This window comes from Mesorhizobium sp. M0816 (assembly GCF_040320005.1).
In the GTDB taxonomy this organism is placed as follows: Bacteria; Pseudomonadota; Alphaproteobacteria; order Rhizobiales; family Rhizobiaceae; genus Mesorhizobium.
In genome coordinates, this window is the sequence record NZ_JAMYOT010000007.1 from 173,015 (window position 1) to 228,099 (window position 55,085).

General features: G+C 63.3%; 57 protein-coding genes (2 of these 57 running past the window's edge). 23 read left to right on the forward strand and 34 right to left on the reverse strand.

The genetic code is table 11. The features are described from left to right. The 3 genes from NKI17_RS12980 to NKI17_RS12990 all read right to left on the reverse strand — a co-directional run. Positions 1 to 551 carry the 5' portion of a 3-keto-5-aminohexanoate cleavage protein gene (locus tag NKI17_RS12980; protein ID WP_352569109.1) on the reverse strand. The gene continues 175 nt to the left of window position 1, outside the view, so 551 of the gene's 726 nt are visible here — the first part of the coding sequence; it begins with the start codon at positions 549 to 551; the stop codon falls past the left edge of the window. A 152-nt stretch (positions 552 to 703) separates the two neighbouring features. Further along, positions 704 to 1,000, reverse strand: a complete 297-nt coding sequence (locus tag NKI17_RS12985) for a hypothetical protein (RefSeq protein WP_352569110.1) — start codon at positions 998 to 1,000, stop codon at positions 704 to 706. Positions 1,001 to 1,039: 39 nt separating this feature from the next. Then, positions 1,040 to 3,031: a tetratricopeptide repeat protein gene (locus NKI17_RS12990; protein ID WP_352906054.1), complete on the reverse strand. Its 1,992-nt coding sequence runs from the start codon at positions 3,029 to 3,031 to the stop codon at positions 1,040 to 1,042. A 235-nt stretch (positions 3,032 to 3,266) separates the two neighbouring features. On the opposite strand from NKI17_RS12990, the gene NKI17_RS12995 reads away from it, so the two are divergent. Next, positions 3,267 to 4,010 (forward strand): 2OG-Fe(II) oxygenase, encoded by a 744-nt coding sequence (locus tag NKI17_RS12995; RefSeq protein ID WP_352906056.1) that lies wholly within the window; start codon positions 3,267 to 3,269, stop codon positions 4,008 to 4,010. 30 nt (positions 4,011 to 4,040) lie between these two features. Here NKI17_RS12995 and NKI17_RS13000 read toward each other — a convergent pair whose 3' ends face one another. Continuing rightward, on the reverse strand, positions 4,041 to 5,396 hold the full coding sequence (locus NKI17_RS13000; protein WP_352784376.1) for a sigma-54-dependent transcriptional regulator: 1,356 nt from the start codon (positions 5,394 to 5,396) through the stop codon (positions 4,041 to 4,043). Between the two features lie 6 nt (positions 5,397 to 5,402). Next, the gene (locus NKI17_RS13005; RefSeq protein WP_352906058.1) at positions 5,403 to 7,262 is read right to left on the reverse strand and encodes a sensor histidine kinase; all 1,860 of its coding nucleotides are present in this window, start codon (positions 7,260 to 7,262) and stop codon (positions 5,403 to 5,405) included. Positions 7,263 to 7,500: 238 nt separating this feature from the next. Between NKI17_RS13005 and NKI17_RS13010 the strand changes: the two genes are divergently transcribed. The 4 genes from NKI17_RS13010 to NKI17_RS13025 all read left to right on the forward strand — a co-directional run bounded on the left by NKI17_RS13010 (position 7,501) and on the right by NKI17_RS13025 (position 11,126). Then, positions 7,501 to 8,832: a dicarboxylate/amino acid:cation symporter gene (locus tag NKI17_RS13010; protein ID WP_031211944.1), complete on the forward strand. Its 1,332-nt coding sequence runs from the start codon at positions 7,501 to 7,503 to the stop codon at positions 8,830 to 8,832. 470 nt (positions 8,833 to 9,302) lie between these two features. Then, positions 9,303 to 10,361: a glycosyltransferase family 2 protein gene (locus tag NKI17_RS13015; RefSeq protein WP_023677263.1), complete on the forward strand. Its 1,059-nt coding sequence runs from the start codon at positions 9,303 to 9,305 to the stop codon at positions 10,359 to 10,361. A gap of 152 nt (positions 10,362 to 10,513) precedes the next feature. Then, a complete protein-coding gene (locus tag NKI17_RS13020) occupies positions 10,514 to 10,792 on the forward strand; it encodes a type II toxin-antitoxin system RelE/ParE family toxin (RefSeq protein ID WP_023677264.1) in 279 nt (92 codons plus the stop codon). A 25-nt stretch (positions 10,793 to 10,817) separates the two neighbouring features. Further along, entirely contained in the window at positions 10,818 to 11,126 is a 309-nt protein-coding gene (locus NKI17_RS13025; RefSeq protein WP_023677265.1) for a HigA family addiction module antitoxin, read from the forward strand. A gap of 42 nt (positions 11,127 to 11,168) precedes the next feature. Here the strand turns inward: NKI17_RS13025 and NKI17_RS13030 are convergent, their stop codons facing one another. From NKI17_RS13030 to NKI17_RS13055, 6 genes are all read right to left on the reverse strand, one after another. Further along, positions 11,169 to 11,456 (reverse strand): DUF982 domain-containing protein, encoded by a 288-nt coding sequence (locus NKI17_RS13030; RefSeq protein WP_031211945.1) that lies wholly within the window; start codon positions 11,454 to 11,456, stop codon positions 11,169 to 11,171. Between the two features lie 89 nt (positions 11,457 to 11,545). After that, complete coding sequence (locus NKI17_RS13035; protein WP_352569115.1) at positions 11,546 to 12,352, reverse strand: ABC transporter permease; 807 nt, start codon at positions 12,350 to 12,352, stop codon at positions 11,546 to 11,548. A gap of 4 nt (positions 12,353 to 12,356) precedes the next feature. Beyond that, positions 12,357 to 13,190, reverse strand: coding sequence for an ABC transporter permease (locus tag NKI17_RS13040; protein ID WP_031194462.1), 834 nt, complete (start codon positions 13,188 to 13,190; stop codon positions 12,357 to 12,359). A 17-nt stretch (positions 13,191 to 13,207) separates the two neighbouring features. Beyond that, complete coding sequence (locus NKI17_RS13045; RefSeq protein WP_352569116.1) at positions 13,208 to 14,323, reverse strand: ABC transporter substrate-binding protein; 1,116 nt, start codon at positions 14,321 to 14,323, stop codon at positions 13,208 to 13,210. 65 nt (positions 14,324 to 14,388) lie between these two features. Continuing rightward, positions 14,389 to 15,483 (reverse strand): ABC transporter ATP-binding protein, encoded by a 1,095-nt coding sequence (locus NKI17_RS13050; RefSeq protein ID WP_352455434.1) that lies wholly within the window; start codon positions 15,481 to 15,483, stop codon positions 14,389 to 14,391. A gap of 252 nt (positions 15,484 to 15,735) precedes the next feature. Continuing rightward, positions 15,736 to 16,623, reverse strand: coding sequence for a LysR substrate-binding domain-containing protein (locus NKI17_RS13055; RefSeq protein WP_023677271.1), 888 nt, complete (start codon positions 16,621 to 16,623; stop codon positions 15,736 to 15,738). Between the two features lie 75 nt (positions 16,624 to 16,698). On the opposite strand from NKI17_RS13055, the gene NKI17_RS13060 reads away from it, so the two are divergent. Next, positions 16,699 to 18,288, forward strand: a complete 1,590-nt coding sequence (locus tag NKI17_RS13060; protein ID WP_352569198.1) for a zinc-binding metallopeptidase family protein — start codon at positions 16,699 to 16,701, stop codon at positions 18,286 to 18,288. Positions 18,289 to 18,321: 33 nt separating this feature from the next. After that, entirely contained in the window at positions 18,322 to 19,254 is a 933-nt protein-coding gene (locus NKI17_RS13065; RefSeq protein ID WP_352455436.1) for a dimethylarginine dimethylaminohydrolase family protein, read from the forward strand. 80 nt (positions 19,255 to 19,334) lie between these two features. Here the strand turns inward: NKI17_RS13065 and NKI17_RS13070 are convergent, their stop codons facing one another. After that, positions 19,335 to 20,342, reverse strand: a complete 1,008-nt coding sequence (locus NKI17_RS13070) for an ornithine cyclodeaminase family protein (protein ID WP_352569118.1) — start codon at positions 20,340 to 20,342, stop codon at positions 19,335 to 19,337. A gap of 158 nt (positions 20,343 to 20,500) precedes the next feature. On the opposite strand from NKI17_RS13070, the gene NKI17_RS13075 reads away from it, so the two are divergent. Next, positions 20,501 to 20,962, forward strand: a complete 462-nt coding sequence (locus tag NKI17_RS13075) for an Lrp/AsnC family transcriptional regulator (protein ID WP_352569119.1) — start codon at positions 20,501 to 20,503, stop codon at positions 20,960 to 20,962. Positions 20,963 to 21,068: 106 nt separating this feature from the next. Here NKI17_RS13075 and NKI17_RS13080 read toward each other — a convergent pair whose 3' ends face one another. After that, complete coding sequence (locus NKI17_RS13080) at positions 21,069 to 21,452, reverse strand: YybH family protein (protein WP_352569120.1); 384 nt, start codon at positions 21,450 to 21,452, stop codon at positions 21,069 to 21,071. A gap of 152 nt (positions 21,453 to 21,604) precedes the next feature. After that, positions 21,605 to 22,354 (reverse strand): SDR family NAD(P)-dependent oxidoreductase, encoded by a 750-nt coding sequence (locus NKI17_RS13085; RefSeq protein ID WP_352569121.1) that lies wholly within the window; start codon positions 22,352 to 22,354, stop codon positions 21,605 to 21,607. A gap of 97 nt (positions 22,355 to 22,451) precedes the next feature. Between NKI17_RS13085 and NKI17_RS13090 the strand changes: the two genes are divergently transcribed. Further along, positions 22,452 to 23,345: a LysR family transcriptional regulator gene (locus NKI17_RS13090; RefSeq protein ID WP_352906062.1), complete on the forward strand. Its 894-nt coding sequence runs from the start codon at positions 22,452 to 22,454 to the stop codon at positions 23,343 to 23,345. Positions 23,346 to 23,435: 90 nt separating this feature from the next. On the opposite strand, the gene NKI17_RS13095 is transcribed toward NKI17_RS13090, so the two are convergent. Further along, on the reverse strand, positions 23,436 to 23,864 hold the full coding sequence (locus NKI17_RS13095; protein ID WP_352906064.1) for a VOC family protein: 429 nt from the start codon (positions 23,862 to 23,864) through the stop codon (positions 23,436 to 23,438). 216 nt (positions 23,865 to 24,080) lie between these two features. On the opposite strand from NKI17_RS13095, the gene NKI17_RS13100 reads away from it, so the two are divergent. Beyond that, the gene (locus NKI17_RS13100) at positions 24,081 to 25,283 is read left to right on the forward strand and encodes an MFS transporter (protein WP_352451471.1); all 1,203 of its coding nucleotides are present in this window, start codon (positions 24,081 to 24,083) and stop codon (positions 25,281 to 25,283) included. 97 nt (positions 25,284 to 25,380) lie between these two features. Here NKI17_RS13100 and NKI17_RS13105 read toward each other — a convergent pair whose 3' ends face one another. After that, the gene (locus tag NKI17_RS13105) at positions 25,381 to 26,283 is read right to left on the reverse strand and encodes a sigma-70 family RNA polymerase sigma factor (protein WP_352690803.1); all 903 of its coding nucleotides are present in this window, start codon (positions 26,281 to 26,283) and stop codon (positions 25,381 to 25,383) included. Positions 26,284 to 26,485: 202 nt separating this feature from the next. Here NKI17_RS13105 and NKI17_RS13110 point away from each other — a divergent pair, with 202 nt between their 5' ends. The 7 genes from NKI17_RS13110 to NKI17_RS13140 all read left to right on the forward strand — a co-directional run bounded on the left by NKI17_RS13110 (position 26,486) and on the right by NKI17_RS13140 (position 35,582). Beyond that, complete coding sequence (locus NKI17_RS13110; RefSeq protein WP_352906067.1) at positions 26,486 to 27,892, forward strand: DHA2 family efflux MFS transporter permease subunit; 1,407 nt, start codon at positions 26,486 to 26,488, stop codon at positions 27,890 to 27,892. 434 nt (positions 27,893 to 28,326) lie between these two features. Then, the gene (locus NKI17_RS13115) at positions 28,327 to 29,523 is read left to right on the forward strand and encodes an acyltransferase family protein (RefSeq protein WP_352906069.1); all 1,197 of its coding nucleotides are present in this window, start codon (positions 28,327 to 28,329) and stop codon (positions 29,521 to 29,523) included. 2 nt (positions 29,524 to 29,525) lie between these two features. Continuing rightward, positions 29,526 to 30,629: a glycosyltransferase family 2 protein gene (locus tag NKI17_RS13120; protein ID WP_352645517.1), complete on the forward strand. Its 1,104-nt coding sequence runs from the start codon at positions 29,526 to 29,528 to the stop codon at positions 30,627 to 30,629. Positions 30,630 to 30,635: 6 nt separating this feature from the next. Further along, positions 30,636 to 31,664 carry a glycosyltransferase family 2 protein gene (locus NKI17_RS13125; RefSeq protein ID WP_502894491.1) on the forward strand — a complete coding sequence of 343 codons (1,029 nt, stop codon included), beginning with the start codon at positions 30,636 to 30,638 and terminating at the stop codon, positions 31,662 to 31,664. 9 nt (positions 31,665 to 31,673) lie between these two features. Beyond that, entirely contained in the window at positions 31,674 to 33,461 is a 1,788-nt protein-coding gene (locus tag NKI17_RS13130) for an ABC transporter ATP-binding protein (RefSeq protein WP_352906071.1), read from the forward strand. Between the two features lie 1,087 nt (positions 33,462 to 34,548). Continuing rightward, positions 34,549 to 34,764 carry a hypothetical protein gene (locus NKI17_RS13135; protein WP_023677289.1) on the forward strand — a complete coding sequence of 72 codons (216 nt, stop codon included), beginning with the start codon at positions 34,549 to 34,551 and terminating at the stop codon, positions 34,762 to 34,764. Between the two features lie 113 nt (positions 34,765 to 34,877). Beyond that, positions 34,878 to 35,582 carry an SOS response-associated peptidase gene (locus NKI17_RS13140; RefSeq protein ID WP_352906073.1) on the forward strand — a complete coding sequence of 235 codons (705 nt, stop codon included), beginning with the start codon at positions 34,878 to 34,880 and terminating at the stop codon, positions 35,580 to 35,582. Here NKI17_RS13140 and NKI17_RS13145 read toward each other — a convergent pair. The 11 genes from NKI17_RS13145 to NKI17_RS13195 form a co-directional block, all read right to left on the reverse strand. After that, a complete protein-coding gene (locus NKI17_RS13145) occupies positions 35,579 to 35,839 on the reverse strand; it encodes a hypothetical protein (RefSeq protein WP_023677293.1) in 261 nt (86 codons plus the stop codon). The two genes, NKI17_RS13140 and NKI17_RS13145, sit on opposite strands and share 4 nt — an antisense overlap. 3 nt (positions 35,840 to 35,842) lie before the next feature. Beyond that, positions 35,843 to 36,103, reverse strand: coding sequence for a hypothetical protein (locus tag NKI17_RS13150; protein ID WP_352906075.1), 261 nt, complete (start codon positions 36,101 to 36,103; stop codon positions 35,843 to 35,845). 214 nt (positions 36,104 to 36,317) lie between these two features. After that, complete coding sequence (locus tag NKI17_RS13155) at positions 36,318 to 36,467, reverse strand: hypothetical protein (protein ID WP_023677295.1); 150 nt, start codon at positions 36,465 to 36,467, stop codon at positions 36,318 to 36,320. Between the two features lie 3 nt (positions 36,468 to 36,470). Next, entirely contained in the window at positions 36,471 to 36,800 is a 330-nt protein-coding gene (locus tag NKI17_RS13160) for a DUF2934 domain-containing protein (RefSeq protein WP_352569133.1), read from the reverse strand. A 128-nt stretch (positions 36,801 to 36,928) separates the two neighbouring features. Next, positions 36,929 to 37,564 carry a BA14K family protein gene (locus NKI17_RS13165; protein ID WP_352569134.1) on the reverse strand — a complete coding sequence of 212 codons (636 nt, stop codon included), beginning with the start codon at positions 37,562 to 37,564 and terminating at the stop codon, positions 36,929 to 36,931. A gap of 161 nt (positions 37,565 to 37,725) precedes the next feature. Next, positions 37,726 to 38,487: an ABC transporter ATP-binding protein gene (locus NKI17_RS13170; protein WP_352906077.1), complete on the reverse strand. Its 762-nt coding sequence runs from the start codon at positions 38,485 to 38,487 to the stop codon at positions 37,726 to 37,728. 41 nt (positions 38,488 to 38,528) lie between these two features. After that, complete coding sequence (locus NKI17_RS13175) at positions 38,529 to 39,527, reverse strand: ABC transporter substrate-binding protein (RefSeq protein WP_352569135.1); 999 nt, start codon at positions 39,525 to 39,527, stop codon at positions 38,529 to 38,531. A gap of 58 nt (positions 39,528 to 39,585) precedes the next feature. Then, complete coding sequence (locus NKI17_RS13180) at positions 39,586 to 40,434, reverse strand: ABC transporter permease (protein ID WP_352569136.1); 849 nt, start codon at positions 40,432 to 40,434, stop codon at positions 39,586 to 39,588. Between the two features lie 40 nt (positions 40,435 to 40,474). After that, on the reverse strand, positions 40,475 to 41,839 hold the full coding sequence (locus NKI17_RS13185; protein WP_352569137.1) for an LLM class flavin-dependent oxidoreductase: 1,365 nt from the start codon (positions 41,837 to 41,839) through the stop codon (positions 40,475 to 40,477). 52 nt (positions 41,840 to 41,891) lie between these two features. Next, a complete protein-coding gene (gene msuE / locus NKI17_RS13190) occupies positions 41,892 to 42,449 on the reverse strand; it encodes an FMN reductase (protein ID WP_352569138.1) in 558 nt (185 codons plus the stop codon). Positions 42,450 to 43,181: 732 nt separating this feature from the next. Further along, positions 43,182 to 44,474: an Nramp family divalent metal transporter gene (locus NKI17_RS13195; protein WP_352569139.1), complete on the reverse strand. Its 1,293-nt coding sequence runs from the start codon at positions 44,472 to 44,474 to the stop codon at positions 43,182 to 43,184. A 236-nt stretch (positions 44,475 to 44,710) separates the two neighbouring features. Between NKI17_RS13195 and NKI17_RS13200 the strand changes: the two genes are divergently transcribed. Next, on the forward strand, positions 44,711 to 45,016 hold the full coding sequence (locus NKI17_RS13200) for a hypothetical protein (RefSeq protein ID WP_023677305.1): 306 nt from the start codon (positions 44,711 to 44,713) through the stop codon (positions 45,014 to 45,016). A 103-nt stretch (positions 45,017 to 45,119) separates the two neighbouring features. Here the strand turns inward: NKI17_RS13200 and NKI17_RS13205 are convergent, their stop codons facing one another. Then, a complete protein-coding gene (locus NKI17_RS13205; RefSeq protein ID WP_352906080.1) occupies positions 45,120 to 45,974 on the reverse strand; it encodes an aldo/keto reductase in 855 nt (284 codons plus the stop codon). A gap of 229 nt (positions 45,975 to 46,203) precedes the next feature. Between NKI17_RS13205 and NKI17_RS13210 the strand changes: the two genes are divergently transcribed. From NKI17_RS13210 to NKI17_RS13225, 4 genes are all read left to right on the forward strand, one after another. Next, on the forward strand, positions 46,204 to 46,839 hold the full coding sequence (locus NKI17_RS13210) for an ankyrin repeat domain-containing protein (RefSeq protein ID WP_352906082.1): 636 nt from the start codon (positions 46,204 to 46,206) through the stop codon (positions 46,837 to 46,839). A gap of 145 nt (positions 46,840 to 46,984) precedes the next feature. Next, a complete protein-coding gene (locus tag NKI17_RS13215) occupies positions 46,985 to 47,374 on the forward strand; it encodes an ArsR/SmtB family transcription factor (protein ID WP_352906084.1) in 390 nt (129 codons plus the stop codon). Beyond that, positions 47,371 to 47,904, forward strand: coding sequence for an SRPBCC family protein (locus NKI17_RS13220; RefSeq protein WP_352906086.1), 534 nt, complete (start codon positions 47,371 to 47,373; stop codon positions 47,902 to 47,904). Before NKI17_RS13215 ends, NKI17_RS13220 begins: the two co-directional genes overlap by 4 nt. Positions 47,905 to 48,005: 101 nt before the next feature. Continuing rightward, positions 48,006 to 48,581 (forward strand): dihydrofolate reductase family protein, encoded by a 576-nt coding sequence (locus NKI17_RS13225; RefSeq protein WP_352906088.1) that lies wholly within the window; start codon positions 48,006 to 48,008, stop codon positions 48,579 to 48,581. A gap of 64 nt (positions 48,582 to 48,645) precedes the next feature. Here NKI17_RS13225 and NKI17_RS13230 read toward each other — a convergent pair whose 3' ends face one another. From NKI17_RS13230 to NKI17_RS13255, 6 genes are all read right to left on the reverse strand, one after another. Beyond that, positions 48,646 to 49,446, reverse strand: a complete 801-nt coding sequence (locus NKI17_RS13230) for a class I SAM-dependent methyltransferase (protein WP_352458217.1) — start codon at positions 49,444 to 49,446, stop codon at positions 48,646 to 48,648. Positions 49,447 to 49,598: 152 nt separating this feature from the next. Next, complete coding sequence (locus NKI17_RS13235) at positions 49,599 to 50,510, reverse strand: DUF930 domain-containing protein (RefSeq protein ID WP_352699770.1); 912 nt, start codon at positions 50,508 to 50,510, stop codon at positions 49,599 to 49,601. A gap of 183 nt (positions 50,511 to 50,693) precedes the next feature. Beyond that, complete coding sequence (locus NKI17_RS13240; RefSeq protein WP_352451446.1) at positions 50,694 to 51,443, reverse strand: glucose 1-dehydrogenase; 750 nt, start codon at positions 51,441 to 51,443, stop codon at positions 50,694 to 50,696. A 47-nt stretch (positions 51,444 to 51,490) separates the two neighbouring features. Continuing rightward, positions 51,491 to 52,495: a sugar-binding protein gene (locus NKI17_RS13245; RefSeq protein ID WP_023677316.1), complete on the reverse strand. Its 1,005-nt coding sequence runs from the start codon at positions 52,493 to 52,495 to the stop codon at positions 51,491 to 51,493. 51 nt (positions 52,496 to 52,546) lie between these two features. Next, on the reverse strand, positions 52,547 to 53,608 hold the full coding sequence (locus tag NKI17_RS13250; protein ID WP_023677317.1) for an ABC transporter permease: 1,062 nt from the start codon (positions 53,606 to 53,608) through the stop codon (positions 52,547 to 52,549). Between the two features lie 55 nt (positions 53,609 to 53,663). Beyond that, positions 53,664 to 54,404 carry an ATP-binding cassette domain-containing protein gene (locus NKI17_RS13255; RefSeq protein ID WP_254819718.1) on the reverse strand — a complete coding sequence of 247 codons (741 nt, stop codon included), beginning with the start codon at positions 54,402 to 54,404 and terminating at the stop codon, positions 53,664 to 53,666. Between the two features lie 443 nt (positions 54,405 to 54,847). On the opposite strand from NKI17_RS13255, the gene NKI17_RS13260 reads away from it, so the two are divergent. Then, positions 54,848 to 55,085 carry the start of a coiled-coil domain-containing protein gene (locus tag NKI17_RS13260; RefSeq protein ID WP_352587111.1) on the forward strand. It continues 1,196 nt past the right edge of the window, so 238 of the gene's 1,434 nt are visible here — the first part of the coding sequence; its start codon is at positions 54,848 to 54,850; its stop codon lies off the right edge, out of view.

The window sequence follows — 55,085 nt, forward strand, 5'->3', positions numbered from 1 at the left end:
ATTGCCCGGCGCATTCCGGCGCCGTCGAGCACGGCGGCGATATCGTCGCTGATCTCAAGCGCAGCGTCCGGCTCCTGCTCGGAGATTTCGATCAGGATGCGCAGCACGCGGTTGCCATGGTCGAGGCTCACCAGGCGTTCGGCGTCGGCAACGGAGGCGAGCCCGGCCTCGATGCCAATGCCGCGCTGGCGCAGACGGTCCATGACTGCCGGTGCTGCATTCTCGCTGAGATTGACCGAGGCATAGTCGGGCAGCTCGCTCCAGCCGGCGATCGCAACCAGCGTCCGCTGGTCGTCGTTCTCGATCCAGGCACCCGTCGACACGCCAATCAGCGTCCCCGGGCAGGCGCGGCGGAGCGCCAGCACCGTCCGATCCATCGCCGCCGGAGCCAGGCTTTCCCGACCGTCCAGCCCGCGGGCATGAACATGCAGTTCGGCGGCGCCGGCAGCGATGCAGGCCGCGCCGTCACGCGCCATGGCCTCCGCCGTCAGCGGCAGTTGCGGGTGGAAATCGGCGCTGCGCGCGCCATTGATGCAGGTCTGGACGATCATGCCAGGGGCAGTCCGGTTGCGGTTGCTGCCAGTCTAGCGCGGGCCAGTGAAAACCGGAATCGCGCTGGCGAAGGCTCCTGACATATGGACGCGGCACAGCCTGAATCAGTCTGGCAGAATGCACCTGTATTGTGTTGTTCGGCATAGTCTTCTTAGCAAACGAACATCCGTCGGGCAGAGTTACGGCGAAACACCCAACTCGCGTAACGCAGCGTTGGCGGCACGGTATTCGATAAAAATCTTTGGACAATGGCTGACGGTATGCCTTGCTCTGTCGCATCCTCGATCATGCGCGTGCAGGCGGCGATCCGCGTGCTTGCCTCGACCTCGTCATCGCTGACGCAGTCGTTGCTGGCGGCCAGCGCCGGAAGCCCCGTGACAAGCAGGAGGATGAGACCAGCCAGCGTGCGCCAGAAAAACCTGTGCCGTTCTCGAACCGGTCCGGTCAAGTCGCTCCTCGGGTCATCAAAAAGTCTTGGAAATTGTCTTCACGGAACCGCGCCCAACTCGTGCAGAGCGGCCTTGGCCGCAACGTATTCGTAATAGTCCCCAGGGCAATCGCTGGCAGCGACCCGGTAGAGCCGCAAGGCTTCGTCGTCATGGCGTTGCAGCCGATCGAGTTCGGCGATGAACAGGTTCGCCTCGCACAAATTGCCACGCTTCTTGGCCGGGTCGGCGTCGTCGGCTGCCGCCGATACCTCGGCCGGCGTCAATTCTCCAAGCAGCATGCGAACCGCTGGCGCCGGCCATTTGGTCATATCGAGCTTTTCAGTCGCTTCCTGCAAGTGGCCCACCGCACCATTGCGCCGCTCGGTCATCTCCAGCCAGATCGCAAAATAGGCATTGTCGGGCTTGAGCGTGGCCGCCTGTCCGAAATCGGCTTGCGCCTTGGCCAGCGCGCTCGAATAGAAGGCGAGAATGCCGCGGCCAAAATAGGCATAGGCATATTTCGGATCGAGGCTGATTGCCTGATCGTAGTCGGCGGTCGCGCGGGCGTAGTCGCCCTTTGCCGACCAGACAACGCCCCGGCCATTGTAAGCACGGGCGTCTTTCGGATCGAGGCTGATCGCCTTGTCGTAGTCGGCAATGGCGCGGTCATCGTCGCCCTTCTTGTGCCAGATACGGCCTCGGTACCTGAACGCCTTGGCATGTACTGGATCGAGCACGATCGCCTGGCTGTAGTCGGCAATGGCGCGGTCATCGTCGCCCTTGTGTGCCCAGGCATTGCCTCTGTTGTCGTAGGCAGTTGGGTCTTTAGGATCGAGCGTGATTGCCTGGCTGAAGTCGGCAATGGCGCCATCATAGTCGCCCTTGTCAGACCAGACGAGGCCTCGGTTGTACCAGGCATCAACGTTTTTTGGATCGAGGCTGATTGCCTGGGTGTAGTCGGCGACAGCGTGGTCGTCGTCACCCTTCTTCTTCCAGGCAATGCCACGGTTGTTGTAAGCCGTGGCATCCTGGGAATCGAGGCCGATCGCTTGGTCATAATCCGCGATAGCGCGGTCGTAATCGCCCTTGTGTTTCCAGGCAACGCCTCGATTGTTGTAAGCACTAGCGTCCTGAGGATTGAGGCCGATCGCTTGGTCATAATCGGCGATGGCACGGTCGTAGTCGCCCTTGTGCGACCAAGCCAGGCCTCTGTTGTAGTAGGTGCTGGCGTCTTTCAGACCCAGGCCGATTGCCTGATCGTAGTCGGCAAGGGCGCGATCATTATCGCCCTTGCGTGCCCAAGCGATGCCACGATCTCCATACGTGTCGGCATGTTTCGGGTCGAGGTCGATCGCACGATCATAGTCTGCAATGGCGCGGTCATAGTCGCCCTTGTGTACCCAGACAGCACCACGATTGCTGTAGGCTTTGGCGTCTTTCGCATCCAGACTGATCGCCTGTTCGTAGTCGGCGATGGCTCGGTCGTATTCGCCCTTCTGTTTCCAGGCAACACCACGGTTGTTGTAGGCCCCCGCATTTTTCGGATCGAGGCTGATTGCCTGGTCGTAGTCGGCGATGGCACGATCGTAGTCGCCCTTGTCTGCCCAGGCGTTGCCCCGGTTGCTGTGGGCATCGGAATGCTTCGGATCGAGGCTGATGGCCTGATCATAGTCTGTAATGGCGCGGTCGTAGTCGCCCTTGTGCTCCCAGGCGACACCTCGGCTGTTGTACGGCTCCGGGTTTGTCGGGTCGAGGCTGATCACCTGGCCAAAATCGGCGATGGCGCGATCATTTTCGCCCACTTCGACCATTGTGGTGCCTCTGGCATAGTAAGCACCGGCGAATTTCGAATCGAGGTCGATCGCCTGGCCCAAATCGGCAATCGCACGGTCGTACTCGCCTTGTGACGCCCGTGCCTCGCCGCGCTTGTAGTAGGCAGTGGCGCGGTTGGCCACAGGCTCCGTGGGATCCTCGATCATGCGCGTACAGGCGGCGATCCGCGTGCTGGCCTCGACCTCGTCGTCGCTGACGCAGTCGCTGCTGGCGGACAAGGCCGGGAGCGCCGAGACCAGCATCGCGACGAGGCAAACGAGGAATTGCCGGACTGCCCCGTCCCTTTGTCGAACCCGTCCGATCAATTCGCCCCCCATCGCGGCAAGCCCAGCTGCATTGTATTCAACGAAATCCCCGAGACAATCGCTAACGAGCTCACCCAGCAAGAAACGGGTGGTCCGCGCGCGCCGTTTCACCCATCTCAATGACAGAGAAGCCACAGGAGGCGAAGCCATGACCATCCATTCGATAGGCGCGAAAGCGGCGGTGAAATCGGCGGAGCTGCGCGTTGCCGGATATGATTGGCGGACGCTGGCCGATGAGCTGAGCGGCTATGGCTGCGCGGTGATGGAAAAGCTGCTGACGCCGCAGGAGTGCCGGCAGATTGCCGAACTTTATTCGGACGAGAGCCATTTCCGCAGCCATGTCCACATGGCGCGGCACGGCTTCGGCAAGGGCGAGTACCGCTATTTCCGCTATCCCTTGCCCGACTTGATCGGCGGCTTGCGCACCGCGCTCTATCCGCGCCTGGCTGCGGTCGCCAACGACTGGAACGAGCGCATGGGTATCGCGCAGCGCTATCCCGACGAACACGCCGCGTTCCTCGAGCAATGCCACGAGCAGGGCCAGACGCGGCCGACGCCGCTCCTGCTGCAATACGTTAACGGCGACTTCAACTGCCTGCACCAGGATCTCTACGGCGATCTTGCCTTCCCGCTGCAGGTGACGATCCTGTTGTCGGAACCAGGCAAGGATTTCACCGGCGGCGAGTTCGTGCTGACCGAGCAGCGTCCGCGCATGCAGAGCCGCGCCGAGGTGGTGCCGCTGCGCCAGGGCGATGCGGTCGCCTTCGCGGTCCACAATCGTCCGGTCCAGGGCACACGAGGTAATTACCGGGTCAATCTCAGGCACGGCGTCAGCCGGCTTCGCTCCGGCATGCGCCACACTGTCGGTATCATCTTCCACGACGCCAAGTAACCGAGCCGCCCGGTCGAGGCCCGGCGGCGGTTACCGGGAAAAATCGCTGCGCACGATGCCGTGGCGCTGGAGTTTGTCGTAGAAGGTCTTGCGCGGAATCCCCAGCGCTTCGATCGTGCGCCTGACGTCGCCCTCGTTGCGGCCAAGCGTTTCGCGGATGATGTCGGCCTCGTAGCGCTCCAGCCGCTCCGGCAGCTTCATGGCGGCGTTCGATTGGGTCGGGGCAGGGGGTTGTGCTTCGGCGCCTTCCTCCAATCCAAGCACAAACCGCTCGGCGAAATGCGCCAGTTCGCGCACATTGCCCGGCCAGTCATGGCCGCTCAGATGGCGATGCACCGAAGCCGGAACATTTGGCATCGGACGGTGGAAGCGGGCGGCGGCGCGTTCGGCGAAATAGAAGAACAGCAGGGCGACATCGTCGCGGCGTTCGCGCAGCGGCGGGATCGAGATCGTCACCACGTTGAGCCGGTAGTAGAGATCCTCGCGGAAAGCGCCGCGCTGGCGCGGATCGCCGAGGTCGACCTTGGCGGCGGCGACGACGCGCAGGTCGACCGGCCGCACCTCGTTGGTGCCGAGCGGCGTGACCTCGCGCATCTCCAGCACGCGCAACATCTGCACCTGTGTCGAGACCGGCATGCTTTCGATCTCGTCGAGGAACAGTGTGCCGCCGCTGGCGTGCTCGATGCGGCCGATCCGTTTCTTCTGCGCGCCGGTGAAGGCGCCGGCCTCATGGCCGAACAACTCGCTCTCGATGACCGTCTCCGGCAGCGTGCCGCAATTCAGCGCAACGAAGTTGCCCTTGGCGCGGCGGCTCCACCGATGCAGAAGGCTTGCCACCACCTCCTTGCCGGAGCCGGTTTCGCCGGTCACCAGCACGTCGACGTCGGTGTCGGCGATCTGGCGTAGCGTGCGGCGCAGCCTGTCCATCGCCGGCGTCTGGCCGATCAGCGGCAGGCCGTCCTGCGCCTCTCCGGCCGCCTCGCGCAAGGCGCGGTTCTCCATCACCAGGCGGCGCTTTTCCGCTGCGCGGCGGACGCTCTGTACCAGCCGGTCGGCGGCGAAGGGTTTGGTGATGAAGTCGTAGGCGCCGTCCTTGATCGCCTTGACGGCCATGGCGATGTCGCCGTGGCCGGTGACGAGGATGACGGGAATGTCGGCATCCAGCCGCAGGATGCGATTGAAAAGCTGCAAGCCGTCGATCTGAGGCATGCGGATATCCGACACCACGACGCCGGTAAAACCGGCGTCGAGCCCGGCCAGCGCCTCAGCCGCCACCGCAAAGGCGGAGACCGAGAAGCCGGCAAGCTCCAGCGTCTGCACGGTGGCCTTGAGGAGATCGCGGTCGTCGTCGATCAGGATCACCGGCGCGGCATTGTCGTTCGTCATGATGGCTTACGCTGCTGTCTGGAGATGAATGGTGAAGCGGGTGCCGCTGTCGTCGCTCGAAACTTCGATGCGGCCGCCATAATCGGCGACAATGTCCTTCGAGATGACGAGGCCAAGGCCAAGGCCTTTTTCCTTGGAGGTGTTGAACGGCGTGAACAGCGATTTGAGGATCGCGGGTGGAATGCCCGGTCCGTTGTCGGACACGCCGACCGTCACGCCGTCCGCGGTCTCCTCGACCGACACCTGCACACGAGCGTCGTCGCGGCCGTCGAGTGCTTCGAGCGCGTTCTGGAAGAGGTTGATCAGCACCTGTTCGAGCCGCACCCGATTGCCCATGACCTTGAGGCTCGGCGGTGGCAGGTCGATGGCCAATGCGTCGAGCCGGCCGGCAAAGCGGCTTCTCAACAGCATGACGGCGCCTTCGATAACACCGCGTAATTCGACAGGCTCGGCGGCGGTGCGGCCCTTGCGGGCAAATGCCTTCAACTCCTCGGTGATTGAGCCGATGCGTTCGGTAAGGGCTGCGATAGCGCCGAGGTTTTCCTCGGCCGGCCCGGTCTGTTTGCGGTCGAGGAAGGTGCGGGCATTGTCGGCATAGGCGCGTATGGTGGCGACCGGCTGGTTGATCTCATGGGCGACGCCGGCAGCGACCTGGCCGAGGATGGCGAGACGGTTGGCCTGGACCAGATCCTGCTGCACGATTTGGAGCTTGGCTTCCGTGCTGCGGTGGCCTGTTATCTCGGCCTGCAACCGGTCGCGGGCGCGGCTCAAATCCTCGGTCCGTTCGACGACGCGGCGTTCGAGTTCGGTGCGGGCCGCCTGTTCGGCGGCAATCCGCATCTGCGCCGACTGCCGGCGCCACAACAGATACGCGGCAAGGCCGAGCAGCGGGACGACGACGCCGAGCGCAAGAAGCCGCATTTCGCGGACGGCGGCGGCGATCGGCGCTTCGACCGGGACAAGATAGTCGAGCCGCCAGGGGGTCGAAGGAACCGTCGTGGAAAGGCTGAGATACTCCGCGTCGCTGCCGCCGGGCGTCACCGCGTGGACGATCGACACATCCGGGCTGAGCGCCCGCGGGTGCTTGATCGGCAACGGCACAAGCGGCGCGTCGCCGAACTGTTGGCTGTCGCGGATCGCGGCTTGCTTAGGTGCGGCCAGCGGTGCGGTTGTCATGAAGCGCCAGGACGGCACGCTGGTGATCAGCACGACGCCATTCTCGTCGCTGACATAGGCCGGGCGGTTCGCCTCGCGCCAGTCGGCTTCGAGCTGGTCGAACTCCATCTTGACGACGACGACGCCGAGCGGTGCGGCGGCATCGCCGACGCGGCGCGAAATGTAGAGGCCGGGACGCTTGCTGACATTGCCGAGCGCAAAATACTCGGCGGTTCCGGCCTGCATCGCGCCGGAGAAATAATCGCGGAAACGGTAGTCGTTGCCGACGAAGCTGATCGGCTCGCGCCAGTTGCTGGAGGCGATCGCCAGTCCATCGGTGCCGATGACATAGAGTACCGACGCCTTGGTGCCCGAGACCAGCCCCTCGAGCTTGCGGTTCAGCACATCGATTGCCGCGGCATTTTTCTGCGTCAGCGCGTCACGCACTTGCTGGTCTGCGGACAAAAGCAGGGGCAGGGCACGCGGGCTTTCGAGCACGGCGCGCAGCAGCGCGACCTTCAGATTGGCGTCGGTACGCCCCTGCGCCGCGAGGGTCTCGACCTCGGCGGTGCGGCCGTAGAGGCCGGCGCCGTAGAGCGCTGCGGTGACGATCAGCAGGGCGACGGCCGCAAACAGCAGCCAGGCTCGGCGCGCCCGCCTGGCGAGTTGCTCGGGCGTCGAAGACAAGGCACCGGCGGGGCGTTGCAGCATCGCCCATTTGTGCATGAACTCGCACAAAACACAATTCGACCTATGCGGAGAGTCGCACTTGACCATGCGTCCGGCAGTGCGGACGTTTGCGAATGCTCAATAAAATCAATGCTGAAGCACTCTTCTGCGTATCTGGCACGGCTGTTGCAAACACGAATTCAGCAGTCGCGAGGCTGCTGGTCTCAAAACAACTGCCCCGGGGAGTCGAGCTTTCGATCGGGGCGCCATGGAGGACGTCATGCAGACAGCAATCGCTGCCGCCGAGCCGCGCGGCAAACTTCCCTTATACCGGCATCTTTATGTGCAGGTGCTCGCGGCGATCGCCGCCGGCGTGCTGCTCGGCCATTTCTATCCCGAAACCGGCGAGGCGATGAAGCCGTTCGGCGACGCCTTCATCAAGCTGGTGAAGATGGTGATCGCGCCGGTGATCTTCCTGACCGTGGCGACCGGCATCGCCGGTGTTTCCGACCTGCAGAAGGTCGGCCGCGTCGCCGGCAAGGCGATGATCTATTTCCTGGTGTTCTCGACGCTGGCGCTGGTCGTCGGCCTGGTCGTCTCCAATGTCGTCCAGCCCGGCGCCGGCATGCACATCAATCCAGCGACGCTCGATACCGCCAAGGTGGCGGCGTATGCCGAGAAGGCGCACGACACAACCATCGTCGGGTTCCTGATGAACATCATCCCTGACACCATCACCGGCGCCTTCGCGCAGGGCGACATTTTGCAGGTGCTGTTCTTCTCGGTGCTGTTCGGCGTCGCCCTGGCGTTGGTCGGCGATCGCGGCCGTCCGGTTGTCGATTTCCTGCAGGCGCTGACCACGCCGATCTTCCGCCTCGTCGCCATCCTGATGAAGGCCGCACCGATCGGCGCGTTTGGCGCCATGGCCTTCACGATCGGCAAATACGGCATCGGCTCGATCGCCAATCTCGCCATGCTGATCGGCACGTTCTACTTGACCGCGCTGCTGTTCGTGCTGGTGGTGCTCGGCGCGGTTGCCCGCTACAACGGCTTCTCGATCCTGGCGCTGATCCGCTACATCAAGGAAGAGCTGCTGCTGGTGCTTGGCACCTCGTCCTCGGAAGCGGCATTGCCGGGCCTCATGGCCAAGATGGAGCGCGCCGGCTGCAACCGCTCGGTGGTCGGCCTGGTCATCCCGACCGGCTATTCCTTCAATCTGGACGGCACCAACATCTATATGACGCTGGCGGCGCTGTTCATCGCGCAGGCGACCGACACGCCGCTCACCTACGGCGACCAGATCCTGCTGCTCGCCGTCGCCATGCTGAGCTCCAAGGGGGCCGCCGGCATCACCGGCGCCGGCTTCATCACCCTGGCGGCGACGCTTTCGGTCGTCCCCACCGTGCCGGTCGCCGGCATGGCGCTGATCCTCGGCGTCGACCGCTTCATGTCGGAATGCCGGGCGCTGACCAACTTCATCGGCAATGCGGTGGCGACAGTGGTGGTGGCACGCTGGGAGGGAGAACTCGACCAGACGAAGTTTGCCGCCGCCATGGCCGGCGACTTGCCGGAGGAAGTCGACCTGTCGCTGCCGGGTTTGCAGGCCGCCTGACCGTCTAGGCCACATGACCACAAGGCCCCGGAGGCGGTTCGCCGGCTTCGGGGCAACAGCGGCGGCGGTCGCGGCATGCCGCCTGAAACGCAACCTGAAGTGGCGCTATTTTCGATGCGGGGCTTGTTCCAGCCGCATTTGCAGGCCAGTATCCGCCGTGCCTTCATGGCACCGTCCGCTTCGCTCCCGACCTGATCGCGAGGCGAGACATTTCCGTCGGGCTCGGTTTGCAACATCATCCTTGCCGAACCGTCGGAGCTTTTGCTGCCGACCGCGTTCTGACTATGGCGGCAGCCCTCGAAGGCAATGGCGGCCTCACTGCGAAGTCGCAAGCGAAACGTGACCCGTCTCCTGGTGGAAAGCGCAAGCTTTTCTGAGGGGAACTCGTCGCGCCTGAAGAGGGGCACTTGAAGAGGGGCAGGCCCATGAGGGCCTTTGCCGAACCAAAGCAAGATGCGAGGTCAAACGCGATGCAGCCTGTCATTCCGGTATCCATCATCATCCCGAACTACAACTATGCGCGGTTCCTCAAACGCAGCATCGACAGCGCCCTCGAGCAGGACTACGCGGATGTCGAAGTCGTCGTCGTCGACGATGCATCGCAGGACAATTCCACGACAATCATGGAATCCTATCGCGACGAGATCCTCGCATGCCCGCGGGCGCAAAATGGCGGACACGCGGCGGCGTTCAACACCGGCTTCGCGGCGAGCTCGGGCAAGATCGTCCTGTTCCTCGACGCCGACGATTATCTTTATCCAACCGCCGTCTCCACCATTGTCGAAACCTGGGACGAGGCAACCGCTCAGGTCCAGTCCAGACTGCATATCGTCGACGAGGGGCAACGCATCAAGGATGTCTTTCCGCCGCCCGAATTGCCTTTCGACAGCGGTGACGTCATGCCGAAACTCCTGCACAAGGGCCGCTATCAGACGACAGTGACCAGCGGGCTGGCCTTTGACCGCGCAACGCTCGAATCGATCATGCCGATACCGGAGCCGGAATTCCGCCAGGGCGCCGACGGCTATCTGGCAACGCTGGCGCCGATGTACGGGCATGTCCAATCGATCGACGAATGCCTCGGCGCCTACCGGATCCACGGCGCCAACCATTCAGTCTTCGGTGAAAAGCTCGCCGAGCGGGCACGCTGGCGGGTAACCCACGATTTCCGCCGCATGCAGGCGCTGTCGGACCAGGCCTCGGGGATCGGCCTGACCATCGTGCCGTCGGATGCTGTCCGCCACGATCCGGTCCACCTGGAAGAGCGGCTGGCGTCGCTCTGCGCCGACAGCGGCCGACACCCCGTGGCCGATGATTCCCGGCTGGCGCTCGGGGCGGCCGGCGCCGTCGCCAGCCTCGAAATGACCGCATCCTTGCGGCGGCGCGCCATCCTTGCCGCCTGGTTCCTGTCGGTCGGGCTGTTGCCGCGGAAAATGGCGACGGCAGTGCTGTCGTGGAAGCTCGACGCATCGTCGAGGCCGGCATTTTTGAGCCGCCTGTCCAAGACTATTCGCCACGCCATGGGATAGCGGATAATGCCGTGACATAGGTCCGCCAGGTATTCGGCTGGCCCGGCTCAGCATCCAGCGGGCGTAGCTATTGCCTCCGATTGGCTGGACCATTCTGTAAATCATTTGCTTACACCTGCTTGACCCGCGTCAGCAATATGCTTACATGTTGCATGATCAAGTCGTTCAAGCACAAGGCGCTGGCGGACCTCTTTCAAACCGGAAAGACCGGAAAGATAGACGCCAAGATGCATAAGCGCATCCTTGTCCGTCTTGACCGCTTGGAAGTCTCGGAAAGGCCTGATGACATGGACCTGCCCGGCTTCGACTTCCACGCTTTGGAGGGCTTTAACCCGACCCGCTACACGGTGCATGTCAACGGGCCGTGGTGCATCACATTCGAATTCGACGCCAATGATGCTGCCCGCGTCGATTTCGAACAGTACCATTGAGACGGCTTAGATTGGAGAATCGATTATGAGCGTGTATGAGCCGATGCGTCCGATGGAGCGCTGCCCATCCCACCCTGGGGCGCTGCTCGACGACATTATCCCGGCAACCGGAAAGACCAAGGTGGAAATCGCCAATCTGCTCGGAATCTCGCGCCAGCAGCTTTATGACATCATCCGCGAAAAGAAGCCGGTGTCGCCGGCTGTCGCTGCCCGTCTTGGAAAGATGTTCGGCGACGGCGCCGCGATCTGGCTCAGGATGCAGGCTGCCTATGATGCTTGGCATGCGGAGCGCGAGGTCGACGTCAGCGCCGTTCCAAGGTTGCATGCTGCCTGAGATGCAATAAATCCGCCGAACCACCGAGCTCTCAAAAATCGATCACGGTCCTGCCTGCCTGGACCGGTTCTCCGGTTCGACGGCGCGCTCGACCAGGACATGCGCCTCCCGCGCGGCCTCGACGAATGCGTTCCTGGCGGCTTCGGTCCAGCGGTCGTCGCTCATGGCGCGGCGGCATGTGCGCAGTGCCACCCCGTGTTTGGCGCTGCCGGTGTCACGCCAGTGGGCTTCCAGCAACGCGACAGCCTGCCGTGCGTTGGAAATGTTGCGGATATCTCCCACGATGCCGACCGCAACCGCAACCGGCTTGGCAAACCATCCTTGGTTCATGGCGGGGCCTTCGACCTGTTGAACCATCTATAACGAAAATCGTAGCCCAAGGTTTCATTCGCGCCAGTCACCACGGCGTGAGGCGGCGTCTACTGCGCCGCGCGCAGCCTGACCACGACGCTTCGCGCCACAAGCACCAGCACGGTGATGACGATCAGGATCACCGAGAGCGCTGCGATCGCCGGGTCGATGTTGTCGCGCAGGCCCATCCACATTAGCCGCGGCAGCGTGATGGCGTTGACCGAGGTGATGAACAGGGTGACGCCGATCTCTTCCCAGGACAGCACGAAGGACAGCAGTGCTGCGGTGACGATGCCGAACTTGATGTTGGGCATGATGATGCGGGTGGCGCGCTCCCACACGGTCGCGCCGAGGCCGCGGGCTGCGAGGTCGATGCGGCGGTCGAGCTGGCTAAGCGACACCAGGATCAGCACCGTGGCGAAGGGCACCGTCATCACCGCATGCGCCATGGCGACACCCAGCCAGGTGTCATAGCCGAAGAACGACGAGAACCCCGAGATCGAGGTCAGCAGGAAATAGAGCGTGATTGCCGAGACCACCGGCGGCACCACCATTGGCAGCAGCACGAAGCCGACGAGAGCGGCGGTGAAGCGCGGCTGGAACATCCAGACGCCGAGGCTGAAGCACAGTGCCAGCACCGTGGAAAAGGCGCTGCTGACTATGCCGATCCTGATCGAGAGCAGGATCGAATTGATCCAGCGCGGATCCTCGATCAGCGCCTGGTAATGGCGCAGCGACAGTTCGCCCGACGGCATCGCCAGCATGCGGCTCGGCGTCAGCGATACCGGGATGACGGCGAGCAGCGGCAACAGCAGGAATAGCGCGACCAGGGCGGCGAGGATCAGCGAGACGGGACCGGGGCGGTAGGTCGGCATCGCGCTACACCAACTGCTTCGGCCTGATATAGCGGAAAAGCAGCGCCATCAGCGCGCCGACGAATAACACCAGCACCACGCTGATCGCCGCGCCCAGGCCCCAGTCTGGGCTCTGGAAGATGCGGAGATAGATCAGCTCGGCGATCATCACGCTGCGGCCGCCGCCGAGAATCGCCGGCGTGACGAAGAAGCCGAGCGAAAAGACGAAGACGATCAGCGCCGAGCCGATGATGCCGGAGCGGGTCATCGGCACGAATACCGACCAGAAGGTGCGCATGCGGCTGGAGCCGAGGCCGCGCGCCGCCAGCAGCACACGGTCGTCGAGGCTTCGCATCGAAGAGGCCAGTGGAAACACCGCGAAGGGGATGAGGAAATGCGTCATGCCGACGATAACGCCGAACTCGTTGCGCACCAGCGCCAGCGGCTCCGAGATGAAGCCGACCGCCTGCAGCCAGGTGTTGATCAGGCCGCGATTGGACAAAAGCGCCACCCAGCCGAAGGCGCGCGTCAGCACCGAGATCCAGAACGGCACCAGGATGCAGAACTCGGCCACGACGCGCTGCACCGGCGTGCCGCGTACCCAGACAACGGTGATGGCGTAGGCGGCGGCAACCGAAACGATCGTCACGATCGCGGCGATACGCAGCGTGCGGATGAAGACCGACTGCACCAACTGATCCGTGAGCAGCGCATTGTACTGCCCCAGCCCCGGCGTGGGCAGGGTGAAGCTCCATTTAACCACGCCAAGGAATGGCCAGGCGTAAGCCAGCACAAGAAAGAGGAGCAGCGGCGCCATCAACAGCGCCGCGCCCATCCTGTCGGAGAGGTATGCTCTCATCCGGTTATCCCGGCTTGTCAGGCGGAGATGATCTTCGTGTATTCGTCGAGTGCCGCCCCGTAGTTCTTGGCGTACCAATCCATGTCGAGCGGAATCTGCTTCTTCATGTTCTCGGGATCGACCGGATTGATACGCCTCTTGTCGGCGGGGATCAGCGCATCGGTGGCCGGGTTGGCCGGACCCTGGCCGAGCTTGTCGAACATGATGAGTTCCTTCTCCGGGTCCTGGGTGCTGGCGATGAACTTCATCGCCGCGTCCTTGCCGCCGGGATTGCCCTTGAGCACGGCGAGCGCGCCGGGCGAGATCAGGCCCTGGTCCCAGATGAACTTGATCTTGCCGCCGGAATCCTGCTCGATGAGCGAAGCCCGCGTCGACCAGACGATCGCCATCGAGGCCTCGCCATTGAGCAGCACGCTCTGGCTTTCGGCGCCGCCACCCCAATAGGCGACGACGTTTTCCTTGAAGGCGGCGATCTTGTCATGCGCGCGCTTGAGGTCGAGCGGGTAGAGCGAGGCCGGCGCGATGCCGTCGGCGAGCAGTGCCGCTTCCCAGCTCGACACGCCCCATTTGTAGAGCGAGCGCTTGCCGGGGAATTTTGCCACGTCAAAGAAGTCGGCCATGCCGGTCGGTGCCTGGCTGCCGTATTTCTCGGCATCGTAGGCGATGACGTAGGAGAAGAAATAGGTCGAGGCAGCGTACTCCCAGCCGAATCCCGGCCGCATCTTCTTCTTGTCGACGACCGCATAGTCGATCGGCTCCAGCATGCCTTGGGCGCCGAGCGTGATGGCCGAGAACGGATCGACGTCGACCAGATCCCAGGTCGGCGCGCCGCTCTTGAACTGCGCCGCGATCGCGCCTTCGGTCGGGCCGGAGCCGTCCATCTTGACGGTGATGCCGGTCTCCTTGGTGAAGGCCTGGCCATAAGCCGCATCGTAGGCGGTGATGGCGTCGCCGCCCCAGTTGACCAGCACCAGTTCCTTCGCCGCGGCAACGGCGCCGGTCGAGCGCAGCAGCATCGGCGTGCCGGCCAGCACCAATGCGGCCAGCTGCGTGAACTGCCGGCGCGAGATCTCGCCGCGCACTGCCCTGGCGGATAGCGCCTCGATGGAATTTTTCTTGGTTTGGTTTGTCATGTCAGTTCCCCTTTTGTCGTTGGTATTTCCTGAATGTCAGCTTGGCGAATTCGCCACGCCGATCGTCATTGCTCTCCATCCGGAAGGAGGAAGCCTTTCTCCGCGGGCCAGGTCAGCCAGACGGAATTGCCCTTGCTGAGGGCAGAGGCGGCGACCTCGTTCGGCACCGAGACCGTCACCTTGGCGCCTTGCCGCGTCGTCAGATCGAGCCGCGTCGCAGCGCCGAGATAGGTCGAGGCGACGGCAGTCGCGGCAATGCCGTTCTCGCCTGCCGCGGCTTCGCGGGCGATCGACATGTATTCCGGCCGGATCGCCAGGATGGCATCGCCACGGACCTTCTCGGCCCTGCAGCGCATGCTGATCGCGCGGTCTTCGCAGAGGCCCGTCGAGCCATTGTCGGCCGGGCGCACGCCCTTCAGCGGCAGCATGTTGATCTCGCCCAGGAACTCGGCGACGAAGCGGTTGTCCGGCCGGTCGTAGACCTCGTCCGGCGCGCCGACCTGCAGCAATTTGCCATGGTTGAAGATGGCGACGCGAGATGACAACGCCAACGCCTCGCTCTGGTCATGGGTGACGAAGACGAAGGTGGTGCCAGTCTCCTGGTGCAACCGCTTCATCTCGGCCTGCATCTGGCCGCGCAGGCCCTTGTCGAGTGCCGAAAACGGCTCATCGAGCAAAAGTACGCCCGGCTCGAACACCAGCGCCCGCGCCAGCGCCACGCGTTGCTGCTGGCCGCCGGACAATTGCGACGGCAGTTTCTTCTCGTGGCCCTTGAGCCCGACGCGCTCGATCATTTCGCCGACGCGGCGTTTGATCTCGGCCGCCGGTTTCTTGCGCACCTTGAGCGGGAAGGCGATGTTGGCCTCGACGCTCATATGCGGGAACAGCGCATAGCCCTGGAACACCATGCCGGCGGCACGCTGCTCGGCCGGCCGCTCGGTGATGTCGACGCCGTCGCTGTAAAGGCGACCGTCGGTCGGCTGAATGAAGCCGGCAAGGATCATCAGGAAGGTGGTCTTGCCGGAACCGGAGGGGCCGAGCAAGGTGAGGAATTCGCCACGGCCGATATCGAGCGTCAGATCGTCCAGCGCACGGAACGAGCCGAAGCTCTTGCCGATCCCGATTGCCTTGATCTCTGCGGCCCGGCCGGGTTGCTGCATCCTGCCCTTTCCTTAGCGTAGGCGAAATCGTAGGCAGGGCGGCGGCTCACCGCAACCGAATAGTTTTCGCCTGATCGGCAAATTTGATTCATCTATGCGCCAATCTCCCCCCTCGAGGGGGAAATGTCGCCGAAGGCGACAGAGGGGGTCGCTTCGCTTGAAGTGCCAACCTCCTCTGCAGCAGCAGGCCGAGCCCAGTTGGACCGACCCCCTCTGGCCGCTTCGCGGCCATCTCCCCCTCGAGGGGGGAGATTAACGCTGGTTCTCCGACAGCTTCGATCTCAGCCACCGCCCAAACGCCTCCAGCACCGGATGCGCCGCCTTGGCGTGCTCGGAAACCAGAAAATACGAGCGCGGTGAATTGATCGCTATGTCGAAGGGGCGGACCAGCCGGCCTTCGCTCAGTGCCCGGCCGCTGGTCAGCTCGTCGCCCATGGCGATGCCCTGGCCGGCGATCGCCGCCGAAAAGACCAGGTTCATGTCGGAAAAGAAGATGCCGCCTTCCGGGTCGGGGTTCTCGACCTTGGACAGCGCCAGCCAGCGCGCCCAGTCCTCGGTATCGCCGAGATGCAGGAGATTGGCGCGCAGCACGTCGGCCGGCTTGGAGAAGCCGCCGATCTTGTTGAGCAGCGTCGGGCTGCACAGCGGCGTAAAGGAGATCCCGCACAACAGCTCGACCGCGCGGTTCGGCCAATTGCCGACGCCGAAGGCGATGAAGGCATCGGCCTCGGCATTGCTCACGTCGTCGAGACGGCGCGGCGTCAGGATGCGCAGCGCGACATCGGGGTACATCTGCCGGAACTCGCCGATATGGGTGCACAGGAACAGGGAGGCGAAACCCGGCGTACAACTGACACTGAATGAGCCGCCGATGCCGGTGCCGGCATGGCGTGTCACCGCGTCGCCCAGCACCGTCAGCGCCTTGCGCACGTCGCTGGCATAGCGTTGGCCGCGTGGCGTCAGCGCCACGCCCTTGCCGATGCGTTCGAGCAGATCGAAGCCGAGATCGCGTTCGAGCAGGCGCAACTGATGACTGACGGCACTGCGGGTCAGATGCAGTTCGTCAGCGGCGCGCCAGACGCTGCCGTGGCGGGCAAAACTGTCGAGGGCGCGCAGCGCCTGCGTCGAGGGAATTCTCAAGAGGTGAACCGAATTTGCATGAGCCGGGAAAACATATCACTTTTTGGCGGGGCGCTTCACTGCTTTCTTTCCGCCATGGAGAAACCGGTGACCTCGGCGCAAGCGACCGCGCTTGCCTGTCTGGACGACATCCAGCCGTCGCTGTCGGCGTGGACGCGGACCATCTTCGATTTCGGCGAGACCGCCTGGCGCGAATACCAGTCGGCGGCCTGGTATGTGGAGCAGTTGAAGCACGAAGGGTTTTCGGTCGAGGAAGGATCGGGCGGCATGCCGACCGCCTTCTGCGCCCACTGGACCAACGGGACCGGCCCGACGATCGGCATGTATGCCGAGTACGACGCGGTACCTGGCAATTGCCAGGATGCGGCGACGGTGAAGCGACCGCGCCCGGGGCTGGGCGAACAGGCCGGCGGCCACACCGATCCGCATTCCGGCCTCGGCATTGCCAGCCTCGGCGGGCTGCTGGCGACCAAGGCTGCGATGCAGCGCCACGGCATATCAGGCACGCTGCGCTTCACCGGCGAGCCGGCGGAGAAGGTGAGGGGATCGAAGCCGATCCATGCCGCGAAGGGCTATTACGATGGGCTGGCGGGCATGATCTCCTTCCATCCTTTTTACATGCTGCCGCTGTGCAACACGGCGCGCTGGGACACGCATTGCGGTGCGGCCTATGCGATGATCTACCGCTTTGTGTGCGACGAACCCGAAAATTGGGTTCGCGCAAGCGATGCAGCACCCATCCCGCAGGCGCATTCGGCAGTCAGGGCGCCCGGCGCCAACGACGCGCTCATGATGATGTATATGGCGTCCAAGGCGCTGCGCGATTCCATGCTGCCGCACCAGGGCGGCTGGTCGATCAGCGAGGCGATCCTGACGGCGGGCCAGGCGACCGCCGACAATCTGCCGGCCGGGCTGGCTGAGATCCAGTACATGATCCGCGTGCCGACGCTTGCCATGGCGGAGCAGGTCACCGCCATGCTCGACCGCAATGCGGAAGCCGCAGCCAGGATGAGCGGCTGCCGCTATGAGCGGCACTGGGTGTCGAAGTCGCGGCCGGGGCTTGCCAACCACGCAATGGCCGGCATTGCCTTCGACGCGCTGGCGGCGGTCGGGCCGCCGTGCTGGGACGAGACGGCCAAGGCGATCGCCCGCGAAATCCAGGTCAATGCCGGGGGCGAGGCGACCGAGGAACCATTCATCGACGAACTGGAGCGGCTGATTGCACCACAGGCGGCCGAGACGCTACTGCGCCACGACCTGCCGCCTTGGCAGCTCAATTCCACCTCCGACGATTACACCGACATGTCGTGGCATACACCGACGGCACGATTCTACGTCGCCCGGCCGGCGCTGCGATCCGAGAACGGCCACGCGTTTCCGTCCTGGGCGATGAATGCGCTGGGCGGCATTTCTGCCACCATCGACCCGATGGTCATCTGCGCCGCAAAGACGGTCGCGCTGGCAGCACTTCGCCTGTTGGAAGACGAGGCTGCGCGCGACGCGGCGATGGATGAATTCGTCACCCGCACCGGCGGCGGCATCGGCGGCTCGAACTGGATCGCGCCGCTCTGCGACTACGATCCGCCGATTGGATTTCGCTGGCCGGAATACATCACCACCCCGCGCGGGCGGGATTGGTGGATACCAAGCAACCAAGCCGCATGATCAACCAAGCCGCCCTTCACGAGGAGAAACCCCATGACCGTCCATGACCGCATCGTCACCGAGCCGTTTTCGCTGCAGCGCCGCAACCCGGCCGGCGGCACCAAGCCGCTGACCGCCTGGGGTTTCGCCAACGAAACCGATGTTCTGACCGACGTGCTGCTCGGCTCGCCGAATTTCCTGCGCCATCTCTCGACCAGCTCGCTGTCGCGCAAGCATCTGCGCGAAGCGCCATGCAACGTCCAGATCGCGCAAGCGCAGCACAAGGATCTGGTCGCCGCCTATGAGCATTTCGGTGTCAACATCCACTGGCACGAGCCGACGCCGGAACTGCCGATGCAGGTCTACTCGCGCGATTCCAGCGTCATGACGCCGTATGGCGCCATCATCACCGCCATGGCCCAGTGGTGGCGGCGCGGCGAGAACTACGCGGCGATCCGCACCTATGAGAAGCTCGGCATCCCGATCTACGACATGGTCACCGCGGGCACGTTCGAGGGCGGCGACTTCAACGTCATCGAGGACGGCGTCGTGCTGATCGGCTGCGGTGGCGCCCGCACGCAGGAGGAGGGCGCGCGCCAAGTGCAGGCCTGGTTCGACAAGGATGGCTGGGAGACCCGCATCGCCTTCATCGACGAATATTATGTCCATATCGACCTGATGGTGGTGCCGATCGCTGAAAAACTGACCGCCGTCTGCCTCGCCTGCACGGAGCCGGGCATCGTCGATTGGCTGAAGGGCAAGGGCCACGAAATCATCGACGTGCCGTTCCAGGATACCATGGCGCTCGGCTGCAACTTCATGTCGCTGGGCAAGGATCGGGTAATCGCGCCGACCTCGAGCCAGACGCTGATCGGTCAGCTCAAGGCGCGCGGCTTCGAGGTGGCGGCCATCGACATGAGCGAGATCTCGAAGACCGGCGGCGGCATTCACTGCATGGCGCAGGCGCTGAAGCGCGAGCCGGCCTGAGGGGCCGGCCTTTAGCCCGGCCGCTTGCGCGAAAGCGCCATTGTCAGCACCGTCGATCCCGCATGGCGCGCGGTACGCGCCTACAGCACGATGAGCTTTCCCTTGCGCAGACGCCGGGCGCAACGATAGACGAGGTCGGCGGCGACCATGTCTTCCATCGCAATGCCCATCGCCTTGTAGGTGGTGATCTGTTGATCCGAAACGCGGCCCGGCGCGCGGTCGAGCAGCATGGCGCCAAGCTCGGTGCCGAAATCCGGGTCGAAGCCGGCAAGCTCGCAAGATCCGACCGGGGTCGGTTTGAATGCATCCTTGGTTTCGACAAAAAGACTGGATCTGCCGATGAGCTCGATCGGCATTTCACCGCCGGGCGGCGCCACCCCGACCGAGGAGACATGCGTGCCCGGCTGGACCCAGCCTGCGTCGATCACCGGCTGGTAGGAGTGGGTCGCCAGGCACACCACGTCGGAACTGCGCACTGCCGTCTCGAGGTCGGCGACCGCCACCACCGACGGATGCAGCCGGGCAAGTGCTGCCGCATCGTCGAAGCTCTTCGAAGCGACACGGATTTCGGCAAAATCGCGCACCAGCGGCAACAGATGCAGGTGCTGGTTGGCCTGCACGCCGGCGCCGACCACTGTCGCTATCCTGGCATCCCGGCGCGCAAGCGCGCGCACCGACAGCACGGCGGAGCCGGAGGTTCGCACCGCGGTTATGAAGGTGCCGTCCATGATGCAGACCGGCAGGCCGGACAGCGGATCGAACAGGCTGATGGTGGCGAGGTGGCTGGGCAGGCCGATTGCCAGGTTGCCTTCGAAGACATTGACGATCTTGACGGTCAGGTTCATGCCCTCCATCCAGGCCGGCATGGCGAGGCTGTAGCCGGCCCCGGGGATGTCGAGTTGTGGTCGGGGTGGATTGACGACCTTGCCTTGTGACAGCGCCTTGAAGCCGTCTTCCAGAACATCGAGAAGCTGGCTGAGGTCGATGCATGCCATCACGTCGGCTTCGCTCAGCACCAGGATCTCGGTCGTTCCCTTGCTGATTTCCGCCGCACTCCTGCCGGCTGGGCTGAACGCTTGTTTGGTCATCCTGCACTCCTGTGGTCGTCGAAATCGGCTCACCGCGTTTGCTTAGGTGAGAGAGGGAAGCGCAGGTTATTGCGACGTTTTATGTGATGAAATACGTTGTTTTTGGCATCTCTGCGTGAAATAAGCACAAAAATCTCTGAGATAGCGTGGATTGTGGAATGGAGGATCTCGACCAGATAGACCGCAGCCTGCTCAGGCTGCTCCAGGAAGACGGCCGTCGGACGACGCTTGATCTTGCCGGGCGCGTCGGGTTGTCGCCGACCGGAACCAGCCAGCGGGTGAAGCGCCTGTTCCGCGACGGCTTTATCACCGCGGTCAGGGCCGTGCTCGATCCGCGCAAGATCGGCCGGGGAACGCTGGTGTTCATCGAGGTCCGGCTTGACCACACGGCGCCGCACGTCTTTGACCGCTTTGCCGAAGCCGTGGCGAAAGCTCCGGAGGTTCTGGAGTGCCATATGGTGGTTGGCGGTTTCGATTATCTGGTCAAGGCGCGGATCGCCGATATGGCGGTGTTCCAGGATTTCCTGCAGCGGGTCATCCTGCCGCTGCCCGGCGTGCGCGAAACGCACACCTTCGCCTCCATCGCCGATGTCAAGCCGAACGCCCTTTTGCCGGTGTGATCGGGTAGAGGAGGGGAACGCTGTTCAGGGCGACCTGCATCGCATCTTCGCCATCTAATCGCTCCCCCTGGCGCGCCTTCGGGTGCAGCGATGCCGGAGACCGGCTCTAGCTTTGCTGGGTCAGCAGGTTTGCGTCGCGCGCGAGCCGCCACTCACCATCCGCCTCCTTGCGCAGGAGCGTCAGCGCATATCCCGATCGATGGACCGGCTCGCCATTCGGCGGGGTCGCGGTCATATTGATGCGGCTGCGGATGAAAGCCCAATTGCCGAGAAGCTGTAGTTCCACGATATCGCTCGTGCCGTCGATATGAACGCCGGCCGTCTCCAGCGCGGCTGCCGCGAAGATCTCCTTGTCGAAGGGTTCCCGGCCGGGAACCATGAAGATCGCATCGTCCGTCATCAAGCTGAGGACGGTCGCGATGTCTCCACGCTTGCTCGCATCCATCCACGTCTCGACCAGCTTTCGGATTGCTTTTTCGTCGCCCGTCATCCGTTACCTCCCTGGCATCTCGCCGTCATCGATGGCGCACGGCGCTCCTCCCTCGCTGCTACATAGGGCTTAGATCGCTCTCGTCATCGATTGCAGTGCGTCGCGCCGCGGGTAGCACGGTCCGCGAGCCGGCAGGTTCGCGCCCTCCATGCCTATCGCCAGCCACCGGAGGCGGTGATGCGCTCGCCGGTCAGCCAGGACGCTTCGTCGGAGGCGAGGAACACCGCGACGCGGGCGACGTCGTCGGGCAGGCCGAAGCGACCGAGCGGCGTCATGGCTATAATCTGCTTCTCGAATTCGCTGCCGATGATGCCGATGCGCGCGAGGCCCTCGGTATCGATGCCGCCGGGCGCGATGGCGTTGACGCGGATGTTGCGTGCGCCGAGCTCCCGCGACATCGACAGCGTGATCGTGTCCACCGCACCTTTGGTCGCGGCGTAGACGAGCGAGTTCGGCTGCGGATTGCGGCTGGCGACCGAGCTTATGTTGATGATGCTGCCGCCGCCCGCGCCAAAATGGTTCACTGCTGCTTGCGTGGTCAGAATGATGCCCAACACATTGGTGTCGAACTCGCGGTGAAACTCGGCCTCGGTAATCGCTTCCAGCGGCTCGAATGCGAAGACTCCGGCATTGTTGACCAGTATGTCGAGCCCGCCAAACTCCAATTTCGCCGCCTCGAACAGGCGGCGCACATCAGCCGCTTGCGACACGTCGCCCTGGACGGCGACGGCGCGGCCGCCACGGTCCTCGATCTCGGCGACGACGCGGTCGGCGCCTTCCCGTGACGAGGCGTAGTTGACGACCACTGCGGCGCCGGCCGTGGCAAGACTCTTGGCGATGGCGGCGCCGATACCCTTGGAGGCGCCGGTGACGATGGCGACCTTGCCGTTCAGCTTGCTCATCAAATCTCTCCTTTGTTGACGATGAGCGGTATTTAATCATGATCGAAACGCGTATTATGGTGCCCACAATCCGTTCTTTCGTGCCTGGAATTCTGGAATGACCACCATCCTCGAAAAGACCGCCGGTCTCGTCGCCTTCGTCCGCACGGTCGATGCCGGCTCGTTCCATGCCGCCAGCCGGCTGGTCGGCTCCAGCCCGTCGGCGGTGTCGAAAAGCGTGGCGCGGCTCGAGCGCCGGCTCGGCGTCAGGCTGATCCAGCGCTCGACGCGTCGGCTCGGGCTCACCAGCGAAGGCCTCGCCTACTACGAGCGCGTGGCGCCACTGCTAAGGGCGCTGGACGATGCCGAAGACATCGTCCAGATGGCCGATACGGCGCGCGGCCTGCTGCGTGTTACAGCGCCGGTCGAACTCGGTCGCGGCCTGATCGCGGCATGGGCGCAAGCGTTCCTTGCGCAGCATGGCGAAGTGAAGGTCGAGCTCAGCGTCACCGACCGCCACGCCGACCTGATCCGCGAAGGCTATGACGTTGCGGTGCGCATGGGGCCGCTCTCAGACACCGGGCTCGTCGCGCGCAAGATCGCCAATCTGCCGATCATGCTGGTGGCCTCACCGGCCTATGTCGAGCGGCGCGGCCGTCCGGCATCGGTCGAGGATTTACGGGACCATGAATTCGTCCGCCACCAGATGGCTGGCCGGCCTTATCCGGTCACATTTGCCGACGGTACGATGATCGTGCCGGATGGGCGGTTAGACACCGACGACGGCGGCGCCATCCGCAATGCGGCACTTGCCGGTGCCGGCATCGCGCATCTGATGCGGTTTGCGGTGCAGGACGATCTCGACGCGGGCCGCCTGGTCCGCATGCTGCCCGAGGTGGCGATGCCGACCATGCCGGTGCACATCGTCCATGCCTACGGGCGGCAGCTGCCGGTCCGGGCGCGGCTGTTCGTCGACTTCCTTGCAGGCCAAATGGCGGCGCTGGCGCGATAGCGCAGGGCTCCGTGGCAAAGACAGCGGCGGCTTCGAGATTACCCTGTTAGTAGCACAAGCGACCCCCGCCTTCGTTACCTGTCCATAGAGCTAGAACGTGATCTTCACTGAATCGGCGCTGCGGTTGGCCGCGCCGTGGTGGACGGCCTCGATGTTGTTGCCGTCGGGGTCGAGCAGGAAGGCGGCGTAGTAGCCGGGATGGTAGGATCGTTCGCCCGGCGCGCCATTGTCGGTGCCGCCGGCCTCAAGCCCGGCCCTGTGGAATGCGTCGACCATGGCGCGGTCATTTGCCTGGAAGGCCAGGTGGTGGCGGCCGGTCAGCTTTCCCAGGGCCGCCGGGCTGTCGGGGCTGGAGATGAACAGCTCGTCGGCCCAGAAATAATCATTGCCGGCGCCACCGATCGGTATGCCGAGCACGTTGAGAACCGCCTCATAAAAACGCCGGCTGGCCTTGAGATCCCTGACCACCAGCTGGAGGTGGTCGATGAGACGGCCGCGATGAAGTTCCTGATTTGCCATGCTTGACAGCTCCTGATCGCCGGTTGGAAATCTAGCTTCGAATGATGCGCGGTCAATCCAGAAAGCCGTGGAATGGCGCCATCGCGTCGACTGGATAAAAAATGCAACCGGATTGTCGGATTCAAGACATGTCCAACGTCCTTCGGACGCAAGCGGCTCGGCGGAGCTCGAAAAGGTCGTGCCGTATCAACGCTTCCGGCATGGGAGAAAAGTGAAATGAGCCTTCCCTATCGTTGGGTTATCGTCGCGGCTGGCGCGCTGATGACCTGTGTCGCCCTCGGGGCGATGTTCTCGCTGGCGATCTTTCTCGAACCGATGGCGCTCGACACACAATGGTCGCGCGCCGGCATATCGAGTGCGATGACGCTGAACTTCCTTGTAATGGGCCTCGGCGGCTTCGCCTGGGGCGCCATTTACGACCGCTTCGGCGCCCGCATCGTCGTCATGACCGGCGCCGTGCTGCTTGGCCTGGCGCTGGTCCTGGCCAGCCGCACCGGTTCGCTGCTCGTTTTCCAGTTGGCCTACGGCGTGCTCGTCGGCCTCGCGGCAAGCGCCTTCTTCGCGCCGATGATCGCGCTGACCTCCGCCTGGTTCGACACGAACCGCAGCCTCGCCGTCTCGCTGGTCTCGGCCGGCATGGGCGTGGCGCCAATGACCATCTCGCCCTTCGCCCGCTGGCTGATTTCGGCCTACGACTGGCGCACCGCAATGTTCGACATCGGCATAACCGCGTGGGTGCTGCTACTGCCGGCCGCGCTTCTGGTGCGCCAGCCGCCCAAGCCCGCTGCCGACGGCGCTGCCCCAAGCGTTGCCGCCGAGGGTGCCGGCATGACGGTTCCGCAGGCGCTGCGCTCGCCGCAATTCATCGTGTTGGGACTGACCTTCTTTGCCTGCTGCGCGGCGCATTCCGGGCCGATCTTCCACATGGTGAGCTATGCGATGCTGTGCGGCATAGCGCCGATGGCGGCGGTCAGCATCTACAGCATCGAGGGCCTGGCAGGGCTGGGTGGCCGGCTGCTTTACGGCGTGCTTGCCGATCGGCTGGGCGTCAAGCCGGTGCTGATCACCGGGCTGGCCATACAGGCCGTGGTCATCGCAGCCTATCTTGCGGTCAGCGAGCTTGGTCAATTCTACACGCTCGCCGTCATCTTCGGCGCCACCTATGGCGGCGTCATGCCGCTCTATGCGGTGCTGGCGCGGGAATATTTCGGCCAGCGCATCCTCGGTACGGTGTTCGGTGCAGTAACCATGCTGTCCAGCCTCGGCATGGCTTTCGGCCCGCTCGCCGGCGGCATGGTGTTCGATGCCTATGCCAGCTATTCCTGGCTGTTCATCGGCTCGGCCCTTGTCGGGCTTGGCGCGATGGCGATTGCGATCGCCTTCCCGCCGCTGCCGCGCAGGGAGTTGCAACCGGCTTAAAGCAGGATCGGCGGAAAAGGGCGGCCGCTTGGATGGCAAGCGGCCGCGATCCAAAAATAGCTGGCAGTGTTTGTTCGGCATTATGAAACGCGAATTGCTATGCCCGCAGAGGCACCACCTCGGCGCCGTCAAGCGTGTAGCGCGCATAGCGGAAATCGCGAATTCTCGCCAATCTGTCGCCGGCCCATTCCAGCAGGATAAAGTATTTTAGCCCTCCGGCCGAGTCGTCCGGATCGATCACAAGAATGGCTGGCTGCCGATCCACCAGGCCTGGAAGCAGCCGCCAATCGTGGATACCCGCGTAGTTATGGAAGTACCGGCCCACTTTCGTGCGGCCGCTCGCCCGGAGCCGGTTGACGAGGTCAAGCCGGACGTCCTCGGCCAGCATGTCGCGGATCGCATCGAAGTCGCGGGCGTTGAACCGCTCCACGTAGGCTGCCAGACGCGCCCGCTCGGGCTCGGCCAACACCGGCACAGGCCGATCGTCAGGCTCGCCGGAGACTTCGCGCAGGCGCAAACGGCCGCGATGCAGTGCGGCTTTCACCGCCGGAACGCTGCTGTCGATAATGTTGCCGATCTCTTCGATCGTATAGCCGAGCACATCCATGAGGATGACGCTGCTACGCTGCGCCGCGGGCAGGCGCATGAAAGTCTGCAGGCTTGCGGCTGCAGTGTGTCGACCCTCGGCCGACATACCGGGGTCAGGGATCATATCGATATCCTCAACGACATGCGCGGCATCCAACCTGGCACGACGGCGTAGGTGGTCGAGCGCGGCATTGTGCGCGATGCGAAACAGCCAGCCCTCGACATTGGCTATCGGCCCGGTCCCGGGGAACGCCTCGAGCGCCTTGACCGTAGCTTCCTGGACGACATCCTCGGCATCGATCACCGAACCGGTCATGCGGGCACAATAGCGGTGCAGTTTCGGCCGCAATTCGCCGAGCAGCCGGTCAAATGGCTCCCGTCCTTCTGGGGTGCCGGTTGCGGATCCGGTCATCGCACAAGGATCAATTTCATGCGTATCTCCCAGGCAGGGCGCCCGTCATCAGGCGCAGCGTCTTATAGACGCTCGACGATGGCAAAAGGATTCGGTCGAAAAAACTTTCTCTAGCTGGAATCCTTTGATGGTTCCTACGCGTCTCTGGATCACGGGCCCGTAACCTGGCGGGCCCTTTGTTCAAGCCGGAGGCGCCATAGTCATGAGCAAGCAAAGTGCGGGATCAACGAAGGTCTGGGTTCTCGCCCTCACGTCGATAGGCTCCTTGATGGTCGTTCTCGATGCGATGGTTGTGGCGACGGCATTGAGCACGATGCGGGTCGAGCTCGATGCCTCGCTGGAGACGCTGCAATGGACGATGAACGCCTATAATTTGAGTTTTGCCGTCCTGCTCATGACCGGGGCTGCGCTCGGTGACCGGTTCGGCCGCCGCCGTACGCTCGTTACCGGATTGGCGTTGTTCGTCGCAGCGTCGGTTGCCTGCGCGCTCGCCGGCAATGCCGGATTGCTGATTGCGGCCCGTGCGATCCAGGGCGCAGGTGCCGCAATGGTCATGCCGCTGGCCATGGCGCTGCTGAGCGTCGCTTTTCCCCCGGAGGAGCGAGGCAAGGCGCTGGGTATCTTCAGCAGCATCACCGGCCTGGCCCTGATCATCGGCCCGATGGCGGGCGGTGCGATTTCCGAAGGGCTCTCCTGGCACTGGATCTTCTGGCTCAATGTCCCGGTCGGTATCGTTCTCATTCCGCTGGTGCTGCGTCGGATTCCGGAGAGTCACGGGCCGGGCACGGCAATCGATGTCCTCGGCGTCGTCCTGGTAACCGCGGCGGCATTTGGAGTGGTCTGGGGTCTGATGCGCGGCAACATTGTGGGCTGGAGCAGCTCTGAAGTGCTGTCGGCGCTGACGGCCGGGCTGCTTCTGGCCATCGCATTCGTCCTTTGGCAGCTGCGTACCCGTGAGCCCATGCTGCCTTTGCGGTTCTTTCAGGCGCGCGCATTCTCCTCGGGCGTAGGGGCGAACTTCCTGCTCTGCGCCGCCATGTACGGGCTCGTGTTCCTGTTGCCGCAGTTTCTGCAGTTTGCCCAGAGCCGTGGGCCGCTCGGCGCCGGCATGGGATTGCTGCCTTGGACCGCCACGCTTTTCGTGGTCGCACCGATCGCCGGCAGCCTGATCAACCGCGTTGGCGAGCGCTGGCTTGTCGTGGCTGGATTGATCCTGCAAGCGGCTGGAATGGCCTGGCTGGCGCAGATCGCAGCACCTGATCTGCCCTATATCCAGCTAGTCGCCCCGCTGATCATTACCGGTGCCGGCGTGTCGATGGCCATGCCTGCCGCGCAGAACGCGGTTCTCAATGCGGTCGCCCGGCCGGAGGTCGGCAAGGCTGCCGGCACGTTCAACACATTCCGCTTCCTTGGCGGCGTGTCAGGGATCGCGATCGCCGGTGCGGTGTTCGCCGGCACTGGAAGCTTCGAGTCCACAACTGCCTTCAGCGACGGCTTCGCGTCAGCAATCGGCGTCTCCGCTCTGCTCTCGCTCGCCGGCGCGCTCGTCGGATTGGGGCTCCCGGAGCGTCGCGCAGTGGTGCTCGCGAATGCCAGCAAGGAGGCGTAACTCGGAGGCGGGAAGCTTGCGCTTGCTCCCACTGTTGTCGCGTTAACAGCAGGCCGCGCCAGCGCAGCAAAAAGGTCGCCGAGCGTCGGTTGCCGGCCGGTCCTGTGGGGGGCATCTGTGTCCAGACCCAGATCTTGCGCGCCCGTGATGGCGGCGAACATGCTGCATCGCAGCACCCTGCCGCCGATATCGGCGGGCCAAGGGAGTGCGAGAAAATCGTCAAAAATGGACAATTCGGGCTGGTTCCTGCTGTTTTTGGCTTTTATTAGCCGTGCCTCACGTTCCTGTTTCAAATGTGTCAACTTTTTGTGTTGCGTTGCACAATGGTGGTCCTATTCTGCGCAAGGGGGGCGCTTCCGATTGGAATGCGCCGTGAACGAAGCCGCTATATTGACCGATTGGCAGTTTCGCCGTCCCGCCGGCGTACGTCACTAATGGGAAATGCGCGCGACACCCAATTGGACGCGCTGAGGGCCATCGCCGTGACGATGGTGCTGTACTCCCATTTCTTCGCGGGTGGAGGGTCCTCGTTCTGGGGCCATATCGGCGTGCGTCTGTTCTTCGTGCTGAGCGGCTTTCTGATCACCCGCCTGCTGCTCGAAGCCCGCTCGGCCGCCGAATTCGAAGCCGGACCGGCGCTGAGATCCTTCTATATCAGGCGGGCGCTGCGGATATTCCCGCCCTATTTCGCCGTGCTGGGTTTCGTCTGGTTGGTGGACCTGGAGCAGTCTAGAGGATCACTGGTCTGGCATGCGTTCTATCTGTCGAATTTCTGGTACGCGGCGCAGAATGAATGGACGCCCTGGCTGCTCTGCCATTTCTGGAGCCTGAGCATCGAGGAGCAGTTCTATATCGTCTGGCCGCTGATCGTCCTGCTGGCGCCGCGCCGGCGCCTGGAATCGATCTGCATCGGCGTTATCGTGCTGTCGCTGGCCTATCGGTTTTATTGGCCGATCGCTGGAACGCCGGGTTTGGCACGCGACCTGCTGCCGCCGGCGTCGATGGACGCATTGGCGTCAGGCGCGCTGCTTGCCGCCTACCGGTCAAGAACAGCCGGCTTGCCGCAATGGCTTCGAAATGGCTGGCCGGGGCTCGCGGCGGCGTTTTTCGTTCTGCAGTGGTTTGCGCCGGCGCCGGCAAATCCGGTGCAGGAATGGGGCCTCTGGCTGCTGTTGCAGATCCTGCCTCTCGTACCGCTGGTGGTCATCGTTGCAAGCTGTTCGACAGGGGTTGGCGGCTATATCGGAAAACTTCTCGAACTGCCGCCGCTGCTTGGCCTTGGCCGCATCAGCTACGGCGTCTATCTCTACCATCCCATAGTGCTGGCGCTGGTCGTCAAATCGCAGCCGTGGATCCCGCTCAACGTCTCGGAGCAAGGGCCCGGGCGGTTTCTGGTGGCGGGAACGGCAACGCTCATGCTGGCTTCGGTCTCGTGGCTGCTTTTCGAGAAGCCGCTCAACAGCCTCAAGCGCCACTTCCCCTATGTTGCTCGAAAAGGCCGCGGCGCCATCCCGGCAGGCATTGACGTGGGCAATGCCGGATGGCTCGCGGCGGGAGCATATCTGGGCAGGCCGCTTGATGGTGGCACTTCACCGTTGCCACGCAAGCTGCGACGAACCGATCGGAGCTGATCATGGCTGCTCCCTTGGTGTCAGTTCTGCTGCCGATCTACAATGCGGGACCTTATCTCGCCGCTGCGCTGGGCAGCATCCTGCGGCAGGATTACGATCGTCTGGAGGTCATCGCCATCGATGACGGCTCGACCGACAACTCGCTGCAGATCCTGCAGAAATACCGCCAGGCCGACAGCCGCATCTCGATCATCTCACGCGAAAACCGTGGCCTGATCGCAACTTTGAACGAAGGCCTGGCCGTGGCGCGCGGCGATCTGGTCGCCAGGATGGACGCCGACGACATCGCCTATCCCCAGCGCCTGTCGCGGCAGGTCGCGCTGTTCAACCAGCAGCCTGACCTCGCTCTATGCGGCGCGGGTTTCGATACCTTGCTCGGCAACCGCGTCGTCAGGGGTTCGCCCGATCCGATATTCCAGGACAATCCGCTGCGTATATTGTCGATGTTCTTCACGATCTTCATGCATTCCACCGTGGTATACAACAGGAATGTCATAGAAGAAGATGTTCTATATTACGATACCAGCTACAAGCATGCCGAGGATTTCGACCTGTTCAGGCGGCTGACCGACCGCTACCCGGCGGCCATGATCCCCGAAAGCCTGATCGCCTATCGTATCCATGACGACAGCGTGACCAACAGGCACAAGCGCGAAATGCGCAGGACGCATTTGAAGATCGTCGCCGAGAACCTCGAGCGCGAAGGGCTCGTACAAGAGACGCAGGACCTCCGCGGCATCGGTGAAGTCCCGTCGATGGACACGGTTCGCCGTGCCGCCGAATGGATCCTTGCGCTTGAAGAAAGGATTGCCGCGCTGCCGGCCGAGACGAGGCCGAGCTACCAGGCTGGCACGCTGAACCTGTTCTATTTCCTCTACCAGCTGATATCGGGGGAAAGGCAGCCGCAGCTGATGCACGAATTCCTGACGCGGACGGCGAAATGGAAACTCATCCGGCGGCGCGAGCAGTACGTGTTTCGCACCGGTGCCTTCGCGCCGCGCTTCAGTCTCGCCTCGATGTCGGTCACCAGGCAGGTGGATGCCTTGTCGCGGTATCTGCAGTCCGTGCCGGCCGCGGCGGTTTTGCCTTCGAACCAGTTGAGCTAGCAGCGCATGTTCGTCAAATCCCATCAGCTCCAGCAGCGCGGCCGCTCGACGGTGCCGGCGGCCATGTCGCCCCGGCCGCAGCACGGGCCGGCACCGGAGGTCAGCTTCATTGTCTGCACACGCGACCGCGTCAACGTGCTCGAGCCTTGCATAAAGTCGATCCAGGCCGCGTGCCGCGCCTACGCTGCCTTCTCTGCCGAACTGGTGGTTGTCGACAATGGCTCGACCGACAGCACGGCCAAACGGCTGGCCGGCATAGCCGAACTTTCGGACATTCCGTTCACGGCCATTCGCGAGCCGCGACCCGGATTGGCGGCCGCGCGCAACGCCGGGCTGGAGCGGGCGCGGGGCCGCGTGCTGGTCTTCGTCGACGATGATTGCGCTGTCCACAAGGATTATCTGCGCGATCTGCAGCGGCACTATGCGGCCGGCGAACGGGTCATCCGCGGTGGCCGCGTCGAGATCGGCGATCCTCGCGACCTGCCGTTCACCATCAAGCGGTCGCCGGTGCGCGCGCGGCTTACGCCGGATGTCCATCCCGGCGGCTTCGTGCTTGGCTGCAACATGACGATGCACCGCGATGTTGCCGCCCGCATCGGCCGTTTCGACGAACGGTTCGGCGCCGGCGGCCCGCTGCGCTCCGCCGAGGATACGGACTATCTGGTGCGGGCGGTGCTGCTTGGGATTCCGGTCGAATATGTGCCCGACATGACCATCTATCACCATCACGGCCGGCGCGACCGCAAGGCCATCGAAAAGCTGCACCGCGACTACAGCATGGGTAATGGCGGGCTTTGCCTGAAACATATCCGCCACGCGCCGTGGCTGCTTCGGCATTGCTACTGGTCGATGAGGGCGGCCTTGCGCGAACTGGTGAAAGGCCCTCTGTTCGACCGTGAACTCAAGCTGTCGCACTGGCCGATCGTCGGCATGAATTTGCTCGGCGCAGCCAAATTCGCGGTGCTTTTGCTGGCGAAATCGCCGCAGCCGGCGCAAATGCGACAGGAGCAACAGGCAAATGCCGAGGCGAGGTGATCCGCCACCATGCGATTGATGCCGCCCAGCCTGCCGATGCTGCGCCGCGCGCTCGGAAGAAAGCAGTTGCGCCTGCTTCCTGCCGTGGTGGTGCTCGGGCTGCTCAGCGCCGCGCTTGAAGGTTTTGGTATCGGCCTGATCATTCCGTTGCTGAACATAATCATGGGGCAACAGGGGCAGACCGGCATGGCTGGCTTCTCCGCCGTCTTCCAGCATGTCGGATCGAGCTTGAGCGAGCGCGACCGGCTGATCGTCATTTCGGTCGCGATTCTCGGCTCGATCGTGCTGAAGAACCTGTTCGCCTTTGCCAACACGCTGCTGACCACCTTCATCTACGGCAAGGCAAGCCATTCGATCCGCAGCGCGCTGTCGGAGCAGCTGCTGCGGGTGGGCTACCCGTTCTTCCTGCAGCAAACCCCCGGACGGCTGCTCAACATCATCTCCAACGAATCCTGGCGGGCCTCGGATGCCATCCAGATCACGCTGGGAGCAATCGTCAACGCGTCGGCCGCAATCATCCTCCTGACCTTCCTGCTGCTCCTGTCGTGGCAGATGACGCTGCTGGTGACGCTGGGGCTGGCGCTGGTCCAGGTCGCGCACGCCGTGCTGTCGGCCAATCTGAAGGCGCCGAGCCGCAGCGTCGCCTCCCGCAACAGCCAGCTCGCATCGCAGATGCTGCATCTGGTGCATGCCGGGCGGCTGATCCGCATCTTCGGCCAGGAGCAACGCGAGAAGGCGGCATTCGACCAGGCATCGGATGCGGTGCGCCGGGCGGCGTTCGTGCTTTTGACGCGTCAGGGAGCTTTGCCGCCGCTGACCGAGGTTCTGCACGCCATGCTGTTCCTGGCGGTGGTGATCGGCGCCTGGTTCGCCAATGTTTCCTTCCCGCTGATCGTCGCCTTCGTCATCCTGCTCTACAGGCTGCAGCCCTATATGCGGTCGCTGCAAATGGCCTGGAGCCAGCTGCAGGGCCTGAGCGGATCGCTTGAAGAGGTGACGTGGATGCTGGACCCATCCGGCAAGCCCGCGCCGCCGCAAGGCAGCGCAGCGTTCCCTGGGCTCAGCCAAGGCATCAAATTCGAGGACGTCACCTTTACCTATTCTGGTTCGGAACAGCGCGCGGTGGTGCTGCATGCGGCGAGCTTCGACATCCGCAGCGGCCGCTCGACCGCGCTGATCGGCCGCTCGGGCGCCGGCAAGACGACGATCGTCAATCTTTTGTGCCGCTTCGTCGAACCGGATAGCGGCAGGATCCTCGTTGATGGATCGCCTCTGGACCGCATCGACCCCAGCCAATGGCGAAAGCACATCGCGCTCGCCAGCCAGGAGCTGGAGCTGGTCGACGGCACGATTTTCGACAACATCATCTACGGCCAGGACGCGGCCTCGGCCGACGACGCCGAGCGCGCCGCAAGGCTGGCCGAAGCGCATGACTTCATCGAGCAACTGCCGCAAGGCTACCGGACGGTCGTCGGCTACCGCGGCGTCAATCTTTCAGCGGGACAGCGACAGCGGATCGCGCTGGCCAGAGCGCTGGTGCGCGATCCCGATATCCTCATCCTGGACGAAGCCACCAATGCGGTGGACGGCCTGTCGGAGGCGGCAATCGTCGAGACGCTGAAGTCGCGCGCCGGCCGCCGCACCACCATCGTCATCAGCCATCATCGCAGCACCATTTCGTTCTGCGACGACGTCGTGATCCTGAGCCACGGCCGCGTGAAAAAGCAGGCGCCGTTCGCCGCGCTTGCGACGCTCAGCATGGACGAGCTTTACCAGCACGAGGCGCTGGAAGGCTGAGGGCGACCCCGCTGCGTGCGCGCGCTGGGAGGTCGTCTCGGATGTCAAGCCAGGTCAAGGCATCTCAGGGGCGAGGAAGACCTCCGCCATACGTCTCTACGGGATTTCTGGGATGATGAGTGATCCCGAGCTTACCCGCTTTCCATCTGGAGCGTACAGAACCAAGGGTCCGCCTGCCAAATCCAGCAATGGCAGGCGGACCCTAATCAGCGCATGAAGGGACTGATTCTGCGCCGATGTCTCCTCGAGGAGGTGACGCCATCAACTGAAGACGGGCGCAGTTGTTCCCGACGCCGGCCGTACACAAGACCATTGCGCAGGCAGGTCAGACTTAGGTCCCTGTAAACGCGCATCGCTGGCTGGAGTGAACATCGGATCGGTTCGGTGGTAGCGAAACTTCGGCCGGAGATAGATGCAGCCATTGGGTTCCGGGGCATGACCGGCGCGGCGCTGATCATGGGCGGCGATCGATCCCCGCACGACTGATGCCGAGGGGCGCTTGCAGTCCTGCGGAATACGCATCCACCGGCGCCAGTGAAGTTGTCCAAGCGGTACGGGCTCAGCGGTCGTCAAGCTGTTGCTAATATGCAGCACAGGCAGCGCTCTATGAACGGCGTCGCTTGGAACCGCTACCTCCGACCAACCGTTAGTGTCACAATGACAAACCAAAAAGTGAGGCTGATGATGGACCCGCTGCAAAACAACACGTTGGAGATCTGGTGTCTTGCGGCCGTTCCGCTGTCACTACTCCTTACGGTGTTATTAGCCGGATTTATCCTTTAGCCGGACCCAACGAGGCCGGCTGCGGACCGGGGCCTGGAAGATGAAAATGCCGGCCATTTAGGCACGCTAGGCGTCGCGGACACCTCGTAGCACCAGGCCGTGGCAGCCTTTCCAACATTGCCATCATAATCGGCTCTTTCGACCGGTCCGGTCGGCGGCGATTGCTCGCAGGCCCGTTGCGAGGGCGAGCATGCGAGCTCGTACGTTTTTTACACAATCTCTGATTGGTGGACTCGCCCGCCGCCATCGACGTTAATTTTGCGTTAGCGACAGGAGGGGGGAGATCGCTAACGGGAGGAAGAAAATGAAAGAAAACTACGATCTGACGATCGACTACGACGAACCTTACGACAACAAGCCTTACGATCTAGCCACATTCGCAAGGAAGCACGGGCTCAACATTCGAGCCGCCGAGCTTCTTCTTTTCGCCAAAGGCCCGTCTCGAGCGGCCTGCGATGCCGCGGCGAGGGCTTTTCTCGCGGCGGTAGCCGCACAAGCTATGAGACAATCGGCGCGGTAGGTCTCACAAAGCCATTGCTGACACGGCCTGCCGTGTCAGCAACCCAACGGACAGCGCTGGAAATTCCGGGCCGTTTCCAACAAGATGCCTGAGCATCCGGGAACGGGCTGAAAATGTGCAATCTCTACAACATCACGACCAGCCAGGAGGCTATCCGCCAGTGGACCCGCGCCTTGCGCGACATCCTCGGCAATCTCGAACCCTCCATCGACATCTATCCCAACCAGCCCGGCCCGGTGGTGCGCAACGCGCCGGACGGCGAACGCGAATTGGCCAATCTGCTGTGGGGCATGCCGACGCCACTGGAGCGGGTCAAGGGCAAGGCCGACTATGGCACCACCAATATCCGCAATCCGCAATATGGCCATTGGCAGCAATATCTCGGCATCGAGAACCGCTGCGTGGTGCCTGTCACCAGCTTCGCCGAGCCCAGCCCGACGCCCGGCGACAAGGACCCCGAGACCGGCATTCAGCGCAACTACTGGTTTGCACTCGGCGAGGACCGCCCGCTGTTCTTCTTTGCCGGCCTGTGGACGCGCTGGCAGGGTATTCGCAAAGTCAAGGACGGCCCTGCCGATCACCAGGTCTATGGCTTCATGACGACCCAGCCCAACACGCTGATCGCGCCGATCCACGAAAAGGCAATGCCGGTGATCCTGACCACGTCGGAAGAAACCGAGACCTGGCTGACGGCGCCATGGTCCGAGGCAAGGCACCTGCAGCGCATGGCGCCCGATGATGCGCTGGTGATCGTCGACAAGCCGGCGACGCAGATCAAGTTTCCGCAGCAGGCGCCGGTGCAAGGCTCATTATTTTAGCGCTTGAACTTCTGCAGCACCCAGATGTAGCCCTTGGGCGGATGATCCTGGTCGATGAACTGCGTCTTCACCGTCGTGTCCTTGCGGCTGCATCGCTTGCACCTGAACCTGATCGCTTCCAGCGGCTTGTTCCAGCCCACCACCTGGGCCACGTCATTCGCCCTGAAGCGTCCGACATGGTAGCAATGGCCGCACTCTACGATGAGCAGCATGTTGGCCTTGGCGGCACGCCCAACGCTGTCCATCGGCCCGGCCATGGCTCATTTCCGGGTCGAGTAATCCTCGGGCAGCGGAAGCAGGCCAAGCTCCGCCATCCGGTAATCGGGCTCCTTCTCCGCGACGCTGGCCAGCACCTCGTGCAATTTCTCGACAAGCCCGCAAAGCTGCCAGAACAGCTCGCCATGCGCCTTCAAATGCAGCTGCGACAACAGCACCGTCTTGCGCAGGCTCAAAGTGTCCCTGATGATCGCCTCCGCATCCCTCGCCGACAGCCTGTCGAACCGGCTTTTTCGTCTGCCCATCGCGGCTCTCCTCGATTTGTGAGCAACCGCCCCGCCTACTGACAAATAGGAAGGCACTCCTCGCAGAGTCAATTCGCTCTTGACATTTTTGTTCCCGTTTTGTTCAATTTCAACAGGAACGCTGGAGGCACCGCCATGGACCACATCGTGACGCTGGACAGCCGCCAGGAGGCAGCCCTCCGGCGCGGCTGCCTGGGAAGCGACAGCACTCCCCTCAATGCCTCTTGAAATACTGCACCTCGCGTTCGTGCTTTTCGGCGGCCTCGCGGGTATCGAAGGTGCCGAGATTGCGGCGCTTGCCGGTCTTTTCGTCCTTCTTGCGCGAATAGAGGCGGTATTTTCCGTCTTTGAGTTTTCTGATCATCTGTCACTCCCCGAGCCGCTGCTTCCCCTTAAGGTTGCGCGCGGCTTGTTCGATAGCCGCCCTGTCGTTTCCCGGCCTGTCGATCAGCTCCTGCGCCTGTTCGCCCGATATGCCGGTGCGCACCGCCAGGGCCTCCACCGTCAAAACGTCGGAGCTCGCGACCTCGCGGGTTTCCGGCAGGGCATCGCCTGCCGTCAGTGGCAGGGCTGCCTCCCTGTCGATCTCGGCCTCGGCCTGGTGCCAGTGCCGCTCGGGATCGCCATGGATCCCGCCTTCGCGTTCCCAGATCTGGTATGCGCGCTCACGAATCTTGTCTTCCCGGTCGTCGCCCATGTTGATTTCTCCTTTGGGTATCGGATGAACGCCGCGCCAACCCGAACGATCCAAGAAATCTGCGTGATCGTTGGGTGGGGTCGCACAAGGCGCCATGCACTGCGGCCGCCAGCCACCCCCCGGCCTGCCTACTCGCACTGCCTGCGCGGCCCCCCGGAATATGGCTGATAGCTGTTGTCCTCCGGTCGATATGACCGGTAGCGGCTGAAGCAGTATTGGACGTGATCGGATGAGAGCTCGGCGGCGCCGGTTTCGTCCGATGGCGGGTAGCCCTCCACTGACGACCTATCGCTCGCCTCGAAATAGCTGCCGTCATCGGCGGCGCCGGTGTCGAGATAGGGCGAGATGCAGGGGCGCTGTTGTCCGCTGTAGGACGTGTAGCGGTTGTCGTCCGGCCGGTAGGAGCGGTAGCGGCTGGCGCACCATTCGACATGGGCGGCGGGTAGCGTCTGCTGCTCTTTCACCACCGGCTTGATGGAGCCGGTGGTGTCGGGTGTCGAAGCTGCTGCGGTGTCGGCGGGTTTCGCGGTGCGATCAACTTCCGAGGTGCGAACGGGGACCGGGCGGGCCGGGAGGCGCTCGAGGCGCTGCGCGGCCGGGTTCACCGGTCGCGGGTCCTTGGCCCACAGTTCGGCGACGCTGGAGACCGGGGCGGCCGGCCGTACCGGCTTGGCTATTAGAAGCCAGGTGGCGAAGGCGAGGCCGCTGGCGAATACGGCAAGCGTCAGCACGAAGCCGCCAAAGATTGCGAACAAAGCTTTCATGCCGCGCTCCTTCGCCTCCCGGTTAAGGAAATGCGGGGGCGGGGAATCCGGTTCCAGGAAAGCGCGGGGCAGGGGCACTCAAAGAGCCTCTCCGTCTCGGCTTCGCCGAGACACCTCTCCCCGCTTCGCGGAGCGAGGAACCAAGGCCTCTTAGGCGGCTTTCAGTGCAGGCCGAATTCGCGCAGCAGTTCCTCGCGGTAGCGTACGAAACGGCTTTCGCTGCGCTCGCGCGGGCGGGGCAGGTCGATGTCGATCAGCCGCGCCGCGCTGCCTTTCTCCTTGGGCAGGATCAGCACCCGGTCGGCAAGGTAGATCGCTTCCTCGAGGTCGTGTGTCACCATCACCATGGTGACGTTCTCCTCGCTCCAGATGCGCGCCAGTTCCTCCTGCATGCCGATCTTGGTCATGGCGTCGAGCGCGCCCAGCGGCTCGTCAAGCAGCAGGATTTCCGGCTGCACGGTCAGCGCGCGGGCAATGCCGACGCGCTGCGCCATGCCGCCCGACAGCTGCCTTGGAAACGCATCGCTGAATTCGGCGAGGCCGACGAGCGCGATATAGAAGCGCGCCCGTTCCTCGGCCTCGGCCTTGGGCACGCCGCGCACTTCGAGGCCGAAGGCGACATTGCCGAGCACCGTCAGCCAGGGCAGCAGGCGCGGTTCCTGGAAAATCACCGCACGCTCGGCACCGACGCCGTGCACTGGCTTGCCGTCGATGGCGACGCCGCCGCTGTCGGCAGCCTCCAGCCCCGCAAGTATGCGCAGCAGCGTGGTCTTGCCCGATCCGCTGGCGCCGACGATGACAAGGCATTCGCCCGAGCGGATGTCGAGGTTGAGGGTCCTCAGCACGGCAAGCGAGCGCCCGCCGATGCTGAAGGATTTGGACAGGCCGCGTATGCTGACCTCACCGCCGCTTGTGCCGCTCATCGCGCTAGCCTCCCACCTGATTGTCTTGCCGGTTGGCTTTGTCAGTTGGTCTTGGTTTCGCCGGGCCGGTAGAGGATGTCCGCTGCCTTCAGCTTACCCTTTGGCAGGCGGCCGTCGCGCTCGAGCACGCTGACCCAGAAGTCGATGTCGCGATCCGTCGCCTTGGCCCCTTGGCGCAGCCCGAAGCCGGTCCAGTAGCGCGCCAGCTCGCCGTTTTCGCCGCGCTTGTCGAGGATGTTTGCCAGCACCTTGCGCGCTTCGTCGGGGTTCTGCAGCGACCAGTCAGAGGCGCGCGCCGATTGCTCGACGAAATTGCGGGCGGCATCGGGATGCGCGGCGATGAAGTCGCGCCTGAGCACGACGAAGCCGCCGGCCAGCTCGCCCAGCACGTCGGTGTCGTTGAACACGCCACGCACACCGCCATTGTCGACGAGGGCGCCGGCAAACGTCGCCTGCCAGTAGCCCAGCGCCGCGATGTCGACCTGGCGGGAGCGCAAGGTCTGCTCGAGCTGCGGTCCGGGCACGACGACGAGATTGGCGGCGTCCGGCGACAGGCCGACGCTGTGCAGCGCCTCGCGCACGGTGTAGTCGAGATGGGCGCCGAGCGTGTTGACGGCGATGGTCTTGCCGGCAATGTCGGCGATCGATTTGATCGGGCTGTCGTCGAGCACGTAGAAGACGCTGCGCACCTTGCTGTTGATGCCGTTGCTCGGATAGACGGCGACGAAGTCGTTGCCGCCGGAGATCGAATTGATCACGGCTGCGGTTGCAGCCGAGCCGATATCGACGCTGCCGGAGGCCAGCGCAAACAATGATTCCGGGCCGCCGCCGGAATAGCCGACATTCTCGACCTCGATACCGAGGCCTTTGAAATAGCCGAGCTCGCCGGCCAACTCATGCGGAGAGATGCTGCCACGGCTGGCGAGGGAGCGGAACTTCACTGGTGCCGCTTCGGCAAAGGCGAAGCGCGGCAGGCCGGCGGTGAGAAGGCCGGCGGCGAAGGGCGCGCCGGCAAGCAGGGAACGGCGGGTGATTTTCATGGTCCGGGTCTTTCCTGATTTGAGTTCTGGCCTGGTTGAGATTGGTAAGGGCGGGTGGTCAGTCGACGGCATTGCTCCAGCGGCAGAGCCGGCGCTGCAGGCTGACCAGCGCCTGGTTGGCGATCAGGCCGAGACCGGCGAGGATGACGATTGCCGCAAACATCAGCGGGATCTGGAAGTTGTACTGCGCGTTCATCACCTGAAAGCCGATGCCCTTGTTGGCGCCGATCATTTCGGAGGCGATCAACAGCAGTAGCGCCGTGGTGGCGCTGAGCCTCAGTCCGACGAAGATCGAGGGCACAGCGCCGGGCAGCACGACGCGGCGGAAGACGGTGAGCTGCCTGGCGCCATAGACGCGGGCCATCTCCAGCAGTTTCGGATCGACCTGCTTGACGCCGCCGATGGTGTTGAGCAGCAGCGGGAACAGCGTCGCCCAGAAGATGACGAACACCTTGGAGGCTTCGCCGAGCCCAAGCAGCAGGATGAACACCGGATAGAGCGCCAGCGCCGAGGTCTGGCGGAAGACCTGCAGGATGGGATCGAGAGCGGTCTCGACGGCGCGCACCTGGCCCATGAACAGGCCAAGCGGGATGGCGACCAGCACGGCGGCCGCGAAAGCGAGACCGGCGCGCTGCAGGCTGATGGCGATGTCGCCGAGCAGAGTGCCGCCGGCCAGCCCCTTCCAAAGTGCTGCGACAATCATGTCGATCGGCGGCAGCACGGCCGCGTTGACCCAGCCGGCGCTGCTCGACACTTGCCAGATTGCGAGGAAAGCGATGAGGACGCCGTAGCGTGACAGGAAGCGGATGCCCGCCCGGCCACCGAGGCGCAGGAAGTCGGTGCCGAGGCTCGTCGTGCTGTCACGCGTGCCGAGGCTGGCGGCCTGTTCGATGTGCTGCAAGGTCATCGTCTTGCCTCTCGCTTCGAGGGTAGTGGGCTTCTCGGGATTATTCGGCGGCCAGCACCGCCGAGCGGGCGGCGGTCCAGGGGTTTTCCGGCCGCCTGAGGCCGAGGTTCTCGCGCAGGGTCCTGCCTTCATAGGCGGTGCGGAACAGGCCTCGGCGCTGCAGTTCGGGGATCACCAGCTCGACGAAGTCGTCGAGCCCGCCGGGCAGCCAGGGCGGCAGGATGTTGAAGCCGTCGGCGGCTTCGTCGCCGAACCATTCCTCCAGCCGATCGGCGACCTGCGTGGCGCTGCCGATGACGGTATAATGGCCGCGGGCCGTTGCCACCCATTGGTAGAGCTGTCGGATGGTGAAGTTGTGCTCGTCGGCAATCTGGCGGATCAGCGCTTGGCGGCTCTTCATGCCTTCGGTCTCCTTGCTCGGCGGCAGCGGTCCATCGAGCGGATAGCCGGTGATGTCGAGCGTCTGGCCGGCCAGCCCGTTGAGCAGGGCGACGCCGTCTTCGGGCAGGATGAGATCGTTCAGCTGCTGGTACTTGGCGCGCGCTTCTTCTTCGGTGCGGCCGACGAAGGGTGCCACGCCCGGCATGATCAGCACCTGCTCGCGATCGCGGCCGACGGCCGTCACGCGCGCCTTGATATCGCGATAGAATTCCTGCGCCGACGCCAGGTTCTGATGGGCGGTGAAGATGACTTCCGCCGAGTGGGCGGCGAGCTTGCGACCGTCTTCCGATTGCCCCGCCTGCACCACGACCGGATGCCCCTGCACCGGGCGCGGCACGTTGAGCGGCCCTTTCACGCTGAAATGCGCGCCCTTGTGGTCGATGTCGTGGAGCTTGTCCTTGTCGTAGAAGCGCCCCGATTTCTTGTCGCGGATGAAGGCATCGTCCTCCCAGCTGTCCCACAGCGCCTTGACCGTCTCGACGTGCTCATGCGCGCGGGCATAGCGCTCGGCGTGGGCAGGCTGCGTCTCGCGATTGAAGTTGCGCGCGGTTTCGTCGCCGGCCGAGGTGACGACGTTCCAGCCGGCGCGGCCATTCGACAGATGATCGAGCGAGGCGAATTTGCGGGCGAGCGTGTAGGGCTCCTCGTAGGTGGTCGAGGCGGTAGCGATGAAGCCGAGATGCGTGGTGAGCGGCGCCAGCGCTGCAAACAGCGTCACTGGCTCGAAGCCGGCGATCTTGGCATTGCCGCCTTCGCGGGCGCCGAGCCCGACCGTCAGATTGTCGGCGAGGAAATAGGCATCGAACAGGCCGCGCTCGGCGGTCAGGGCGAGCTGCTTGTGGAACTCGAAATTGGTGGCGCCGTCGGCCGGCGCCTCGGGGTGGCGCCAGGCGGCGATATGTTGTCCGCCGCCGGGCAGGAAAGCGCCCAGTTTGATTTGCCTGGATTTGGTGGATCTGGTCATCGCGGCGTGCTCCTGGACGGATCGGAAAGGGGATCTCGGGTCAGTGGTGCGTTCAGGCGGCAAGGCCGACGCCGTAGGGCACTCCGGTTACACGGCATGCCTCGGCGACCGCCTGCCGGGCGCGGGCGTGGATCGGTTCCGACACCAGAACACCATTGGCAAAGTCCTTGTCGGAGGCGTAGATCGCGGTCGGTACGGTCAGCGCCTCGAAGAAGCCGAACAGCGGCCGCAACTGGTGCTCGACGATCAGCGAATGGCGCTCGCCGCCGCCGGTCGCGGCGAGAATGACGGGCTTGCCCCTCAGCGATGACGGATCGAGCAGGTCGAAGAAGTGCTTGAAAAGCCCGGTATAGCTGCCTTTGAAAGTCGGCGAGCCGGCCACCAGGATGTCGGCGCCCAGCAGCCGTTCGACGATGTTGCGCGCCGCCGGGTCGAGGTCGCCGAGGCGCCTTGCCTGCGGCAGAGACGCGCCGAGATCCTCGATGTCGAAGACGGCCGAGGCCGCGCCGATGCTTTCGGCGGCCTGCCCGACAATGTGGCTGACGAACGCCTTGGTCTTCGATGGCCGGGTCAAATTGCCCGACAGCCCCACCACGAGCTTTTTCGACATTCCTGGCTCCCTCTCAAGCGCTCTATTTTAAGATCTTGGGTCTAGCGATCTATTTTAAGTCTAGAGAGTTTGTAGAATTAAAAGAGCGAGAAAATTTCAAAAGCAGGGCGATGAGCGAACTGAGTTTGCGGCACATCGCCCGCAATTGGTTCATTCAACGCGCCGCAGCGCGCTGAAAACCCGCCACAGCGCCTTCAGCCGCGATGGCGCAGCGCGTCGGACAGAGCGCATGAAGCCGGCCGGACATATAAGGCAAGTCGCCCTCGGACGCTCCCGGCGCGACGTCGAGGAACTATGTCCCGATACCACAATCCTCGACGGCCTAGCGGTCCTCGGGGAGGATGCAAGCGAGGCACAGGCCACGGCGCTGGAGTGGCTCCGCGGCATGCAGTGAGTCAGGTCAATTTGATTCAAATCCGGCTGTGGATATTTGCTTTTGGCTAAATCGAGGCGGTCATCTTGCCGGCGGGCGGGCAACAGGGAGATGCCTATGACAAGCGACTTTGCCGCCGCACACCTGCACCTTGAACGAGCCTGCCACTATTTGAGCGGCGAGGACGAGACGAGCCGCACGGCTCGTGCGGCTCTGGATCTCCTGATCGATGCAATTGTCGCAGCGCAATACAAGCGGCCGGTGGGAGATGTTGTGGAGTTTCCAAGGCCGGCAAAGCTGGGGCAATCCGCAAGCGGGAACGGGTAGTCCAACTGGCGGCGTCCCTTGTCCTGCCGGATTTACATGAACCAGGTGGCCACCAGGCCGATCGTCGCCGAGAAGATAGCGGCGGTCGTTGCCCAACCGAGTATGTTGGTGCTGCGGCTGTTCACCTGCTCCCCCATGATCCTGCGGCTGTTCGTCATCAGCATGATGAGCAGCAGCAAGGGCGGCGTCGAGAAGCCCTGAACGATGCCGGACCAGACCAGCGCCTTCATCGGATTGAAGCCGAGGAAGTTGAGGCCGGCGGCGATCGCCGTAAAAAATCCGATGGCGAGATAAAATTTGGGCGCCTCTCGAGCCCGGGCGTGCAGGCTGTTTTTCCAGCCGATGGCTTGTGCCACATCATAGGCAGCGCCGGTGGTCATGATAGGAACCGCTAGGAAACCGACGCCGATCACGCCTGCGGCGAACAGGACGCTTGCGGCCTGGCCGGCGAGCGGCCGCAGCGCCTCCGCGGCTTGCGCGGCCGTGTCGATATCGTGGTGGCCCGCCTTGTAGAGCGTAGCACCCGTCGACAGGATGATGAAATACATGATGAGATTTGAAAACATCATGCCGATGAGGATGTCCCGGCGAGAGCGACGGAGTTCGCCGGCGGTGGCGCCCTTCCTTTGCCTGAGCGTTGTGCGCCCCTGGGCAATCTCCTCCTCGACCTCCTCATTGGACTGCCACGTGTAGAGATAGGCGGACAGCGTCGTGCCGATGATGGCGACCAGGATCGACAGGAACTCGCGATTGAATTCGATCCTGGGAAGCAGCGTCCCGCGCAGCACCGCCGCGGCGTCCGGCTTGGCCAGAATGGCGGCACCGACATAGGCGAGCAGTGCCAGCGCCAGCCAGCGAAAGATGTTGCGGATCAAAGTATAGGAGCCGAAGACCTGGAGGGCGAAGATGAGGACGGCGACGAACAGCACGATCAGCGGAATGGGAAGCGGCACGAACATATTGATCGCCGCGGCCATTCCGCCGAGATCGGCCGCTGCCTCGATGGTGTTGCCGACGAGCACACCCAACAGCACCGACCAGAGCAGCCACCGCGGGTAGAAGTCCTTGATGACGTGGAACAATCCGCGCCCCGACACCTGGCCGAGCTTCGACGACAGGTAGACGACCGCGTACATCATCGGCAACGTTACCGGAGCCGTCCAGAGCAGGTCGGGTCCGAAACGGGCGCCGGCACTGGCATAGGTGCCTATCGCGGAACAATCGTCGTCGGCCGCCCCTGTTATCAGGCCGAGGCCGAGCGCTCGTCCTATGCCGCCTTTGCCCTCCTTCGGTGGGATGGAATGATCGGAACCGGCCTGCCTCATTGCGACCGGACCGGGTTGCGAACGAAAGACGCGGCCTGCCATGCAATAATGGTAAGGATCGGTCGCGGCGCTGGTCTCATTTTGCTTCCTTCCACAACTTGCCCAAACCCGGCGTGCCATGACTTGTTCCGCGACGACCGGACAGGGGTTTTGGCTCAGGCAAAAAAGTTCGGGTTGACCGCTTCCGAACGCGAAGCGACTATCCGTTCGAGGCGAAGATCGCAGGAGGAAATGCAATGGACGAGCCCGGTCAGTGGCGCCACATGTCGAGCGCGCCAAGGGACGGCAGCAGAATCCTTGTCACGGTTCGGCCGTCCGAACAGGGTCCGGCCGAGGTCGACATGGCTTACTGGGCCCGCGCCGATCAGTTCGGCAGCGAAGGCTGGCGCGCCTCCGACTCGTCTCCAGGACGCATCGTCGAATATGCCGAACCCGAGCTGAAGTGCTGGATGCCGCTGCCGTCGGCCAATCTCAGCAAGGGATCGATGCCGAGCCCCTGGGAGGGCGAAGATGTGCCGCTGGTGGATGGCTCCGGGATATGAGCTAGCGGGGAGGTAGTTTTGATCGCTGGCGGGACAGCGCCTCCCTCTGTCCTGCCGGACATCTCCCCCCAAAGGGGGAGATAGGCAGCTTCACTGTCGGCCCTCAGAACAGGAATGCAGCTGTAGCGGGGTTCGGGCCGGTGCGGCCGTCGGGCGAATCCATGCCCCGGATAAGCTCGAGGTCCTTCGCTTGCAGCTCGAAATCGAAGACATCGAAATTGGCGGCGATGCGGTCCTGGTGGATCGACTTTGGAATGACGATCAGCCCTTCCTGAAGGTGCCACCTGACGATCGTCTGCGCCACCGACTTGCCGTGTTTCCTGGCGATGCTTTCAAGCGTCGGATCGCTCAACAGCCGGCCGCTGCCCAGCGGGCTCCAGCTCTCGATGCGGATGTTGTGCCTGTCGTGGAATTCACGTTTGTCACGCTGCTGGAAGCGGGGGTGGAGCTCGATCTGGTTGACGGTCGGCGTGACGCCGGTCTCGCCGATGATCCGTTCGAGGTGGTCCTGGTTGAAGTTCGAAACGCCGATCGACTTGATCCGGCCTGATTGCCTGAGTTCGATCAGCGTCTTCCAGGCCTCGACATATCTGTCTTGGCTGGGCACCGGCCAGTGGATCAGGAACAGGTCGATCTGTTCGATGCCGAGCTTGCTCATCGTCTCGTCGAAGGCGCGCAAGGCGGCGTCGTGCTGATGTGCGCCGTTGCGCAGTTTCGAGGTGATGAACAACTCGCTTCTCGGCACGCCGGCCGAGCGGATCGCCTGCCCGACACCTTCCTCGTTCTGATAGCCTTCGGCGGTGTCGATCAGCCTGTAGCCGGCCTCGATCCCCCAGCGCACCACCTTGGCCGTGATGGCTGGATCGACCTGCCACACGCCGAGGCCGATTTGCGGAATGGCGGAGCCGTCGTTCAATCTGATCTGTTCAGGTCTATTCAGGGTAATCTGTTCAGGCATGTTCAGGTCCTTCTGCATCGTTCCGCCCGGCGCACGCTCTATCTAGTCCGGATGGCCGCCAAAGCCAGTCGATATCAGGAGAATGTGAGGAGACGGACGTGAAGCGCTGATCCTCCGCTTCGGGCCGACAGCTCTCTGTGACCCACGGACTCCAGGGAACTCTATACAGGACGACCCCACTATCGCGGATTCTGTGGTATTCTGTGGACTATCCGAGGAGGCGACTGCGTTGACCAACAGCTTGGAAGCCGAAGGGGCAAGAGACTGGTCGCCCCTGCTGGTCGCGGCAGAACAAGGCGATGCGGAGGCGGTTCGATCGGAATTGGCGGCTGGCGCCGACATCAATCAGTCGGACGACGGCGGCTGGTCTGCACTTCACCTTTCAGCCCTCAATGACCGCACAGCTGTGGTGGAGGCGCTGATCGAAGACCCGGAAATCGACGTGAATTCGAGAAACAAGTGGAAGAGCACGCCCTTGAGCCTTGCGTCGGCCAAGGGACATTACGAGTGTATCTCAGTCCTCGTGAGACACCCCCAAATAGAGATCAACGCGCGAGCTGACTACTACGGCAGAACGGCTCTTATCGAGGCGGCGAAGAACGGGCATCTCGAAGTCGTCAAGTTGCTCGTGGAGAATGGCGCGGAAGTAAATTTGACCGACAAGACGGGGAGAAACAACGCGCTCATCGAGGCTATCAAGGGGCGGCACTACGAGATCGCGGAATACCTGTTGGATTCTGGGAAAGTGAGCTTTATCAACAAAGAGATGAGGCTAAACGCCCTGATCTGGGCTGGCAGCTGCCACAACCCTCAGCTTATCGAAAAGCTGGAAGCCGCGATCCACAATTTCTTCAACGGCAAATAGGGGCCTCGCCCTTACTGTCGCGGGGCGCGTCCGTATCTCCCGTCACGTCGACACGCTCGATGGCGCAAACGGCCCCGCGGCGCTTCACATAAATTATTCAACCAAACGGTTTACTATCTCAAAGCGTGCGTCTATATTCAACTACATGGTTGAATTAGAGACACCCAAGATGGATGCGGTTTTTCACGCCCTTGGCGACGCCACCCGGCGGCACATGCTTCGCGATCTCGCTGATGGCGAGAAAACGGTAAGCCAGCTGGCGGAACCCTTCGTGATGTCGCTCGCGGCGGCCTCGAAGCACATCAAGGCGCTGGAGAACGCAGGGCTTATTCGTCGAGAGGTGAGGGGCCGCACGCATCTGTGCCGACTAGCCCCTGGACCGCTGGCCAGCGCCCATCAGTGGCTCAGCTTCTACGAGCGCTTCTGGACCGGTCGTCTCGATGTTCTCGAACGCCTTCTTCGCGAAGAGGACGCACGCAAAGCCCAGGATGAGTCCAGGAAATCGCCCAACCCGAAAGAAGGAGACGAGCAATGAACCAGATGAGAACCATCGACGCCTATGGCGAGCTGAGCGAGCCCGCCACGTTCACCATCCAGCGCCTCTTGCCCGGCCCCATCGAGCGCGTCTGGGCCTATCTCACCGAGAGTGACCTGCGCCGGCAATGGATGGCCGCGGGCCAGATGGAAATGAAGGCCGGCAGCTCGTTCGAATTGGTCTGGCGTAACGACGAGCTGACGGACCCGCCTGGCCAGCGCCCCGCGGGCTTTCCCGAAGAGCATCGGATGGAGGGCCGGATCACCGAACTCGATCCGCCGCGCAAGCTTTCCATCACCTGGGGAAACACTGGCGGCGTCTCCTTCTTGCTGGAGGCGAAGGGTAGCGATGTGCTGCTCACCGTCGTTCATCGCCGCCTGCCGGAACGTGCAATCCAGCTCAACATCACCGCCGGCTGGCACATACACCTCGACCTGCTGGCCGCCCGCCTGGCGGGCAAGACACCGACCTCGTTCTGGGACGGCTGGAACCGCCTGCGGGAAGAATACGACAGCCGCCTGCCGGCCTGATGTAACTCGCGGCGGCCATCCCTGAGGTCGCCGCCAGCAACACGAAGCAACGCTGAACCGATGAAACGTGCTTGCATCCCGCAAGCCTGATGGAGGAAGTCATGCGCAAATTGATCGCTGGAATGAAGATTTCCGTCGACGGCAAGATGGAGGGACCCGAGGGTTACGCCGATTGGGTCGATGCGTGGTCGGACGAATACGGCCTGACGCCGCAAATCGATGCCTGCCTGCTTGGCAGCGTCATGTATGCCGGCTACGAGCGCTACTGGAGCGCCATCCAGAACGAGCCCGACAAGCCGCTGCCGATGACCGGCAAATTGCCGAAGCCGGCCGAGCTCGAATGGGCCCGCTTCGCCGCGCAGACCCCGCATTATGTGCTGTCGAACACAATGACTTCGGCGGCCTGGCCAAAGACGCGCTTCGTGCGGAATTTCGAGGATATCGCTGCACTGAAACAGCAGCCCGGCAAGGACATCTACCTTATGGGCGGCGCCCGAATTACCGCGAGCCTTATCGATGCCGGGCTGGTCGATGAGCTCAGGCTGATCGTCTATCCGCTGCTCGCCGGTGAAGGAAAGCCGCTGTTTGGGACGGCGAAAAATCGTCGTGAGCTCGAACTGCGCAAGGTCGAACAGCTTTCGGACGGCCGCGTCGGGCTGGTCTACGGGATCGGCTAAAGCGCTTCGCGTTCGATCGGCCTCATGCGACGCGCTTTTTGCGCGGCATGCATTAGCGCCAACGTCAGGCAACGACGCCGCGGCAGGCCCAGGCGACATTGGCAAAGGACCTCGGGCCGTCGGGCCGGCCGGCCTCATAGGCGTCGCGCATGGCGGCGTCGGTGCGCGCCCGCTCTTCCGGGTCGAGCGCGGCCACATACTTGCCGAGCGGCCCTTCGCCGGCGGCAATCGGCGCCCAGTAATCATCGAAATTTTGGTAGTCCATGCGGATCATCAACTGGGTTTCCGTAACGTCGCGGAGACCCTGTTCGACAAAGGTCCGTTTCATTTCACCCGGCTGCATCATCGGCTGCGTGCAATAGCGGGCACGCAGCTGGCGTCCGCCTTCACTGAGCACCGCCACCGTGTCGATCATCATGCGCATCCCCGGCATGCCGCCGAGATGGTCCCATACCGTCGCCGCGACGACGCCGCCCGGCCGCACGACGCGGCGCATCTCGGCGACTGCCTTGCCGGCTTCGGGCACGAAATGGAGCACGAGCAGGGCCAGGGCACGGTCGAACGCGCCATCCTCAAAGGGCAGGGCGCAGGCATCCGCCTGACGGATTTTTATCCGCGGATCGGTGTTGCGCCGGATTGCCTCCTCGACGAAAACGGCCGAAAAGTCGATCGCCGCGACCTCGCCGAGGTCAGCGGCCTTGACGAGTGCGAAGGTCAGGCTGCCGGTACCGCAACCGACGTCGAGGATCTTTTCGCCGTCCTTGAGGCCCGCGAAGCCGATGAACAGCGGCGCGAGCTTTTGGCTCCAGCGGCCCATGAGCTGCTCATAGCCGGCAGCATGGTGAACGTTGAAACTTGAAGTCATCGAAGCCTCCTCCCAAAGCCGTATGCTAGACTTCGGCGGCCGCTGACGAAAGCCACTTTTGGCGCGTGTTGGTTCGGCAGCCCGGAGCGCGCGAAGACATCGCCGGCCGGATTTGATGGCGCCGGCCAGCCAGCCTCCGTGGCCTCGACCACCTATTCGGCGGGCAACCCGCGGCGCTTCCATTCGCTGCGCGGCACCGGATTTCCAACACGAAAGGCAAACGAAACGACTCTCGTCGCGTCCGGATCGACCTCGCAGCGAAAGCTCAGATCGTACCACTGCCCGTTTGCAGGGAACGGCGCACTGGCGACGTTCATGACCGTGCCGGCCTTCAGCCGATACTCAAGCAGGCTGTTTGGGAAATAGGGGGGCGACGCGTGCACCAATTGCTGTGCGAGTTCCGTGTTGCAGAGCTGACCGATCCGCACGGCGCGCGGCACATTTTTCATCGCGGTTGTCGCTACCGGATCACCGGTTGCTGATTTCGAGAACAATCTCTTCGCTTCCTGAAGCTTCAAGGGCCTTTGCACTTTGGCGACATCCGCTGGCTTGGGCTTCGGCGGCGGTGAAGCGCCAGGCGACGGAGCCTGGTCTTTCCCCTCGACCGCTGTCACGGCAGGTGGCTGTGCAAGATCCTGGTTACTGGGAACTTGCGGCGCTGGCGGTTGTTCCGAACCATCCTCCGCACTGTTGCCGTCCAGAGACTTGCGAGGACCGGCGTCCTTCTCACCGAATTGGAAGACAGGTCTCTGCGCGGCGACCTCACGGCTCGCCGAGGTCTCGACCTTGGCTTCCGGCTGCTTTTCCGGCTTGGGCGGTTCAGCGGGGGACGGAGGTTTGGTTTTTTCCGGCGGTTTAGGCGGCGGCACGATATCCACTGCGATGGGCTGCTCCTTCCCTGGCTGCGAGAGCGTTGCCGGCAGTCCGAACAACAAAAGCGCGACGATGAGCAGATGCAGCGCAATCGAGGTGGGCAAGGCCCACCCGAGTACCCGGCGCTGATCCCGTATGTCGTTTATCATCGTGACCGGTGTGTGGAATGAAATATTGGCGGCATCAAGCATCGATGCCGCCGGACGTCGAAATAACCCGTTGCGAATCGAAAGTCGGCGGCTGCAATACGGCGCGTCATCCAATCGTCTGGCGTTGGCGTCCGTGCAGGGGACCGGGCCAGCAGCGGATGCAGCAAGTCGTCATTTCAGGCGGCTAGCACGCACGCCCTGCCGGCACGGTGTCACCGGTTGAAATTACAGGGAAACCGATAGCCCGCCGTCAACCGCCAGCACGTGCCCGTTGACGTAAGCGGCAGCGTCGGAGGCGAGAAACACCACGGCTCCGCCGAGCTCCTCAGGCTGGGCCCAGCGGCCCGCGGGGGTTCGTGCCTCGACCCATTTGGTGAAGGCCTCGTCGCGCATAAGTGCGGTGTTGAGCTCGGTGGCGAAATAGCCGGGGGCGATCGCGTTGACGGTGATGCCGTGACGGCCCAGCTCAGCGGCAGTGGAGCGTGTCAGCCCGTGCAGGCCCGCCTTTGCCGCCACATAGGCGTGAATGGTGGGACGGCCAAGGATCGCTGCGACCGATCCGGTGTTTATTATGCGCCCGAACTTGTTTGGCAGCATCAGGCGCACCGCGTCGCGCATCATGCGGAAGCAAGCCGACAGATTGACGGCAACCACATGGTTGAAATCCTCGTCCTGCCATTCGACTAACGGTTTCCGATGCTGGATGCCGGCGTTGTTGACCAGAATATCGAGGCGGCCGTGGCGTTCGACGATTCCTTCGAGCGACGCCCTTGAGATCGCCGCGTCGGTGACATCGAACGGCAGGGCTTCTGCACCGATCCTTTCGGCGGCCGCGGAAAGGGCGGCCATGTCGCGCGCATTGACGATCACCGTCGCGCCGTTTTCCGCAAGTGCCTTGGCCATGGCAAAACCAAGACCACGCGAGGCACCCGTGACCAATGCGACACGGCCCTTGAGCGAGAACAATTCCGGCATTGAGATCCCCTATGAAAAGGGCGGGAGTTTCCTCCCGCCCAAAAGCACTATTTGGCGACGCAAGTGTCGGCTGTCTCCGGAGTGCAGACATCGAGGCCCGTGTAGGTCGGGTCGGCCGGCGGAGCCTTGCCCTCCTTCATTTCCTTCAGCGCCATCATCGTCTTGTAGCCCATCTCGAACGGCCGCTGGCCGACCTGGCCAAGGGAGAAACCTTCCTTCATCTGGTCGATCTGTACCGGAAGCGTGTCGGCAACGACAAGGGCCAGGGCTTTCGAGGCGATCTTGTCCTTGTACGGTGCGACCGCGGCGCGGTTGGCATCGGGAATGAACTGCGGGAAGCCACCGGTTGGGACGAATGCGTCGAGGTTCGGGTTTTTCGCCATGATATCCTCGAACTGTTGCACCGAAAGCGGGAAATCATCGTTGGTGTAGAGCGGACAGCCTTCGATTTCGGTCCAGCCGTTCTGGCCCGTCAGCCGATCCCCGGGCGAGGCCGCCGATTTGGTGCCCGAAAGTGTATCGCGAATGCCCTGCATGCGCTCGTTGTGGTTGGCCGCCGCGGCGCCGCCGGACTGGATGCAGATCGTGCCGCCTTTGGGCTTGATCTGCATGACAAGCTTGGCGAGGTTCTCGCCGATCTCGTAATTGTGCGTGCCGATATAGGCAACGCGCAGATCTTTGTTCTCGGGCAGGAGGTCGGAGTCCCAGGTGAGGACCGGGATGCCGGCTTCCTTGGCGGCCTGCAGCGCAACCGCCATCGCCGCGGCGTTCGATGGCGACACGGCGATGCCGTCCACCTTCTTGGCCACGAGGTCCTGCACGATCTGCACCTGCTCGTCGCCACCACCATGTTCGCCGGGGCCGATATACATGCACTCCACGGCGCCATTGGATTCGGCTTCGGCCTTCTTGCAGCCGTCGCGTGCCTGGTCGAAGAAAGGATTGTTCATGTTCTTCGGCACCAGGGCGAAGGTGTATTTCGCCTGGGCGCCGGAAACGGCGAGCACCATTGCGCCAAGCGCCACGGCGGCCGTCAGCAGATGTTTTTTCATGTGACGTTCTCCTCCTGGGTGTGATCCCGCAAGCCTCCCGCCGGCGGGTTTCTAGCGGCGTTTTTTGGGCATCAAGACTGCCAGCGACGCGGCGAGAATCGATTTGCCGCCGGTTTGCATGCCCAAAAGAACCGCAAGAACGATGAAGGCGCCGACGAAGGCACCCTGCCAATTTGAATCGATACCGGCCATCAGCAGCGCATTCCTGATCACCTCGAGGAAGGCCGAACCGATGATCGCACCGAAGGCCGTGCCGGCGCCGCCCATGAGGCTGGCGCCGCCAATGACTGTCGCGGCGATAACGCGCAGCTCATAGCCCTGGCCCATGGCATTGATGGCCGAGCCGTTATAGCCGAGGAGCAGGAGCGAGGCGAGCGCGGCGGTGAAAGCCGAGAAGACATAGGCCTGGAATTTAATCCAGTTGACCGGAACGCCGGTGAGCCGTGCCGCCTCCTCATTGCCGCCGATGGCGAAGAGATGCCGGGCCCAGGCTGTGAAGTTGAATACGAAGCCGACAATCAGGGCCAAGATCACCATGGTCCAGAATTGTGACGACAGTTCTGGTATCCAATGCGGTGCCCAGTCGTTCGGACCATGCCGCGGCCATTTCCACTGACCGATTGCCTTCACGATCGGAGCATCGGGCCCGAACTGGTAGAGCATCTGGTTGGCCGAGAATACGACCGCCAGCGAGCGCGCGACGGACAGCATGCCGAGGGTGACCACAAAGGACGGCATCCCGACATAGGCGACAAAGAATCCGTTGACCGCGCCGCAGGCCAGACCGGAGAAAAGGCCCATGGCGAAGGCGACGTACCAGGGATAATGCCAGGTGAGGAACAGGCCGGCGACGATGACCACGAGACCCATGACGGAGCCGACCGACAGATCGATGCCGCCGGTGATGATGACGATCGTCATGCCAAGTGCCATGATGCCGAAAGGTGCGAAGTTGCGCGTCACATTGGCGACGTTTTCAGAGGTGCCGAAGCTCGGCTCCATCGCAGTCATCAACATGACGAGCGCGATGAGCGCGATCGTCACCCAGAAGGGCTGACTTGAAATCACACGTTGGAGAACTGTTTTTTCCTTGGTCGGAACGAAATCCGACATGGCCGGCCGGCCATGTTCTTCGACTGAGCCCTGAACGCCAACTGACTCCTGAACACTATTCGCCACGGATGGCCCCCGTTATCAGTCCAGTGATTTCCTCGGGCGATGTTTTGTCGGCTGGCTTGTCGGCAACTTTCGAGCCCCGCCTGAGGACGATAATGCGATCTGCCACGGCGAACACGTCAGGCATTCGGTGACTGATCAGCATGACGCCGACTCCTTGTGCTTTGAGGCGTCGGATCAGTTCGAGTACTTCCGCCACCTGGCGCACGGAGATGGCGGCCGTTGGTTCGTCCATCAGCACCAGCTTAGCATTTGAAAGCCGGGTCCGCGCGATGGCGACCGCCTGGCGCTGCCCACCCGACATCTTCCTGACGAGGTCGCGCGGCCGGGTTTCCGATTTGAGTTCCTTGAACAGCGCTGCCGAGCGATCGATCATCGCCTGCTTGTCAAGAATCCTGATCGGCCAGAAGCCTTTCTTGATCTCGCGCCCCAGAAAGACGTTCTGCGCGGCCGTCAGATTATCGGCGAGCGCCAGGTCCTGATAAACAACTTCGATCCCCTTGGCGCGGGCCTGCACGGGCTGGTGGAAGTGGCACACCTCGCCCTCGACTACAATTTCGCCGTCGCTCGGAGGAAAATTCCCGGCCACAGTCTTGACTATCGTCGACTTGCCGGCCCCGTTGTCCCCCATCAGACCAACGACTTCGCCTCGCTCCACCTGGAAGCTGACGTCAGTCAGGGCCTGGATAGCCCCGAAATTCTTGGAGACGTGGCGAACCTCAAGCACCGGCATCGCGGTCCTCCCGGGACAACATTTATCGGTCTTGTCCCTGGTCAATGCACAGCAGCTAATCAGCGAAACGTATTCAACACAATCATTTATTAGGTCAGGCCTCCCGGCCGTAACGCGCCTCGTCCGAGTGTGACTTGTAGCTGCTGCAGAGCACCGAGGCGCTCGGCCGATCCTTACAACAGTCACCAGGCGATCCTCATGCTTGCGCCGGTTCATATCCGTTTCGGGTGAAATGAGTGGGCATTTTTCGAGCGGTGCCAACGCCTCGGGCATGGAGCGCGGCAGAACACGTCATTCAAACACACGAGGACAGTGGCCAAGCCTGTCCCTAGCGTGCGTCGGCCAGAGCGCACGTCAGGAGATGAACCCGCATTCGGGGGAGGCGAGGGTCAAGTGTTGAAAGTCCGCTCCTTAACGGCGCTGCACGAGAGGGATATTCGGTCATGAATTTCAAAGGTTTGATCAAGCGTGCCGAGACTGTGGAGAGAGCGTTCAAGGAGCTCGAAACCGATTTGGCGGATGCGTTTAGCGAATGTCTCAACGTGGACGATCAGTCGCCGTTGAACGACGTCACTGTTCCGGATGAGACTGTGTCGGATGAGAATCTCGCGGCAACGGATGACAGCTCGCAGCTCGAGGCCAATGCGGACGCCTTCGAGACCGCACGACGGCTGTCCCCCC

What these genes read in the sequence shown, in the direction of transcription:
- NKI17_RS13060 (WP_352569198.1), top strand. Translation starts at nt 16,699, where the DNA reads ATGGAGAAACCGGTGACCTCGGCGCAAGCGACCGCGCTTGCCTGTCTG.
- NKI17_RS13255 (WP_254819718.1), bottom strand. Translation starts at nt 54,404, where the DNA reads ATGCCGGTGCTTGAGGTTCGCCACGTCTCCAAGAATTTCGGGGCTATC.
- NKI17_RS13160 (WP_352569133.1), bottom strand. Translation starts at nt 36,800, where the DNA reads ATGGGCGACGACCGGGAAGACAAGATTCGTGAGCGCGCATACCAGATC.
- NKI17_RS13000 (WP_352784376.1), bottom strand. Translation starts at nt 5,396, where the DNA reads ATGACGAACGACAATGCCGCGCCGGTGATCCTGATCGACGACGACCGC.
- NKI17_RS13085 (WP_352569121.1), bottom strand. Translation starts at nt 22,354, where the DNA reads ATGAGCAAGCTGAACGGCAAGGTCGCCATCGTCACCGGCGCCTCCAAG.
- NKI17_RS13035 (WP_352569115.1), bottom strand. Translation starts at nt 12,352, where the DNA reads ATGCCGACCTACCGCCCCGGTCCCGTCTCGCTGATCCTCGCCGCCCTG.
- NKI17_RS13165 (WP_352569134.1), bottom strand. Translation starts at nt 37,564, where the DNA reads ATGAAAGCTTTGTTCGCAATCTTTGGCGGCTTCGTGCTGACGCTTGCC.
- NKI17_RS13175 (WP_352569135.1), bottom strand. Translation starts at nt 39,527, where the DNA reads ATGAAAATCACCCGCCGTTCCCTGCTTGCCGGCGCGCCCTTCGCCGCC.
- NKI17_RS13130 (WP_352906071.1), top strand. Translation starts at nt 31,674, where the DNA reads ATGCGATTGATGCCGCCCAGCCTGCCGATGCTGCGCCGCGCGCTCGGA.
- NKI17_RS13105 (WP_352690803.1), bottom strand. Translation starts at nt 26,283, where the DNA reads ATGACCGGATCCGCAACCGGCACCCCAGAAGGACGGGAGCCATTTGAC.
- NKI17_RS13100 (WP_352451471.1), top strand. Translation starts at nt 24,081, where the DNA reads ATGAGCCTTCCCTATCGTTGGGTTATCGTCGCGGCTGGCGCGCTGATG.
- NKI17_RS12995 (WP_352906056.1), top strand. Translation starts at nt 3,267, where the DNA reads ATGACCATCCATTCGATAGGCGCGAAAGCGGCGGTGAAATCGGCGGAG.
- NKI17_RS13030 (WP_031211945.1), bottom strand. Translation starts at nt 11,456, where the DNA reads ATGAACCAAGGATGGTTTGCCAAGCCGGTTGCGGTTGCGGTCGGCATC.
- NKI17_RS13045 (WP_352569116.1), bottom strand. Translation starts at nt 14,323, where the DNA reads ATGACAAACCAAACCAAGAAAAATTCCATCGAGGCGCTATCCGCCAGG.
- NKI17_RS13250 (WP_023677317.1), bottom strand. Translation starts at nt 53,608, where the DNA reads ATGTCGGATTTCGTTCCGACCAAGGAAAAAACAGTTCTCCAACGTGTG.
- NKI17_RS13200 (WP_023677305.1), top strand. Translation starts at nt 44,711, where the DNA reads ATGGACGAGCCCGGTCAGTGGCGCCACATGTCGAGCGCGCCAAGGGAC.
- NKI17_RS13220 (WP_352906086.1), top strand. Translation starts at nt 47,371, where the DNA reads ATGAACCAGATGAGAACCATCGACGCCTATGGCGAGCTGAGCGAGCCC.
- NKI17_RS13240 (WP_352451446.1), bottom strand. Translation starts at nt 51,443, where the DNA reads ATGCCGGAATTGTTCTCGCTCAAGGGCCGTGTCGCATTGGTCACGGGT.
- NKI17_RS13095 (WP_352906064.1), bottom strand. Translation starts at nt 23,864, where the DNA reads ATGGCAAATCAGGAACTTCATCGCGGCCGTCTCATCGACCACCTCCAG.
- NKI17_RS13005 (WP_352906058.1), bottom strand. Translation starts at nt 7,262, where the DNA reads ATGCTGCAACGCCCCGCCGGTGCCTTGTCTTCGACGCCCGAGCAACTC.
- NKI17_RS13125 (WP_502894491.1), top strand. Translation starts at nt 30,636, where the DNA reads ATGTTCGTCAAATCCCATCAGCTCCAGCAGCGCGGCCGCTCGACGGTG.
- NKI17_RS13075 (WP_352569119.1), top strand. Translation starts at nt 20,501, where the DNA reads ATGGAGGATCTCGACCAGATAGACCGCAGCCTGCTCAGGCTGCTCCAG.
- NKI17_RS13010 (WP_031211944.1), top strand. Translation starts at nt 7,501, where the DNA reads ATGCAGACAGCAATCGCTGCCGCCGAGCCGCGCGGCAAACTTCCCTTA.
- NKI17_RS13080 (WP_352569120.1), bottom strand. Translation starts at nt 21,452, where the DNA reads ATGACGGGCGACGAAAAAGCAATCCGAAAGCTGGTCGAGACGTGGATG.
- NKI17_RS13065 (WP_352455436.1), top strand. Translation starts at nt 18,322, where the DNA reads ATGACCGTCCATGACCGCATCGTCACCGAGCCGTTTTCGCTGCAGCGC.
- NKI17_RS13015 (WP_023677263.1), top strand. Translation starts at nt 9,303, where the DNA reads ATGCAGCCTGTCATTCCGGTATCCATCATCATCCCGAACTACAACTAT.
- NKI17_RS13145 (WP_023677293.1), bottom strand. Translation starts at nt 35,839, where the DNA reads ATGGCCGGGCCGATGGACAGCGTTGGGCGTGCCGCCAAGGCCAACATG.
- NKI17_RS13135 (WP_023677289.1), top strand. Translation starts at nt 34,549, where the DNA reads ATGAAAGAAAACTACGATCTGACGATCGACTACGACGAACCTTACGAC.
- NKI17_RS13195 (WP_352569139.1), bottom strand. Translation starts at nt 44,474, where the DNA reads ATGAGGCAGGCCGGTTCCGATCATTCCATCCCACCGAAGGAGGGCAAA.
- NKI17_RS13155 (WP_023677295.1), bottom strand. Translation starts at nt 36,467, where the DNA reads ATGATCAGAAAACTCAAAGACGGAAAATACCGCCTCTATTCGCGCAAG.
- NKI17_RS13245 (WP_023677316.1), bottom strand. Translation starts at nt 52,495, where the DNA reads ATGAAAAAACATCTGCTGACGGCCGCCGTGGCGCTTGGCGCAATGGTG.
- NKI17_RS13215 (WP_352906084.1), top strand. Translation starts at nt 46,985, where the DNA reads ATGGTTGAATTAGAGACACCCAAGATGGATGCGGTTTTTCACGCCCTT.
- NKI17_RS13025 (WP_023677265.1), top strand. Translation starts at nt 10,818, where the DNA reads ATGAGCGTGTATGAGCCGATGCGTCCGATGGAGCGCTGCCCATCCCAC.
- NKI17_RS13180 (WP_352569136.1), bottom strand. Translation starts at nt 40,434, where the DNA reads ATGACCTTGCAGCACATCGAACAGGCCGCCAGCCTCGGCACGCGTGAC.
- NKI17_RS13140 (WP_352906073.1), top strand. Translation starts at nt 34,878, where the DNA reads ATGTGCAATCTCTACAACATCACGACCAGCCAGGAGGCTATCCGCCAG.
- NKI17_RS13225 (WP_352906088.1), top strand. Translation starts at nt 48,006, where the DNA reads ATGCGCAAATTGATCGCTGGAATGAAGATTTCCGTCGACGGCAAGATG.
- NKI17_RS13070 (WP_352569118.1), bottom strand. Translation starts at nt 20,342, where the DNA reads ATGACCAAACAAGCGTTCAGCCCAGCCGGCAGGAGTGCGGCGGAAATC.
- NKI17_RS13185 (WP_352569137.1), bottom strand. Translation starts at nt 41,839, where the DNA reads ATGACCAGATCCACCAAATCCAGGCAAATCAAACTGGGCGCTTTCCTG.
- NKI17_RS13115 (WP_352906069.1), top strand. Translation starts at nt 28,327, where the DNA reads ATGGGAAATGCGCGCGACACCCAATTGGACGCGCTGAGGGCCATCGCC.
- NKI17_RS13170 (WP_352906077.1), bottom strand. Translation starts at nt 38,487, where the DNA reads ATGAGCGGCACAAGCGGCGGTGAGGTCAGCATACGCGGCCTGTCCAAA.
- NKI17_RS13050 (WP_352455434.1), bottom strand. Translation starts at nt 15,483, where the DNA reads ATGCAGCAACCCGGCCGGGCCGCAGAGATCAAGGCAATCGGGATCGGC.
- NKI17_RS13110 (WP_352906067.1), top strand. Translation starts at nt 26,486, where the DNA reads ATGAGCAAGCAAAGTGCGGGATCAACGAAGGTCTGGGTTCTCGCCCTC.
- NKI17_RS13230 (WP_352458217.1), bottom strand. Translation starts at nt 49,446, where the DNA reads ATGACTTCAAGTTTCAACGTTCACCATGCTGCCGGCTATGAGCAGCTC.
- NKI17_RS13090 (WP_352906062.1), top strand. Translation starts at nt 22,452, where the DNA reads ATGACCACCATCCTCGAAAAGACCGCCGGTCTCGTCGCCTTCGTCCGC.
- NKI17_RS13020 (WP_023677264.1), top strand. Translation starts at nt 10,514, where the DNA reads ATGATCAAGTCGTTCAAGCACAAGGCGCTGGCGGACCTCTTTCAAACC.
- NKI17_RS13235 (WP_352699770.1), bottom strand. Translation starts at nt 50,510, where the DNA reads ATGCTTGATGCCGCCAATATTTCATTCCACACACCGGTCACGATGATA.
- NKI17_RS13120 (WP_352645517.1), top strand. Translation starts at nt 29,526, where the DNA reads ATGGCTGCTCCCTTGGTGTCAGTTCTGCTGCCGATCTACAATGCGGGA.
- NKI17_RS13205 (WP_352906080.1), bottom strand. Translation starts at nt 45,974, where the DNA reads ATGCCTGAACAGATTACCCTGAATAGACCTGAACAGATCAGATTGAAC.
- NKI17_RS13040 (WP_031194462.1), bottom strand. Translation starts at nt 13,190, where the DNA reads ATGAGAGCATACCTCTCCGACAGGATGGGCGCGGCGCTGTTGATGGCG.
- msuE (WP_352569138.1), bottom strand. Translation starts at nt 42,449, where the DNA reads ATGTCGAAAAAGCTCGTGGTGGGGCTGTCGGGCAATTTGACCCGGCCA.
- NKI17_RS13150 (WP_352906075.1), bottom strand. Translation starts at nt 36,103, where the DNA reads ATGGGCAGACGAAAAAGCCGGTTCGACAGGCTGTCGGCGAGGGATGCG.